General features: G+C 36.6%; 42 protein-coding genes. 2 read left to right on the plus strand and 40 right to left on the minus strand.

Annotated elements, in window-relative coordinates:
* Positions 1 to 472 precede the first annotated feature (472 nt).
* A complete protein-coding gene (locus RVS70_RS12315; RefSeq protein WP_321133497.1) occupies positions 473 to 1,924 on the minus strand; it encodes an IS1182 family transposase in 1,452 nt (483 codons plus the stop codon).
* 267 nt (positions 1,925 to 2,191) lie between these two features.
* Between RVS70_RS12315 and RVS70_RS12320 the strand changes: the two genes are divergently transcribed.
* Complete coding sequence (locus RVS70_RS12320) at positions 2,192 to 2,878, plus strand: DUF4386 domain-containing protein (protein ID WP_321133499.1); 687 nt, start codon at positions 2,192 to 2,194, stop codon at positions 2,876 to 2,878.
* Positions 2,879 to 3,171: 293 nt separating this feature from the next.
* Here RVS70_RS12320 and RVS70_RS12325 read toward each other — a convergent pair whose 3' ends face one another.
* Positions 3,172 to 3,624 (minus strand): hypothetical protein, encoded by a 453-nt coding sequence (locus RVS70_RS12325; protein ID WP_321133501.1) that lies wholly within the window; start codon positions 3,622 to 3,624, stop codon positions 3,172 to 3,174.
* Between the two features lie 597 nt (positions 3,625 to 4,221).
* Here RVS70_RS12325 and RVS70_RS12330 point away from each other — a divergent pair.
* Complete coding sequence (locus RVS70_RS12330; RefSeq protein WP_321133503.1) at positions 4,222 to 4,560, plus strand: hypothetical protein; 339 nt, start codon at positions 4,222 to 4,224, stop codon at positions 4,558 to 4,560.
* Between the two features lie 374 nt (positions 4,561 to 4,934).
* On the opposite strand, the gene glnA is transcribed toward RVS70_RS12330, so the two are convergent.
* The 38 genes from glnA to dpaA all read right to left on the minus strand — a co-directional run bounded on the left by glnA (position 4,935) and on the right by dpaA (position 47,129).
* Positions 4,935 to 6,272 (minus strand): type I glutamate--ammonia ligase, encoded by a 1,338-nt coding sequence (gene glnA / locus RVS70_RS12335; protein WP_026680978.1) that lies wholly within the window; start codon positions 6,270 to 6,272, stop codon positions 4,935 to 4,937.
* Between the two features lie 86 nt (positions 6,273 to 6,358).
* Positions 6,359 to 6,736 (minus strand): MerR family transcriptional regulator, encoded by a 378-nt coding sequence (locus RVS70_RS12340; RefSeq protein ID WP_121605904.1) that lies wholly within the window; start codon positions 6,734 to 6,736, stop codon positions 6,359 to 6,361.
* 166 nt (positions 6,737 to 6,902) lie between these two features.
* Positions 6,903 to 8,132 (minus strand): methionine gamma-lyase family protein, encoded by a 1,230-nt coding sequence (locus tag RVS70_RS12345; RefSeq protein WP_321133506.1) that lies wholly within the window; start codon positions 8,130 to 8,132, stop codon positions 6,903 to 6,905.
* A 9-nt stretch (positions 8,133 to 8,141) separates the two neighbouring features.
* Positions 8,142 to 9,377 carry a GTPase HflX gene (hflX, locus tag RVS70_RS12350; RefSeq protein WP_166530907.1) on the minus strand — a complete coding sequence of 412 codons (1,236 nt, stop codon included), beginning with the start codon at positions 9,375 to 9,377 and terminating at the stop codon, positions 8,142 to 8,144.
* 92 nt (positions 9,378 to 9,469) lie between these two features.
* Entirely contained in the window at positions 9,470 to 10,393 is a 924-nt protein-coding gene (locus RVS70_RS12355; protein ID WP_205388592.1) for an AAA family ATPase, read from the minus strand.
* Between the two features lie 536 nt (positions 10,394 to 10,929).
* On the minus strand, positions 10,930 to 11,154 hold the full coding sequence (gene hfq / locus RVS70_RS12360) for an RNA chaperone Hfq (RefSeq protein ID WP_026680973.1): 225 nt from the start codon (positions 11,152 to 11,154) through the stop codon (positions 10,930 to 10,932).
* Positions 11,155 to 11,192: 38 nt separating this feature from the next.
* Positions 11,193 to 12,128 (minus strand): tRNA (adenosine(37)-N6)-dimethylallyltransferase MiaA, encoded by a 936-nt coding sequence (gene miaA, locus RVS70_RS12365; RefSeq protein ID WP_026680972.1) that lies wholly within the window; start codon positions 12,126 to 12,128, stop codon positions 11,193 to 11,195.
* 24 nt (positions 12,129 to 12,152) lie between these two features.
* Positions 12,153 to 12,602 carry a Dps family protein gene (locus tag RVS70_RS12370; protein ID WP_026680971.1) on the minus strand — a complete coding sequence of 150 codons (450 nt, stop codon included), beginning with the start codon at positions 12,600 to 12,602 and terminating at the stop codon, positions 12,153 to 12,155.
* A 60-nt stretch (positions 12,603 to 12,662) separates the two neighbouring features.
* On the minus strand, positions 12,663 to 14,522 hold the full coding sequence (gene mutL, locus RVS70_RS12375) for a DNA mismatch repair endonuclease MutL (RefSeq protein ID WP_321133511.1): 1,860 nt from the start codon (positions 14,520 to 14,522) through the stop codon (positions 12,663 to 12,665).
* Between the two features lie 19 nt (positions 14,523 to 14,541).
* Positions 14,542 to 17,133 (minus strand): DNA mismatch repair protein MutS, encoded by a 2,592-nt coding sequence (mutS, locus tag RVS70_RS12380; RefSeq protein ID WP_321133513.1) that lies wholly within the window; start codon positions 17,131 to 17,133, stop codon positions 14,542 to 14,544.
* Positions 17,134 to 17,282: 149 nt separating this feature from the next.
* Positions 17,283 to 17,849 (minus strand): outer spore coat protein CotE, encoded by a 567-nt coding sequence (locus RVS70_RS12385; protein ID WP_026680968.1) that lies wholly within the window; start codon positions 17,847 to 17,849, stop codon positions 17,283 to 17,285.
* 145 nt (positions 17,850 to 17,994) lie between these two features.
* Complete coding sequence (locus tag RVS70_RS12390) at positions 17,995 to 18,423, minus strand: RicAFT regulatory complex protein RicA family protein (RefSeq protein WP_026680967.1); 429 nt, start codon at positions 18,421 to 18,423, stop codon at positions 17,995 to 17,997.
* 1 nt (position 18,424) lies between these two features.
* A complete protein-coding gene (gene miaB, locus RVS70_RS12395; protein ID WP_121605201.1) occupies positions 18,425 to 19,993 on the minus strand; it encodes a tRNA (N6-isopentenyl adenosine(37)-C2)-methylthiotransferase MiaB in 1,569 nt (522 codons plus the stop codon).
* Positions 19,994 to 20,720: 727 nt separating this feature from the next.
* Entirely contained in the window at positions 20,721 to 20,981 is a 261-nt protein-coding gene (locus RVS70_RS12400; RefSeq protein WP_021291504.1) for a stage V sporulation protein S, read from the minus strand.
* A 106-nt stretch (positions 20,982 to 21,087) separates the two neighbouring features.
* Positions 21,088 to 21,885, minus strand: a complete 798-nt coding sequence (locus RVS70_RS12405) for a TIGR00282 family metallophosphoesterase (protein WP_121605202.1) — start codon at positions 21,883 to 21,885, stop codon at positions 21,088 to 21,090.
* Positions 21,886 to 22,026: 141 nt separating this feature from the next.
* On the minus strand, positions 22,027 to 23,589 hold the full coding sequence (rny, locus tag RVS70_RS12410; RefSeq protein WP_026680965.1) for a ribonuclease Y: 1,563 nt from the start codon (positions 23,587 to 23,589) through the stop codon (positions 22,027 to 22,029).
* A 463-nt stretch (positions 23,590 to 24,052) separates the two neighbouring features.
* Positions 24,053 to 25,090, minus strand: coding sequence for a recombinase RecA (gene recA, locus RVS70_RS12415; protein ID WP_121605203.1), 1,038 nt, complete (start codon positions 25,088 to 25,090; stop codon positions 24,053 to 24,055).
* A gap of 175 nt (positions 25,091 to 25,265) precedes the next feature.
* A complete protein-coding gene (locus RVS70_RS12420) occupies positions 25,266 to 26,513 on the minus strand; it encodes a competence/damage-inducible protein A (RefSeq protein ID WP_121605204.1) in 1,248 nt (415 codons plus the stop codon).
* Positions 26,510 to 27,088 (minus strand): CDP-diacylglycerol--glycerol-3-phosphate 3-phosphatidyltransferase, encoded by a 579-nt coding sequence (gene pgsA / locus RVS70_RS12425; protein ID WP_026680962.1) that lies wholly within the window; start codon positions 27,086 to 27,088, stop codon positions 26,510 to 26,512. Before pgsA ends, RVS70_RS12420 begins: the two co-directional genes overlap by 4 nt.
* Positions 27,089 to 27,161: 73 nt before the next feature.
* On the minus strand, positions 27,162 to 28,061 hold the full coding sequence (locus tag RVS70_RS12430; RefSeq protein ID WP_321133516.1) for a helix-turn-helix domain-containing protein: 900 nt from the start codon (positions 28,059 to 28,061) through the stop codon (positions 27,162 to 27,164).
* 17 nt (positions 28,062 to 28,078) lie between these two features.
* Entirely contained in the window at positions 28,079 to 28,870 is a 792-nt protein-coding gene (locus RVS70_RS12435; RefSeq protein WP_321133517.1) for a YmfK family protein, read from the minus strand.
* A gap of 174 nt (positions 28,871 to 29,044) precedes the next feature.
* Positions 29,045 to 29,305 (minus strand): DUF3243 domain-containing protein, encoded by a 261-nt coding sequence (locus RVS70_RS12440; protein ID WP_321133519.1) that lies wholly within the window; start codon positions 29,303 to 29,305, stop codon positions 29,045 to 29,047.
* A gap of 105 nt (positions 29,306 to 29,410) precedes the next feature.
* Positions 29,411 to 30,124 carry an elongation factor P 5-aminopentanone reductase gene (ymfI, locus tag RVS70_RS12445; protein WP_121605207.1) on the minus strand — a complete coding sequence of 238 codons (714 nt, stop codon included), beginning with the start codon at positions 30,122 to 30,124 and terminating at the stop codon, positions 29,411 to 29,413.
* A gap of 5 nt (positions 30,125 to 30,129) precedes the next feature.
* Positions 30,130 to 31,413 (minus strand): EF-P 5-aminopentanol modification-associated protein YfmH, encoded by a 1,284-nt coding sequence (yfmH, locus tag RVS70_RS12450; protein ID WP_321133522.1) that lies wholly within the window; start codon positions 31,411 to 31,413, stop codon positions 30,130 to 30,132.
* Positions 31,406 to 32,707: an EF-P 5-aminopentanol modification-associated protein YfmF gene (gene yfmF / locus RVS70_RS12455; protein ID WP_321133524.1), complete on the minus strand. Its 1,302-nt coding sequence runs from the start codon at positions 32,705 to 32,707 to the stop codon at positions 31,406 to 31,408. Before yfmF ends, yfmH begins: the two co-directional genes overlap by 8 nt.
* Positions 32,708 to 32,834: 127 nt before the next feature.
* Complete coding sequence (locus tag RVS70_RS12460; protein ID WP_026680955.1) at positions 32,835 to 33,794, minus strand: ABC transporter permease; 960 nt, start codon at positions 33,792 to 33,794, stop codon at positions 32,835 to 32,837.
* Entirely contained in the window at positions 33,795 to 34,841 is a 1,047-nt protein-coding gene (locus tag RVS70_RS12465) for an ABC transporter permease (protein WP_121605210.1), read from the minus strand.
* The gene (locus RVS70_RS12470; RefSeq protein WP_026680953.1) at positions 34,838 to 36,367 is read right to left on the minus strand and encodes an ABC transporter ATP-binding protein; all 1,530 of its coding nucleotides are present in this window, start codon (positions 36,365 to 36,367) and stop codon (positions 34,838 to 34,840) included. Before RVS70_RS12470 ends, RVS70_RS12465 begins: the two co-directional genes overlap by 4 nt.
* 153 nt (positions 36,368 to 36,520) lie before the next feature.
* Entirely contained in the window at positions 36,521 to 37,612 is a 1,092-nt protein-coding gene (locus tag RVS70_RS12475; protein WP_026680952.1) for a BMP family lipoprotein, read from the minus strand.
* A gap of 189 nt (positions 37,613 to 37,801) precedes the next feature.
* Positions 37,802 to 38,527 carry a GntR family transcriptional regulator gene (locus RVS70_RS12480; RefSeq protein ID WP_121605211.1) on the minus strand — a complete coding sequence of 242 codons (726 nt, stop codon included), beginning with the start codon at positions 38,525 to 38,527 and terminating at the stop codon, positions 37,802 to 37,804.
* A gap of 238 nt (positions 38,528 to 38,765) precedes the next feature.
* On the minus strand, positions 38,766 to 41,045 hold the full coding sequence (locus RVS70_RS12485; RefSeq protein ID WP_121605212.1) for an FtsK/SpoIIIE family DNA translocase: 2,280 nt from the start codon (positions 41,043 to 41,045) through the stop codon (positions 38,766 to 38,768).
* Between the two features lie 168 nt (positions 41,046 to 41,213).
* Positions 41,214 to 41,441, minus strand: a complete 228-nt coding sequence (locus RVS70_RS12490) for a YlzJ-like family protein (protein WP_026680949.1) — start codon at positions 41,439 to 41,441, stop codon at positions 41,214 to 41,216.
* Complete coding sequence (locus RVS70_RS12495; RefSeq protein WP_026680948.1) at positions 41,438 to 42,166, minus strand: ClpP family protease; 729 nt, start codon at positions 42,164 to 42,166, stop codon at positions 41,438 to 41,440. Before RVS70_RS12495 ends, RVS70_RS12490 begins: the two co-directional genes overlap by 4 nt.
* A 222-nt stretch (positions 42,167 to 42,388) precedes the next feature.
* A complete protein-coding gene (gene dapA / locus RVS70_RS12500) occupies positions 42,389 to 43,261 on the minus strand; it encodes a 4-hydroxy-tetrahydrodipicolinate synthase (protein ID WP_026680947.1) in 873 nt (290 codons plus the stop codon).
* A 23-nt stretch (positions 43,262 to 43,284) separates the two neighbouring features.
* Positions 43,285 to 44,508 (minus strand): aspartate kinase, encoded by a 1,224-nt coding sequence (gene dapG, locus RVS70_RS12505; RefSeq protein WP_121605213.1) that lies wholly within the window; start codon positions 44,506 to 44,508, stop codon positions 43,285 to 43,287.
* Between the two features lie 10 nt (positions 44,509 to 44,518).
* Positions 44,519 to 45,571, minus strand: coding sequence for an aspartate-semialdehyde dehydrogenase (gene asd, locus RVS70_RS12510; protein WP_026680945.1), 1,053 nt, complete (start codon positions 45,569 to 45,571; stop codon positions 44,519 to 44,521).
* A gap of 64 nt (positions 45,572 to 45,635) precedes the next feature.
* Positions 45,636 to 46,226 carry a dipicolinate synthase subunit B gene (gene dpaB / locus RVS70_RS12515; RefSeq protein ID WP_205388596.1) on the minus strand — a complete coding sequence of 197 codons (591 nt, stop codon included), beginning with the start codon at positions 46,224 to 46,226 and terminating at the stop codon, positions 45,636 to 45,638.
* 27 nt (positions 46,227 to 46,253) lie between these two features.
* On the minus strand, positions 46,254 to 47,129 hold the full coding sequence (gene dpaA, locus RVS70_RS12520) for a dipicolinic acid synthetase subunit A (RefSeq protein WP_026680943.1): 876 nt from the start codon (positions 47,127 to 47,129) through the stop codon (positions 46,254 to 46,256).
* Positions 47,130 to 47,423: the final 294 nt, after the last annotated feature.

Here is a 47,423-nt window from a genome sequence, read left to right on the forward strand (position 1 = left end):
TTCATAGTGAGACCTCTCCTTGGTATTTATTAATTTCGGGGTCAATGCGCATTGACACCCTGTACTATACCAAGGGGGCTCTTTTTTGTTCAACCCTCAAATTTCTTCATTACAGGAATGCTCCTATCACGTAAAAATTTTTTATTATGCTTGCTTACTCAATCCACACATAACTTAATACTTTCTATAGATAAATAATGACAGCTACTTTTATGTACCTATTTTCTGCTTTCAAAGAATCTAGACCTGATATTTATTCAAGAGGGCAAGATTCTGGAATAAGCTCGAAACAAAATACATAAACATTCGTATATGAAACTATGAGAAAAAACGATTTATAAATATGAGGCCACTGAAAATGTTATGATTTTTCAGTGAAACTTGAAGTTTGTTATAAAAAAGACGACTCAAATTCTTTTTAAAAATTTAGAGTCGTCTTTTTACTAATTTATCTATTATATTTTGCTTATTTTTAACCCATTAGCTTCAATATCCGTTTTAGATTTACGGTAAATATAGCCATGGCTCCTTGCATTTCCATGCCAACTAGACCCGAGGATTTTGAAACATCATACTCGTGTCTATGTTTTAATTCACTATTTTTAGCTTCAATTTTATAGCGTTCTTTTGATTTTTCTTTAAAATAATCTGTTTCCTGGAACTTTGCCTGTTCGCTATGTTCATCTGATTTAATACTTACGGAATAGCTCTTACTTTTAGCTCCAGGTTTGGAACATCCTTCTTTACATGGACAAACTTTACATTTTTTAATGTCAAAATAGTATGTATCTACTTGGTTTTTAGCGACACCTTTTGTTCCTTGACGAGCTTTTCGTATTGCCATATGACCTGCCTTACAAACGTACATTCCCGCATCTTTGTTGAACTCAAATTCATCGTCTTTTTTTCGATTACCCTGTGAAACAGCAGGGTTTAATTTAGCTACTAACTTCATTTCATTTTCATTGGCATATTCAATATTTCCCTTTTCAGAATAAGCTGCATCTCCAATTACTGTTTTTACTTCCATGCCAGCTTCTTTACTTTTTTCAATAAGTATTTCTAATTGTTTTCCATCATTTTTTTCACCAGTTGTAATCGTAGCTGCCGTGATGATTCTTTCTTCACTCATCGCTATATGTGTTTTATAGCCAAAGAAAGATGTATCTTTCGTTTTGTGGCCAATTTTCGCATCTTCATCAGCAGAGATTCGTAAATGTTCGATGTCATCATTTACGTTTTCTTTTAATAGGTTTAATTTCTCTTTAACTTTCGGATATTCGGAAATCGTTTCCTCATTTTTAATCACATCCATTAGTTTTTGACAATATTCAATTTCATCTTCCAGCTTATTCGTTGTCGATTTAGATGGGAATTTTTTCTTCATGGATTCATCGATCTCATAAACACATTTTCGAAGTTTCTTGGAGCGATCCATCAGTATTTCCTTTGGTGATTTTTGATTATAACGGGCCTTTGAATGGGTGGCGTCAACAATAATAGAATTGCTTTTTATAATTTTCTTTTCGATGGCAATTTCCACGGATTTATTAATTAACATATTCAATAAATTTTTGTCTTTTAAACGTAATTTACGGAACTTGGTTAGAGAACTTGGCTCCATCACGGATTCTTCTGGAGCCATACCAAGAAAATATTTAAAGGACATGTCATATTTGGAACGCTCTACAATGTCCACATCAGATAAATCATAGATTGTTTTTAGAAGTAAATATTTAAACATACGGATTGGATCAATGGCATTCCTACCAGTTGTATGACAGTATTTATCGTTTAATTCATCATATATAAAAGAAAAATCTACTAACTCATTAAGCTTTCGTAAAACATTATCCTTAGGTACAACCAGATCATAAATTTCCGAATATGCACTTAATATTATTGATTGTTGTTTTTGTATCATTGTATCCACCCGCTCCATCTTAGTACTTTTATTGTAACTAAAAAAAGATATGAATCCCATAATAAAATGGAAATCATATCTTTTTTGGACTTTTTCAGTGGCCTCATAAATACATGGAGTTTTTTTACTATAGGGAACGAATTATTCTAAGGAGGGGCTTAATATTTTTGATTGTCCGCTTTCTTGACAGTGGCCTAATCAAATTATTTGCTTTATCTAACCCCTATTCTGTTAAATTTTTATAAAAAGTAGGTATTGGGAGGTTAAATGTTGAGTAAGAGTACAAGTTCTGCGCTAATTACTGGAGTGTTATTAATAGCCGGGATGGTTGTAGGTATATTTAGTGTTGTTCCTGTTATAGATGAAGCAAACTACATTGTCAATGCTTTTACATATAAAAACCAAGTACTAATAGGAGCGTTTTTCCAGTTGTTAATGATTGTTGCATACGTTGGTATTCCTATTTTAATGTATCCGATACTAAGTAAGCATAATAAAGGTTTGGCTCTTGGGTCTGTAGCCTTTGGCATTATTGCGGGTGTGTTCATTATAATTGGTGTATTCATTCTTCTGTTACTATTGACATTAAGCCATGAATTTACAAAAGTTGGAGCAATGGATATATCGTATTTTCAGTCCTTAGGTGAATTGTTACAGACAGGATGTGATTTGGTGAACCATGTGGCAACGACCCTGGCTTTTACTTTGGCTATGCTCTTATTTAACTGCATATTTTGCCAAACAAAACTTGTTCCACGTTGGTTGTCAGTTTGGGGTATTATTGGATCTACATTGTCCATATTGGCAAGCTTATTATTTATGATTTACTTCATCGGTTTGGATGCAACCTACATGATACTAAACATTCCAATAGCCTTTCATCAACTGGTTTTGGCTATATGGTTAATTGTTAAAGGATTCAACCCAACGGTACAGGATTCAGTATCAAATTAATATAAAGGCTCTAGACAAAGAAGTGTAACTAAAATGATTCAATCAGAAAATTTTTAAAAAAACAGCAAGTGCATATGATTAATTAGAAGGATGAACAGACTTACTCAAAATTTCCTAGAGAACTTAGTGTTGTTCCTTTTAATCTATCCGCACATCAATAATGCTTTTTATAAGTAAATATGGTCCGGCTACTTTAATGTGTTTTATTTCAATACAATGCCACCTTCTTTTAACTTCTCTCGACAGTAATTATAAGAAGATGTTTTTATGTATGTTTAAATTTTTCCAAACCATTAGTTTCCTTCCTGCTTTTCATACCACATTTGATAAACATAAATGACATTGGCAACTATTGTCATTATTAATAACATTAGGATTTCTGACAAGTTCCCTGTAACAATTTCAACTTCCCTCATCCATGGAACTAAAGCATATACAAACATCCCATCCAAAATTAAATTAGTTACAAAATATACCCAAAACTTCCGAAAAGTAAAATGAAAGATCCATATGGTTGCAACCCAATATGCGCTGAACACTAAAGGAGCAGGTGTTATTTTATCCCAAGAAAAAAGGGATTTATCGTATTTCCACCAGTTTTGTGTCCAGGCAATCTCATACAAAATAACATTTATGACTGTTACAAAAAGCGCGACTGATATATATCTTCGAATAACAGAACGATCTAAAAAAAATAAAGATATGAATGGCAAAATAAAAACAGCCCAAAAAGTGATTTGAATCATTAGTAAAACAACATCCTTTTCTAAATATTTGATATATAGAATGCATATACTTGCACCAATTTATGCATTGACTATAAAAAATAAAAGAGGAATTTTATGAATATGAAATAAACGATAAGAACGTTCTCGATAGGTGATTTTATGAAAGAGAAATGACTAAGATTGTTATGGAGAAGTAAATTATGAAACGAATTTTGAATTGAAGGATGGTTTCGTGGATCAGTTAAGAAGACTAGAAAATGAAAATCCTCGCTGATCCTTAGTTTTTGCACACTAATACCTTTATGTATATAATGTAAAAGCTCCTGCTGTGAGGGGTGTTTTAGTTTGTTTGATATGACGTTATATTCTTTAAAAATTTTATTCTTTAAATAGATTGGCAGGAATTTGAGAACTTTTATAGAAATATAATTTAATCATAAAAGGGCAGTAAGTTACTATAAAAGCCGTAGTGGTAAAGAACCGACAATAAATTTTTGTAAAAACAAATTCCGTTACCCATAGAGAGGTGATAACTAATTAATATTTCTGCATCCAAAGGAATATGAACATGGAGAATTCTTAGATAAAATTTCTTTATCTGAATCACCCAAAGGATTGGTTATAAAAGTTGAAAATGAAAATAGAATATTTAGCTTTATATATGATCAATCAGAATTCGGGAATTTTGTACTTGCAATTCGTCTTATAGATGAAATGAAAGCGAGCTATTTATTAGAAGCAGCCAGTATAGCTAGGGAAGACTATTTTGGAGATAACAAGCAAAATTGGTATCTATATAAAACAACAAAATCCGAATTTATAAAATGGTTTGATAATTTACACGGACCAGGAACTGACATTGACAATATCGAACATCAAATTATTTCTACATCAGAAACTACATTTGAGATATTAAGTAAATATGAACCTATCGTAAAAGTGGAATTGAAATAAAACGCCATTTCATTTGAATTTAGTGCTTTCCAGAAATAATGGTGATCATATGCCTGTGAATTCACTCTTTAAGAAAAATATTAAGCCAAGCTAGATCGCCTAATTTTCCTATTCATTCTCTCAGATACACGCACATTGTTTTACTTATGGAAGCTAGAAAGACTAGGCAATGGCAGCTATCAAATTACTGCAGATGTCTCTTCTCATATTTCCAAAAAGCTAGATGAACAATCAATATGAGTCTTATTTCAATGAAATCAATACATAATTTTCAAAATAAAAGTGGGGCGTTTGTGAGTAAGGTAAAATATGAACGATTAAAAACCGTTTTAAAAAACTCCTCAACACATTATGTGCTAAGGAGTTAATCAATCTTAATACGTGCTCAAGTATTGTTCACGTTCCCAAGGATGCACTTGTGTTTTGAACATATCCCATTCGATTTCTTTTGCTTCTACAAAATGTTCGAAAAGATGTTCACCTAGAGAGTTAACAATTACTTGGTTTTTCTTCAATTCTTCTAAAGCACCTGCAAGTGTGCTTGGTAAATCTTGAATTCCATTTTCTTCACGCTCTTCCTTCGTCATAACATAAATATTACGATCTACTGCTGCAGGTGGTGTCATTGATTTTTCAATACCATCTAATCCAGCTGCCAATAAAGAAGATAGAGCTAGATAAGGATTTGCAGATGGATCTACACTGCGAGCTTCAACACGTGTGCTAATTCCTCGAGAGTTTGGAATACGCATTAGACAGCTTCGATTAGAGCCAGACCAAGCAATATAGCTAGGGGCTTCATAGCCAGGAACTAATCGTTTATAAGAGTTTACTGTTGGATTGGTAACAGCCGTAAAGCTATTAGCATGCTTAATAACACCTGCAATAAATTGATATGCAGTCTCACTTAACTCCATATCGCCATTTTTGTCATAGAATGCATTTTCGCCATTTTTGAAAAGTGACATATTTACATGCATTCCGGATCCGTTTACACCGAATAACGGTTTAGGCATGAATGTCGCATGTAGATTATGCTTTCTAGCAATGGTTTTCACCACTAACTTAAATGTTTGAATATCATCTGCATGTTTTACAGCATCAGAATATTTGAAATCTATTTCGTGTTGGCCGGGGGCAACTTCATGGTGGGAAGCTTCAATTTCAAAGCCCATCTCTTCTAACTCAAGTACGATATCTCTTCGGCAATTTTCGCCTAAATCAGTAGGTGCCAAATCAAAATATCCACCATGGTCATTTAATTCTAGAGAAGGTTCGCCTTTTTCATCTAATTTGAATAAGAAGAATTCCGGTTCCGTACCGATATTAAATGCATCAAATCCAAGTTCTTCCATTTTCTTCAGGTTTCTCTTTAGATTATATCTTGGATCGCCTTCAAAAGGAGTACCATCTGTCTTATAAATATCACAAATAAAACGTGCTACTTTCCCTTTTTCAGAAGTCCACGGGAACACAACAAATGTATCTAAGTCCGGATATAAATACATATCTGACTCTTCAATTCGAACAAATCCCTCAATTGAAGACCCGTCAAACATCATTTTATTATCAAGTGCCTTGTCTAGCTGACTTAGTGGGATTTCCACATTTTTAATTGTTCCAAGCATATCCGTAAATTGTAAACGAATAAAACGAACGTTTTCCTCTTTAATTTGCTTTAGAATCTCTTCCCTAGTAAAGCTTTTTCCCATTCTTTCTCCTCCTATGAACTATATTTTTTATTTGAATAGAAAAACAGTTCTATAACATACTGTTAACACACTTGTTTTCCTAAACCTTATGGATGATTGGTAAAAAATCGTGACAGCTCTCCTTGCCGTAAATTTGCTTTTCCGTGTCTGCCAGGTTCCTTTAACTCGTTTCTTAAAATTCTGCGGAGATCTTTCTCGCTTAAATCTGATGATTCAGACGATTTTTTGCCTACTTCTTTCTTTTCTTGTCCTTCACTCAATAGCAGCTTGATACCAGCGATATTTAAGCCTTTATCCAATAAATCTTTTATTTCTAATAACCTATCTACATCATGAAAAGAAAATAATCGCTGATTACCACTTGTTCTTTCTGGGTGAATTAATTCATGTTCTTCATAATATCTTATTTGTCTTGCTGTTAATTCTGTCAATTTAATAACAATGCCAATTCCAAATAAGGGCATGGAACGACGATCCTGATCATTCAATTCATGACCCCCTCATCATTAATTCTATTTTATTATATGTTATGTAAAATAACATGTCAATAATATGTTAGGTTTTCTAACATAAAAAAGGCGTTTAAAACATAACGCCCTTTGCCATGGATATACCCTACTTTATAGGGTTTTAATCATCACTTTTTAATTTTTTTAACGATTCAACGAGTGCTATTTTAACGTGTGCATAGGTTAAACCACCCTGCACAAATGCAATATAAGGTGGGCGTAGTGGTCCATCCGCTGATAATTCAATACTGGCTCCCTGTATAAATGTTCCGGCTGCCATAATGACCTCATCTTCATAGCCTGGCATTTCACTTGGGTAAGGCTTTACATAGGAATTAACCGGCGAATTTTCTTGAATTGCCTGACAGAAGGTAATCATTTGCTCTCTATCCTGAAAGGTAACCGATTGAATTAAATCTGTTCGTTTCGCTTGGAAGCTTGGTGATGTATTATATCCAGCAAGCTCCATGATCCGTGAAGTAAAAATAGCCCCCTTTAATGCTTCACCAACAACATGTGGCGCAAGGAAAAAACCTTGATACATTTCATGTAATGTATCCAATGTAGCTCCTGTTTCTTTACCTAACCCTGGTGCGGTTAAACGATTAGCGCATTGCTGGATTAGATCACTTCTACCAGCAATATATCCCCCTGCTCTAGCTAAACCACCTCCAGGATTTTTAATAAGTGAGCCGGCAATAATATCTGCACCAACATGAAGTGGTTCTTTCTCTTCAACAAATTCCCCATAACAGTTGTCCACAAATACGATAGCATCCGAATCAATTTCTTTTATAAAATGAATCATCTCACTAATCTGAGTAAGGGTAAAGGACGGGCGATCATCATAGCCTTTTGACCGTTGAATGCCAATTACTTTTGGATTTGAAATCATAGCCTCCCTTACCCCAACAAAGTCAATACTACCGTTACTCATTAGATCCACTTTATTATAGGAAATATGAAAATCACGGAGAGAACCAGTATTTGTACCTCTTATACCAATTACTTCTTCTAACGTATCATATGGCTTCCCAGTTATGTATAATATTTCATCGCCTGGTCGCAGCATCCCAAATAGTGTAGTCGTAATGGCATGGGTCCCTGATACAATTTGTGGTCTGACGAGTGCATCTTCTCCACCAAAAACATCAGCATAGATCCGCTCTAAAACTTCCCTACCTAAATCATCATATCCATAACCGCTGGTTGAATTAAAATGTGAATCACTTACTCGATATTTTCTAAATGCATCTAAAACTCTTTTTTGATTCGTTTCTACGATATGACTAACATTTCTATGCTGCTCTGCACAGTCAAATTCTGCCTGTTTAATTAACTGTTCAATCATTTGCTGTCTTTACTCCTCTAATATACGATTTAATGGATGATCATGACGCATATATCCATAAACTTGAAATATATTTGTCATTTCATCGAATATTTTATGTTCTACAATGGTTTCTTTTTCTAATTGATGGATAAGCTTACCTTGATCAGGATCTAACTTTACGTTATACCGCTGCCACGCTTCCTTCAATAAACGTTCGATAGTTGATACTAATCGAACGACATCTGATGACTCATATGCACTTATAACAAGATGCGGCTGATTGATTGGAATAACATCCTGCTTAAGTAAATCCTTTTTATTATAAACCGTTAGCATTGGAATCGATTGTGCATTTAATTCTTTAAGTAATTGCATAACGGTATCCTGTTGTTGATCCTGATCCGGATGAGAGCCATCTACAACATGTAATAAGAAGTCCGCTTCAGTTACTTCCTCTAGCGTAGATTTGAATGCTGCAATTAAAGCTGTTGGCAAATCTTGTAGAAAGCCGACGGTATCCGTTATAAGCACTTGTAGCCCTGCAGGTAATTGGATTTTCCGCGTTAGCGGATCTAAAGTTGCAAACAATTGATCTTCTTCTAAAGAATTACTATGTGTTAATCGATTAAACAAAGTGGATTTTCCAGCGTTTGTATAACCAACAATGGCTATTTGAAAGACATCCTTAGTTTTCCTCCGCTTCCGATATTGTTCACGCTGCTTTACGACTGTTTCTAAACGCTTTTTAATATCATAAATCCGCCTGCGTATATGGCGCTGATCCGTCTCTAACTTTGTTTCACCAGGACCTCTAGTTCCAATACCTGCACCTAGTCTAGACATTTCAACTCCTTGACCTCGGAGTCTCGGTAGCGCATATTCTAGCTGTGCAAGCTCTACCTGCAGTTTTCCTTCTTTTGTTCTTGCTCGCATAGCAAAAATGTCCAAAATTAATTGGCTTCGATCGATAATTCGAACACCTAATAAGCTTGCCAAATTTCTTAATTGGCCAGCAGACAGCTCATCATTTGATATAACTAAATCAATATCTAGTTCATCAATTATCGAACGAATTTCCTTTATCTTTCCAGATCCAATATATGTAGCAGGGTGGATTCGATCCCGCTTTTGCGTCATAATTTGTTTTACATCTCCACCAGCAGTATGGCTTAAAGATGTGAGTTCTTGAAGCGAAGAGGCGAACCGCTCTTCATCTTGATTTGGCTTTTTTACAGCAATTACTACGATTTTTTCATCTGCCACAAACAGAACCTCTTTCCTTTCAGCTTCTTTGTTAGATATTTTAGTGGCTGTTCACCTTTTCTATCTTATCAAACAATTCTATAATAACAAAATTACATGGCGTTAATTTGTAAATCTTTAGCAGTTAAATGAATCAAATCATCAGGTGTAAAGTGCTCATTTGCCAATAACCGCATTGCATGCATCCGAATCGAATTTTCAATCACATTTCGAACATATCTAGCATTGGCAAAGTTTCTATTGTATTCTTTCGTTTTCATATATAAATGAGCCTTTAATTCTAATTCAGCTTCCCTTGTCAATTGGTAATCTCGTTCAACAGCCATACGCTTCGCAATAGACAGCAACTGACCTGCTTCATAATTCTTAAAATCTAAAATAAAGGGAAACCTTGATTGTAAGCCAGGATTTAGAGTTAGAAAACGCTCCATCTCATATGGATAACCTGCTAATATCAAGACAAAATCATGCTGATTATCCTCCATGTGTTTTACTAATGTATCAATTGCTTCCTTTCCGAAATCCTTCTCCCCACCTCTTGCCAGCGAATACGCCTCATCAATAAACAAAACTCCGCCTTGCGCTTTTTGGATAATGGATCGCGTTTTTTGTGCAGTTTGCCCAATATATTCCCCTACTAGATCCGCTCTTTCAGCCTCTATACAATGTCCTTTTGTTAATAAATTCATTTCAAAATACAACTTAGCTAGCTTTCTAGCTACGGTTGTTTTTCCTGTACCGGGGTTTCCTTTAAATAGCATATGCAGAACTTGCTTTGTATCTTGTAAGCCAAGCTCCCTTCTCTTTTCATTGATAACAACAGTGGCATAGATTTCTTTGATTCGTTCTTTTAATTCATTCATACCCACAAATGATGAAAATGCCTGATCAATATGTTTAAAAGGATTGTTTTTGAATCCTTTTTCTAAATTACGTTTCGTTGATACTGCAGACTTTCTTTCTTGTAAAATGATATTTACTTGCCCGTTTTTATTCCTAATCATTTGTGTTTCCATGTCATCACCCCTCAGTCATTTTAGTATACGCACATATGAAAAAGGTGTGACATTTGCCCATAAAAAGGACTGCTTTTAATCGAATAAAATATTCAACCAATAGAAAATGTTGGAAAATAGGATTGTTTTGATTATAGTAGCATTTATGAATATAAGAGTAAATTTAGTAAACTTTGAAACCAAATCCTTGAGTTGGAAAGTTTTAAGAAACGAAACTGATCTGTTTATATTTCTCATGTTAACGATTCGTATTTCAACTTTCTCAGATTGCCTTTAAAAATGTAGCAATTGCATCGATACCGATATTCTTTTCCCCAGCTCTTACCACTATGTCTCATCAATAAACGATAGGGAGCTATCCCAAGAGATAGCTCCCTATCTATACAACTAGAAAATACGCCATTCACGACTACCTACCACACACGAGCAAGCCTACTCCATGCAGGTTTCAAACGAACACTCTTCCTTCAGTAGCCCCTTATAAATTCCAGTCGTTGTATTTTAATGTACCTTATGTGACATCCCAGTTTTTATTGTTATTCCTTGTCCAATTCAACATTTTTAACTGGGGAAAAGGTAGAAATAGCGTGTTTGAAAATTAATTGCTGCTTACCGTCTGTTTCCATTAAAACTGTAAAATTATCAAACGCTTTTATGATTCCTCGCAATTGAAAACCATTTGTCAAAAATACAGTAACCGAAATATGATTTTTCCTCAGCTGATTTAAATATTGGTCTTGAATATTCACGGTTTGCGCCATAATACTTCCTCCTCATTTCTGTCTATATATAATATTTTCTACCTATCTTTTAAGAATCCTGCAAGATCATCTAAAATATTTCTAAATTTTTCATTAATTGTGTCAGAAGATAACGAATACCATGTAACATTCATTTTATTTCTAAACCATGTATATTGCCGTTTCGCATATCTTCGAGAATTTCGTTTCAATAAACAAATAGCATCTTCCAATGATTGTTCTCCACGGAGATAAGGAATAAATTCTTTATAACCGATCGCCCGCATGGCTTGTGTATCCCCATAGCCCTGTATATATAAGCGATTAACTTCTTCTAGTAACCCTTGTTCTATCATTGAATCAACACGTTGATTAATACGGGTATACAGCGTTTCTCTTTCCATTTCCAGTCCAATTAACTTTATATCATAAGGTGAGTCTAACTCCTGTAGTTCTTGATATTCAGACATTGTAGTTCCTGTTGTTTCATAGATTTCAAGTGCACGTATCACGCGTCGATGATTATTGGGATGAATTTTGGCTGCTTGTTTTGGATCGATTTTCTTTAAACGTGCATATAAAGGGTCAATTCCCTTCGTATGTAATTCGTTTTCCAGCCTTTTCGTAACTGTTTCATCTTTTTTATGTGATGGAAAGTTATAGTTATACAATGCTGCTTGAATATATAAGCCGCTCCCACCAACTATAATTGGCAGCATACCATCCGCTGTGATCGTTTCAATATACATGTTAACATGTTTCTTAAAGTCAGCGGCTGAAAATGCTTCATCTGGATTTTTTATATCAATCATATAATGCGGAATCCCTTGCATCTCTTCCGCCGTTATTTTTGCCGTCCCAATATCCATCCCTTGATAAACCTGCATGGAGTCACCGCTGATGATTGCCCCGTGATATTCTTTTGCAATTGAAATACTTAATTTTGTTTTACCTACTGCTGTAGGTCCAACAATTGCAATAACCTTTTTTTTCATTAGTATTCCCCTAATTGTATATCTTTATTCATAAGCTATGTAAGCTTTTGACATCCAAATGTATTTTTCTAATTTGGCTTGTATTGAAATCAACAGATCCTCAGTTGGTGCATCCTCGTGATCTCTAGCCTCTATTAACCCCTCTTTGCGAATTTCAGCTATCAGTTGCTGAAAATCATGAATCAACTGCTCCATCATTTCATTTTCTTTGTCGTCTGCATTCGCCTCTTCTAGCGTCGCTTCCTTCACATACTTCATCATTGTTGCTAAGGGCTTTCCTTCAATCATAAGAATTCGCTCTGCTATCTTATCTAAATCTTGCGCAACATCCTCATACATTTCTTCAAACTGTGCATGTAGTTGAAAGAAATGCCTTCCTTGAACAAACCAATGGTATCGATGTAATTTTACATATAAAACAAAATAATTAGAAAGCAATTGATTAAGAAACTGTATGAGCTTTTGATTTTCCATAATACACACACCTCTCTTATTTTTTTTAGTATGAGCGAGGTGTGGTTATCTTTATACATATTACATGACACGTTTGAACATTTTTTCTAATTCATAGGTGGAAAAATGTACGATAATAGGTCTTCCATGTGGACATGTAAACGGATCCTCCGTATTACGTAAATCCTCAAGCAAATGATACATCTCATCTTGATTTAGATAGTGATTAGCTTTTATGGAACGCTTGCACGACATTAAAATAGCAGCATCTTCCCGTATCTTTTCGACATTTACTTTTTCTTCATTCATTATTTGATCAACCATTTCACGAATAACTTCTTCTTCAAACCCATTCGGAAACCAAACTGGATGTGAACGAATAATATATGTTTGATGACCAAAAGACTCAAAAAACAGCCCTGCTTGTTTTAATTCTTCCTTATATTGTTCAATCCAAATCGACTCTTCCTTCGAAAAATCAAAGGTTAATGGTATCAGAAGCTCTTGAGATTCGTTTATCGGCTTTCCAAGCTTGCGTTTAAAAAACTCATACTTTACTCTCTCTTGCGCTGCATGCTGATCGACCATGTACAATCCATTTTCATTTTGGGCTAAGATATATGTGCCTTGTAGCTGGCCAATCGGATACATAACTGGTACACGTCGAATATGTTGAGTAGCTTCAAGCCTGTCTTCTACTTCTGGAACTGTTGGCGACTTCTCTGCACTATTCTCCGCTTTCGATGTAACCTGTTCTATTTGCAAATCAGGTTGCAAGTCTTCCGTTTCTTGTTCCGCTTCAGGAGTAGATACTTGATGAATAGGTTGCTGACCTTCGTAAATTTTTTCATTGCTCCAAGCTTGCTTACGCGGCTTTTCAATTTGGTCATTAAACGATAAAGAATCCTGTACTGTTTTTTCTCGTACGATCGGCTTTTGTTGGATTTCAGGAATTAAGGTAATATCTTTAAACTTACTTTTTATCGTGTTTTCAATGGCAGTAAATAATTCTTTGTCCTTACTAAAGCGAACCTCCAATTTTGTCGGGTGTACGTTTACATCGACTAATATAGGGTCCATTTGAATGGTTAGGACAACAATTGGTGATCTGCCAATCGGCAATAACGTATGATAAGCTCTAAGAATAGCCTGATTTAACGGAATGCTTTTGATATACCTACCATTAATGATGGTGGACATATAATTTCGAGATGCCCTTGTTACTTCAGGTTTAGCTATATATCCTTCAATAGAGAAATCTAATGTTTTATGATTTACATAGAGCATTTGCTTCGCTACATTCATACCATAAACTTGGGATATTACCTGTAACAAGTCTCCTGTACCTGCTGTCTTAAACAAACCCTTTCCATTATGTGTTACTTCAAAGCGAACCTCCGGGTGGGATAATGCCAAGCGGTTAAGCAAATCCGTTATATGCCCTAACTCTGTGTGAATCGTCTTCATATATTTTAATCTAGCTGGAGTATTAAAAAATAAATCACTTACTGTTATTTCTGAACCCTTTCTCGCCGCTGTTTTCTTTTTCTCCGCTACCTTCCCACCATCTAAAACTAACAAAGTACCCGCTTCATCTCCTGTGGAAGTTTGAACGGTTAGTTTACTAACAGAAGCAATACTAGCAAGAGCCTCCCCGCGGAACCCCAATGTTTTCACGTGGAATAGATCTGTTTCATTTTTTATTTTACTCGTTGCATGACGAAGAAATGCTCTTTCACAATCGGCTTCAGTCATCCCTTCACCATTATCCGTTACTTTTATTTCTTGAAGCCCTGCCTCCATAATCTCAATTTTAATCCATGTACTGTTTGCATCAATACTGTTCTCAACCAGTTCTTTCACTACAGAAGCAGGTCGTTCCACAACTTCGCCAGCAGCTATCTTATTTGCAAGTGCCTCTGGCATTTGTATGATCTTCATGCAAACAATCCTTTCTACATTATTTTTTAATCATTTTCTGTAAGCGATATAATTCATTCATTGCATCCATCGGTGTCATGTCAAACAAATCGATTGCTTTTAATTCCTCTATAACTGGACTTTCCACTTTTGCCTTCGAACTACTGGCTTTATTTGGTGCTTCCGCTTCAGTAAATAGTGATAGCTGTCCAGTAGAATTTGTTTCTTGTGCGGAGGGCAACGAAGTAGGCTTTGCCCCTTTACCTTCTAATTCGTTTAATATTTCACTTGCCCGTTCAATTAACGGGTTTGGTAAATCTGCTAATTTAGCAACATGAATACCATAGCTTTCATCTGCGGCACCTTGTTTAATCTGATGCAGAAAGACAACATTTCCTTCGTATTCCTCAGCACGTACGTGAATATTTTTCAAATTTGCTAACGTGTTCTCTAATGCAGTCAGTTCGTGATAGTGCGTAGAAAATAGGGTTTTTGCATGAATATGGTTATGAATGTATTCGATAATCGCTTGTGCAAGTGCCATACCATCATACGTGCTTGTCCCACGACCAATTTCATCAAGTAAAATTAAACTTTTATCCGTAGCATTTGCGATTGCATGATTTGCTTCAAGCATTTCTACCATAAATGTACTTTGCCCTGCTACGAGATCATCAGCAGCGCCAATTCTAGTAAATATTTGATCAAATAATGTCAATTCAGCAGATTCACACGGTACAAAACAACCGATCTGCCCCATAATTACGGTTAATGCCAGCTGCCGCATATACGTACTCTTCCCTGACATATTCGGTCCCGTTATTAATAAGATATTATTTTCCTCATCAAGATCAATATTATTCGGAACAAACGAGCCTTCCTTCATGACCTGCTCGATCACGGGATGTCTACTTTGTCTAATATGCAATTGGTGGTTCATTGCAAATGTAGGCCTCACATAGTTATTTGCTTCGCTTACCGTAGCAAATCCTTGAAGGACGTCAATATGACTGATGGCATCAGCCAAGCGCTGTAATTCCGGTATATATGCTTTCATCTGATCACGAATCTCTATAAATAGCTGATATTCCAGTTCTACACTTTTTTCTTCTGCTTCCAGGATTAGCTGCTCTTTTTCCTTTAATTCAGGGGTTATAAATCGTTCTGCATTTGTTAATGTTTGTTTTCTATGATATCTACCTTCAGGCAGTAAATGTAAATTTGCTTTTGTAACTTCAATATAATATCCAAATACACGATTATAACCAATTTTCAATGACTTAATATTTGTTTCCTGTTTCTCCTTTTGCTCTAATGCCGCAATCCATTGCTTGCCATTTCTAGAAGCATCCTTATACGTATCTAATTGTTGGTGATAACCATCCTTAATGATCCCTCCTTCTTTTACAGAAATCGGTGGATCATCTACTAAACTTTTATCTAATAAATCAACAATATGTGTAGGATAATAAAAGTTTTGTGCAAGCCTTTGAATCTCAGGCTGTGAAAATTGCTCTAAAAGAGCTTTAAGATGTGGTATTTTTTTCAATGATTCTCGTAATTGAATAAGATCTCTTGCGTTCACATTCCCGAATGCTATTCTTCCAGCGAGTCGTTCTAAATCGTATACGGATTTCAGTATTTCTCGCAAATCATCTCTTTCCATAAATTGCTGATACAAACCATCTACGATCTCTAAACGTTCTTCAATAAGCGTTCGATTCAATAACGGCCTTTCCAGCCATTTTTTTACCATCCGAGAGCCCATTGCTGTTACTGTCTTATCCAATACCCAGAGTAAGCTACCACGCTTTTCTTTTTTCATCATTGTTTCCGTAAGCTCTAGGTTGCGCTTTGAGTACATATCCAATGAGAGATAGTTATCTAATTCAATAAGTTCTGCTTGCTGCATGTGATCAAGCGAACGCTTTTGCGTGTGTTGAATATAATTTAACAATCTGCTAAAAGCATTTAAAAGCCGTTCATCATGAAGGTTATTACATAAATCACGATATTCCGCATTAAAGGTTACTTCATCTTGATAGGATAGCGTCACCTTTAACCTTTCACGCAATTGAGTTTGTAAATCCTCATCTAATTTAGAGGAAACTACAATTTCTCGAATTGGCTGGTTATACAATTCATGTATGACTCCACTCCAATCCGTTTCGAATAGTGCAATCCGATTCTCTCCAGTTGATAGATCACTATAAACAACAACATAGCTATTTTCAAAATGAGAAAGACTAGCAATGAAATTATTTTCCTTTTCATTTAGCATGTTTTTCTCCATGACTGTTCCGGGAGTTATTAATTGAATTACTTCTCGCTTTACAACTCCTTTAGCAACTTTCGGATCTTCTACTTGTTCACATATTGCAACCTTATATCCCTTTTCTACTAGAATTTTTATGTAATTTTCTGCTGAGTGGTATGGCACGCCGCACATCGGAATTGGATCATCACTATTCGAATCTCTTTTGGTTAGTGTAATCTCTAGCTCTCTTGCCGCTAATACAGCATCGTCAAAAAACATCTCATAAAAATCACCGAGTCGAAAGAAGAGAAATGCATCTTTATGTTCTGCTTTAATTCTTAAATATTGTTCCATCATTGGTGTTTGCTTTGCCATGTTTTATCCCCCAAAAAGCACAATTATTCTTTTGTCATTATAGCATACAATAGGTTTGCGATACGATAAATCTATTTGTATTTACATTCATGCCTAATTTAGCTATTTTACAAAAAAAATTACGAGGAATATAATCCCCCGTAATTTTTTTAATCCTTCTTATCAAGAAAATCTGGCTCTACACTATCTAATTCATCATCTGTTAATTCAAAATCCCAACTATCACTGTCATCATCATCAAATTTTTCACGCTTTGGATCAACTCTTACAGCAATTTTGGTATCACCAATTACCTGCACAATAAATTCCCTTTCAATTTCCACCACAATTTTATGCCCTTTATTCGCAATATTACACTCTAAACAATTTGGTTGCTGTACGACCTTAGCAATAACATCAAAGTCATCGTTTAGGCAATGATCATCCTTTACGGAAAGAGGAATAATATCGCAATACGTTACTCTTTCTGTTATTGCTTCTGTTTTCGTATTATCATTATACGAATACCAAATATTAATGTCATAGCTACCATTAACTTCAACAGTGTCTTCTGACTTTTTCTTAGCATTGTACAGGTGGTTAATTACCCAGCACCCCAAAATACTAGAAGGTCTATGTGATGGCGAAATGGAATGTGATGCTTGCGTGAATTTGCGACCTTTTCCACATACCGCTTTCGTAATGATCTCTCTATATTCTTTATCTAGAAAAGTCATAATTACCTTTACCTCCTCTTTTTTCATAGTCATTTTATGCAAGACAAATACCTAAAGTGCATAGCTATTTATGAAAAGGAGGAAAGTTATGTAGGAATTTTACATACGAAATCAGACAGGAAATCATTTCCCTGTCTGATTGTCATTAATGACTACAGCCAGATTTGTTTTTCAATTTCGACCCTGTTTCTCCTGCCAAAATATCGCCACCAGTTGACTGAATAACATTATTCGTAACTTCTCTGGCGATGGTTCCAGTTACGAGTTGTAATACATCGTTCACGACAACTTGTGTTTCTTTGAATTCTTGAACAACTGGTATCGCATCGATTTCAGCTTGAAAGATATCGATTTGCTCTTCAACTTTCTTTAATGCTTCCTTTTTATCATAAGCCTGTAAGTTGACAGCTTGCTTCTGTAGTGCCTTTATTTTTGTAATAAGCTGCTGCACTTTCTTATTCTCATTTATTTTAGCTTCTACTTGTTTAAAGCGATCTATTTCTGCTGTATTTGCAAGCATACTTGCTAATTTTTTTGCTTCCTCAAGTACTTGTTTACGAGTATATTCTGCCATGCTATTCCACCTCAACCATTTTTTCTACCATTATACCATTTAATGACCACGTTTTCGCTTCTGTTACTTTTACTTCAACTATCTTACCAATTGCAGATTTCGGTCCTTTAAAGTTCACTAGCTTGTTTTTCTCTGTATAGCCAGCGAGAACATTTGGATCTTTCTTACTCTCACCTTCAACAAGAACCTTAACAACCCTATCTTGGTATGTTTTCATTGAAGCAGCAGATTGTTTGTTAACAAGCTCATTTAAGCGATATAAACGTTGTTTTTTCACTTCCTCAGGTACATCATCTTTTTTACGTGCTGCAGGTGTGCCCTCTCTTGGTGAATAAATAAATGTGTAGGCAGCTTCAAAGCCAACCTCTTCCACTAAACTCATCGTTTCTTCAAATTGTTCCTCTGTCTCATTTGGGAAGCCAACTATGATATCAGTTGTTAATGTAGCATTTGGCATTGCTTCTCGAATCTTACGAACAAGCTCCAAGTAAGATTCTCTTGTGTATTTTCGATTCATTTTTTTCAATATTTCACTGCTTCCTGATTGAACAGGCAGATGAATATGATCAAGCAGATTTCCACCTTGAGCAAGTACTTCGATTAATCGATCATCAAAATCTCTAGGGTGTGATGTCGTAAATCGAACTCTCGGTATGTCAATACGATGAAGATCATCCATTAAGTCTCCAAGCCCATAAGTAATATCATCAAAATCCTTTCCATAGGCATTTACATTTTGACCTAATAACGTAACTTCTTGATATCCTTGAGCAGCCAAATGACGAACCTCTTGAATAATATCCTCAGGCCTTCGACTTCGCTCCTTTCCGCGTGTCATTGGAACAATACAATACGTACAAAACTTGTCACAGCCATACATAATGTTAACCCACGCTTTAATTTTACCTTTTCTGGCCTTCGGAAGATTTTCAATAACATCTCCTTCTTTAGACCATACTTCTACAATCTTTTCTTTGCCAAACATGGCTTCTTTCACAAGGTGTGGTAGGCGATGAATATTATGCGTACCAAATATTAAGTCTACGTGCTGGTGTTTCTTTAAAATTCGGTTTACCACTGACTCCTCTTGAGACATACAACCACATACTCCAAGTATGAGATCTGGCTTTTCTAATTTTAATGGCTTCAAATGACCGATTTCACCGAACACTTTGTTTTCTGCATTTTCTCTTATTGCGCAAGTGTTAAGAAGTATAATATCCGCTTCATTTGTATCCGAAGTGGATTCATACCCCATTTCCGTTAAAATTCCAGCCATCACTTCTGTATCATGTTCATTCATTTGACAACCGTATGTACGTATTAAAAACTTCTTTCCTTCACCAATTTTCTCCATGTCTTCTGGGATAGCAAAATCATAATGAACATTAATCTTGTCCCGGCCACGTTTTCGTGCCTTATTTAGGTTAGGTGGTTCATAGGTAGTTTCAAAGTATTTTGCAAAATCAGCACTTGTTTTTTCACTTAACGGTTTATCCTGTCCGGATTTTCTGTCCGCGGCATCCAGCTGTTTAATTTGCGCTTGTTGTTTACGCTGTTCTTCGTTCATCTTTATGCTCCTCTCTATCATTCAATCATCGCAAATAAGTCCAATTATTATAGTATAATGCTTCGCACTTATTTTAACAATATCTATCCGTTTCCCGCCACTAAAAACTTCTTTCTGACAGTGAAAGATTACGAAATATGTCACTCTTTTATAGCATAGTCAAAACAAATAAAATGAAACTTCAATCAGTGGAGGTGATTTGTTCATCACTTAGTACCACAAGGGTATGACCTTAAGGACTTTGAACCAATCGGACATTTACTGGCAAACGGTCCCCCACTTACATAATGGTTTCACTTTATTCTTTGAAGTAGGATATTACTGCCAGTTATATATGAGCTAAATATGAAATCACATGAATCAAATTTCATCATGCCAAGCAGAAATGATCTGCTTGCTATTAATGGGACACAGTTGGTACCCTTCTCTCGTTCTATCTAATCTTCTTGAAAGAAAAAGTAAAACAGAACAAAAGTGAAAGCACCCGATTAGAAGCGTAGCGGCTGGAGCGAGCCGACGGAGATAAAAGAATCACGATTGAATTTGCAAGTCGATGATGACTTAGATTAGGACGATTCGTGAAGTAGCCTCGTTTCTGGGCGCTGGAGCTCAACATTCTCATAGTTATCCACATGGGCAAACTTTATAATTTCCTATAATTTTCTAGACAATAAAAAAGTGCTACGCTTTACGTAACACTCTAATCTTCGTAATTCAGCTTATCATGCTAACGAGGTTCTACGATTAATTTAATTGCTGTACGTTCTTCATCATCAATTAAAATATCAGTAAATGCCGGAATACAGATGAGGTCAACTCCACTTGGTGCAACAAATCCTCTAGCAATTGCTACTGCCTTTACAGCTTGATTTAATGCACCAGCGCCTATCGCTTGAATTTCTGCTGAGCCGCGTTCTCTTAAAACATTCGCAAGTGCACCTGCTACTGAATTGGGATTTGATTTTGCTGACACCTTTAATACTTCCATTACTAGTACCTCCTTCATTAACTATTATAGTTCTATTGCTACTATATTCCTGGAGATGTTAGCTTATTACCCTATTATGCATTAATAATTCGAAACATTCAAATAATCAATAAATAAACGGATGATCATCATTTATTAGAATGCGCTCCACCTTTGTTGCTTTCCCACTTTTATCATCAATCGTAACGAAAAAACCATTTAACTGACTTCTTCCCTTTTTTGTAATTTCAAAACGTACAGGCATGGAAGTTAAAAACCGTTGGATCACCGCTTCTTTCTCTACGCCTAATATTCCATCATACGGGCCCGTCATCCCTACATCGGATATATATGCAGTACCACCAGGCAATATGCGTTCATCAGCGGTTTGTGTATGCGTATGAGTACCAACGACTGCACTAGCACGACCATCTACATACCATCCTAATGCCTGTTTTTCACTAGTTGCTTCGCCATGAAAATCTATAAAAATTATATTTGTTCGTTTTTTAGCTTCCTCTATTAATTGATCTGCTTTAGTAAACGGATCATCACTAGGTGGAAGGAATGTCCTTCCTTGTAAATTCATAACAGCGACTTCAATTCCATTAATATTTACATAAATAATTCCTTTTCCAGGATTATTTTCCGGAAAGTTCGCTGGACGGATCATATTCTTAGCATCGTCTATAAAATCATATATTTCCCGCTTATCCCATGTATGGTTTCCCATTGTAACAACTTGGGCTCCCCACTCCAGAAATTGTTTATAAATTTTTTCAGTTATTCCTTTACCTGATGCTGCATTTTCCCCATTAACAATAGTAAGATTTGGTCGATATTTCTCTTTTAACTTAGGCAAATATTCCTGTACCATATTTCTACCTGGAGAGCCAACGATATCTCCAATAAATAAAATTTTCATTAATCTTATCATCCTATCCTTTTGATTACTTTAAGTCTTTCATACCGTGTTTATCTTGTCAAAATTTCTAGTCATTATGTAAGGAAAAATATGCAGTCATCCTTAAAATACGCAAAATAAAAAGCGGTCTATGACCACTTTTTATTTTGCATATTCAACAGCTCTCGTTTCCCTGATTACCGTTACTTTAATATGACCTGGGTAATCAAGTTCTCCTTCAATTCGCTTGCGGATGTCCCGTGCGATTCGAACGGATTCTACATCATCGATTTCATCAGGCTTTACCATAATGCGAATTTCTCTTCCCGCCTGAATAGCAAATGATTTTTCCACTCCAGTGAACGATTCAGAAATCTCTTCTAATTTCTCTAATCGCTTAATATAATTTTCCAACGTTTCACTTCTAGCACCAGGTCTTGCTGCAGATAGCGCGTCCGCTGCAGCAACCAATACTGAGATAATGGAAGTAGGCTCTTCATCGCCATGGTGAGAAGCTATCGAATTAATGACAACCTCATGTTCCTTATATTTCATTGCAAGTTCTTTACCAATTTCGACGTGACTTCCTTCCACTTCATGATCTATTGCTTTACCAATATCATGGAGTAGTCCCGCTCTTCTTGCCAATGTTTCATCTTCACCTAGTTCAGCAGCAAGCAATCCAGAAAGGTATGCAACCTCAGTTGAATGCTTCAATACATTTTGTCCATAGCTTGTACGATATTTTAATCTACCAAGAATCTTTATTAAGTCTGGATGTAAGCCATGCACACCTACTTCAAACGTTGTTTCTTCACCAATCTCACGTATATATTCATCTACGTCGCGTCTCGCCTTATCTACCATTTCCTCTATTCGTGCTGGATGAATTCTTCCATCTTGTACGAGTTTTTCTAAAGCGAGGCGAGCTGTTTCTCTTCTAATCGGATCAAATCCAGATAAAATTACTGCTTCTGGAGTATCATCAATAATTAAATCAATACCTGTCAGCGTTTCTAGCGTACGAATATTCCGCCCTTCACGACCAATAATTCGTCCTTTCATTTCATCATTAGGAAGGTTAACAACTGAGACGGTTGTTTCAGCAACGTGGTCAGCAGCACAGCGTTGTAAAGCTAACGATAGGATGCTTTTGGCTTTTTTATCTGCTTCTTCTTTTGCGCGATTCTCAGCCTCTTTTATTAATAATGCTGATTCATGCGCAACTTCTTGTTCGATTCTTTCAAGAATAATTTGTCTAGCCTGGTCTGTTGTATATCCTGAAATGCGTTCAAGCTCGGTTTGCTGCTCTTGTAATGTAGCTTCCACTTTGCTTTCCATTTCTTCAATTTGTTGTTGTTTTTCTGTTAACGACTGTTCTTTCCTCTCTAACATAAGCTCACGCTTGTCTAGTGTTTCACTTTTTCTGTCCAGATTTTCTTCTTTTTGCATCAGACGATTTTCTTGCTTTTGTACTTCGTTACGTCGTTCACGAAGTTCATCTTCGGTCTGTTGGCGAAGTTTATGATTTTCATCCTTCGCTTCAAGAAGCGCCTCTTTTTTGGAGGCATCTGCATTCCGATGTGCCTCATCAACGATTTGTTTAGCTAATGTTTCAGCACTAGAAATTTTAGCTTCAGCAATAGATTTACGAATCAGATAACCAACAACAATACCGACGATTAGGATTCCAAGCAAAATGGAGATGAGTAAAAGACTGTCCATGATTTCACCTCCTATTGCTATAAAGTTGTACAATTAAATTATTGTCGGCATGTAGCATTTTCAATGCGTGAAAACAATAAAATATATCATTGAAATGATAAATCTATACAGTATTAATTTTAATTGTGTAGAATGCGAATGTCAAGGAAACGTCACAAGTTGTCGCGATTACTTGTGTAAATAATGGAAATATACTTACTTTAGTTAAGAGATAGTAATATTTTTGTTAATAAGTGCTTTAGACAAACATAACTTCTCACTCAAAATACAAACAATTATTTTATCACTATGGGAATATAATCATCGCAACCTGAAATATATCCGTTTCCGCGGGAGTCTCGCTTATTTTAGGTGCTAAATTATTAATTCTAATCAAAAAAACGAACTATAATCAACTTTAACTAATTATAGCTCGTTTTGATTGTTTCTTATTTACTTTTATCCCAGACTTTTTAATTATTGACTAGACATCTAAACTTTCCTGACCGGCTTCTTCTACTTCTTCCTTTGGCTGATCATCAAGATTATAATGACTGCGAATAGCCTCATGAATTTCCGTCATCACATTCGTATTTTCTTTTAGGAACTGCTTCGCATTCTCTCGACCTTGACCAAGTCTTTCTTCATTATAAGAATACCAAGCACCGCTCTTAAGGACAATATCCAAATCTGATCCAATATCCAATATTTCTCCTTCTTTGGATATACCTTCTCCATACATAATATCTACTTCGGCTTGTTTAAATGGCGGTGCTACTTTATTTTTCACTACCTTAATTCTTGCCTTATTTCCTACCATATCATTGCCTTGTTTTAATGACTCTGCACGACGTACTTCTAATCTAACAGAGGAGTAGAATTTAAGTGCTCTTCCACCAGGTGTTGTTTCAGGATTACCAAACATGACGCCGACCTTTTCACGGATTTGGTTAATAAAAATGGCTGTTGTTTTTGATTTATTAATTGCACCAGAAAGCTTCCTTAAAGCCTGTGACATTAAACGAGCCTGAAGACCAACATGAGAGTCTCCCATTTCACCTTCTATTTCGGCTTTAGGAACTAACGCTGCAACAGAATCGACTACAATAATATCAACGGCACCACTACGAACTAACGCTTCGGCGATTTCTAATGCTTGCTCTCCTGTATCAGGCTGTGAAAGGAGTAATTCTTCAATATTCACTCCTAAAGCACGGGCATAAGTAGGGTCTAATGCGTGTTCTGCATCGATAAACGCAGCTTGTCCACCTTGACGCTGTGCTTCGGCAATAGCATGCAAAGCTACAGTTGTTTTACCAGAGGATTCTGGACCATAAATTTCAACTACTCTCCCTCTCGGATAACCTCCAATACCTAAGGCAACATCTAATGCTAGTGAACCACTCGGTATGGTAGCAATTTTTTGTTCAGCTTGTTCTCCAAGTTTCATAATGGAACCTTTACCGAATTGTTTCTCTATTTGTCTTAACGCCATATCTAAAGCTTGTTTTCTATCACTCAAAGCGTCGTCCTCCTTTAATAATCTACTTACATCATACATGGTTTTCGACCTTTTGCCAAGCAAAAAACGAATAAATGTTCCCTTTTTTAGAGGGGAATAACAAAAGGAAAAAGAATTATAGAATAGATTTCCGCGTAACTATGTAATTATCCATTCAATTATTCTGCTAACTTTATCATTTTAAATGATTGTACAAAAGCTCTAAACCTTTCTGAACAGTTCTTCTTCTTATCGTATCTCGATCTCCTTGAAATTGACATTTCTCTCTTATCGTATGTCCAGCTTGATCATATATAGCAATATATACTGTACCAACAGACTTTCCTTCTGTTTCTGAAGGTCCAGCAACTCCAGTAAACCCAATACCGATGGATGCATTGAGTTTCGTTGCTGCGTTTTTTGCCATTGCTAAAGCACATTCCTTACTAATAGCACCATATTCCTCAATCACCTGAGGTGGTACGCCTAAAACATTTTGTTTTACCTCGTTATTATATGAAACAATGCCTCCACGAAACACGTCAGAAACACCAGGAACAGATGAAAGCTTTCCGGAGAATAGTCCTCCTGTTAGACTTTCAGCAGTTGCTAGTTGTTTGCTATCTTTCCTTAGCAGTTCTACAATTTCCCCTTCTAGCGTGGCTTGATTGACTCCATAAAAATAGTGACCTACTAAATTTAAAATTTTTGATTTGGTTTTATCTAGTAATTCATCTACTTGTTGCTCTGATTCTCCATTAGCTGTTAACCGAATCACGATCCCATCATCCTGGGCTAACGGTGCAATAGTCGGATTTGTCTGGGCTTGAATCATGTCCCGCAGTTCATGTTCTAGCTTGGACTCACCTATTCCTATAAATTTTAATACGACAGATTTTATGATTTCATGCTGACTAACCATTTGCTGAATCGTTGGGAATACATGCTCGATAGCAAGTGATTTCATTTCCCTGGGAACACCAGGTAAAAATATCCATTTCCGACCTTCAAATGTTACCATCATCCCTGGAGCCATCCCTACACTGTTTTTCCAAACATCTGCTGTTTCAAAAACACGAGCCTGCTTTCGATTATTCGGGGTCATCTCAACGTCTTGCTTATGAAAATATGCTTGTATTTTATCCATGGAAGGCTTGTGTTCCACCATCGATAAATTCGATAATGCTTGAAAAGCCTCTCTTGTTAAGTCATCTTCTGTTGGCCCTAACCCACCAGTTACTAAAATAATATCGGATCGCAGATGTGCTTGTCTAAATGCCTCTTCGACGCGGCGTAGGTTATCACCGACGACAACATGGTTATATATGTTAACTCCATACTGAGCAAGTTGCTGCGATAGCCATTGCGCATTCGTATTTGCAATCTGACCGAGCAGTAATTCTGTTCCTACAGCAATAATCTCAGCTTTCACTTTTTTGGTCATTTTGAATCCCTCATTACATGCCAGTTTTTCATGAAATAATCAACCCCAGATAAAATAGTAAAGAACAGGCTAATATACAGCATCCATTGTCCAAATGGAAATCCTATATAGGCAAACGGAAAATTATGCAGTAGTAATACTGCTATAGCAATCATCTGCGTTGCCGTTTTCAATTTACCCATACTCCCAGCTGCTAAAACAATTCCTTCACCAGCAGCAACAAGTCTAAGACCTGTGACTGCAAATTCTCTACTGATAATAATGATAACTACCCATGCTGGAGCTACCCCCATTTCTACCAGTATGATTAATGCTGCTGAAACAAGTAACTTATCTGCAAGCGGATCTAAAAATTTACCTAAATTTGTTACCAAATTGTATTTTCTTGCATAGTGGCCGTCAATCCAATCAGTAGCGGCGGCGACAATAAATAATAATCCAGCAACAAAATGAGTCAGAGGTAATTGAGCTTCACCAATGTCCCACGATCCCCAATCAAATGGCACACTCATTAAAATAATAAAAACTGGTATTAAAAGTATTCGAGATAACGTTATTTTATTTGGTACATTCATTTATACATCCTCCTCGTGTAAGCATCTATAAATTAAAACCCTTCCCAACAAGTTGAAAGGAAGGGCTTATCAGTTATTCAGCTTCTTGATTTAATTCTATCCATATATTTTGTCTTACGGTTTGTGGGTCAACTGGATATTCCATTTCCACTCCATTAATCGTAATCGTAAGTACAGATGCATTACCGATTTTGAAGAACACACGATCTTTCCCTGTAAGCTTCAGTTCTAAAGGTGATTTTTCCTCATTAAACATATCCTCTTCAAAGAACGTCTCCCCATCTTCCGATTTAACACCAAGCCATGTATCCCCTTCAGCTTCAAGAGTTGCCTCCACTTCCTCACCAGAATAATTGAAGGCAACAATCGATTCCGGAGTACTTCCTTCACCTTTCTCTATGACAGAGAAAGCTGCTTCTGGTTCATCATTTTTATCGTTCTGAGCTTCATCACTTTCATCAGTTTTATTTTCTTCATCACTCTTTGTATCTTCTTCTGCTGGTTGTTTTGAACGTTTATCATCATTAATCACAACACTATCGTCTTCTTTCACTTCTTCATTATTAGCATTTCCCGACATATTTTGATTAATAAAGATCAAGGCAACTACGATAATACCAATAATTAGTAACACGACGATGATCGTAGGGAAGATCGAAAAGCTTGAAGGAGTCTTTTCGGCATTCGTCTCCTTACGAGTCCGTTGAATCCTACTTAGCTGCTCTCCATCAGGTTCTTCCGTTTTCGGTACTTCTTCTTTAAATTCTTCCATCAATTCATCCGGATCAAGTCCTACTGCATTTGCATATTCCTTAATAAATGCTCTTGCATAGAATTTTCCTGGTAGAATATGTAAATTACCTTCTTCTATGGCAAGTAAATACCTTTTTTGAATCTTTGTTGTTTCCTGCAAACTTTCTAATGAGAGGTTCTTTGCCTCCCTTGCTTCCTTTAGCCTTGCTCCAATTTCCATTTCAAACACCATCCATTTTAAAAATCGAACGTAGAGAATCCATCTTCTTGACTAAATTGTTGTCTTTCAATAGGTTCATACGTAATTTCTTCATTCTGATAACTTCTTAGTTCAATAATGTAATCAAAGTCATCCATTTTATACTCTGTTGATTGTACAAATATATCCGGATGTTCAACTACCTTTATAGCAGGTAGCTGCATAACCTCTCGAATTAGCTGCCAGTGCTTTTCATTAGCACGTCTTGTCGAAACCATTCCATCAATGATATAAATGTTATCTGAGTTGTATTCTCCCTCGATTAATTGACTACGAACTGTCTGCTTCAATAACGTACTGGATACAAACAGCCATCGCTTATTTGCACAAACACTAGCTGCTACAACTGACTCCGTCTTGCCAACTCTTGGCATTCCGCGAATCCCAATTAATTTATGACCTTCTTTTTTATATAACTCCGCCATAAAATCAACCAATAGCCCTAGGTCATCACGGACAAATCGAATGGTCTTACGATCGTCAACATCTCTATGTATATATCTTCCATGTCGCACTGCCATTTTATCTCTGAGTTTAGGCTTTCGAAGTTTAGTAACGTTGATCATGTCCATTGTTTCTAAAATTGATTTTAGGCGTGTTATATTTTCATCAAATTGCGACAATAATAGCATACCTCTACGTGCATTTTCCACACCATTAATTGTAATAATATTTATGGATAACATACCTAATAACGACGAAATATCACCAAGTAAACCAGGTCGGTTAATTTGAATTTCATATTCAAGATACCATTCTGTCTTCTCCATAAAAAGCTCCTTTAAGTGACAACTTTTTTACAGACCTTCTTCAATTTAATTTTAACGATATAACTATATAATAAAGGATTTTACTCCAAGTGAAAAGAGATTATCATAAGAAATAAAAAAAAGAAGCTGTTTATTTAATAATAAACAACTTCGTAAATGAATACAAAATAGTCCCTATTTTGTATTGCCTTGATTTTGCACAAATTTCACCATTGTATTTGCAATAGCTTGTTGCTCATCCTGTGAAGCGGCATTCCATAAATCACGTAAAATTGCCTCTTCATTATTCTTTGCGTCGACATTTTGTGCAAGATAGTCGCCGACCTCTTGTGCCATATTTTGTATCGTTTGTTCACTCATCCCTTGCTCTTGTGCTTGATTAAGCTTATTTGCAAGGAAACTTTTCCACGAATCAAAGTTATCAAGAACTGACATACTTTCTCCTCCTTCAATATTTTTACATGCATAGTATTTGAATTATTTCCTTGTTTATACATGCATGAAGGAACAAAAGTGAACATATCAAAACTGTTGGCTAGATTACCAGCCACCGGTAACATTGATTATTTCTCCTTGAATATAGCTACTATTCCCGGAAAGTAAAAAACTAGTCATATGTGCAATTTCTTCTGGCTTCCCAGCTCGATTTAGCGGAATATCAGCTATAATTTCTGCTTTCTCTTCATCTAAAAGATGTTGGTTCATTTTGGTTTCGATATAGCCCGGACTAATTGCATTTACCGAAACGCCCGACGGTCCCACTTCTTTAGCTAAGGCCTTTACAAAGCTATTTTGTGCACCTTTTACAGATGAATAAATGACTTCATTACTGGCACCTTGTTCACCCCAAATAGATGTAATAAAAATAACTTGCCCGCCTGTATGAATCATGGACGGTAATAATTCTTTTACGATCATCCAAGGCGATTTTATGTGAAGCTGGAGCATCTCATCCATTACATCTTCGGGTGTATCTTGAAACAAACCAAAGTGTGCTTTGCCACTTGCAAAAACAACTGCATCAATAGGGAAAACGAGCTGCTTAACAAAGGCCTTGCAAGCAGTTGCATTACTTAAATCTGCTTGTAGCATAGAAAGAATTTTTTCCGGTTCGATACTTTTACGGAAAGCTTCAAGTGCCTGTTTGTTATGATTGTAATGAAGAATAAGCTGATAATTTTGCTCTGCCAATTGTTTAGCAATTGCCACACCAATATCGCCACTCGCACCAACGATTAAAACATTCTTCCCCATTGTATTTACTCCGCAGCGATTGTACAAACAGATAAACGCTCTTCACTAATCCAGTTCTGCATAAATTGCTGAGCATCTTCGAATGTTAAAGCTCTCACTGTTGATAATATGGAGAAAAAGTCCAAATCCAAAATATGGTAATGTGTATATAAATTAGCCATTGTCTCTAAGTTATTCATACTCCGGAGCAACTTTCCAATTTTTTTTCTTTTTATCCGTTCGAATGTTTCGCTAGTAAGCTTTGCGTTCGTTATCCGAAGTAACATTTCTTTTAATGTATCAGCAAATTCAGTAGGCCGCTCACTATTACTACCTATTAAAGTATAACCAAAGTTGCGATCTAAATTCGTCTCAAAAAAGAAGCTATCATCAATTAACTGCTCTTCATATAATAGCTGATAAAATTCGCCACCCTTAGAAAAATAATGGTCCAATATCATGCCTTGTAGCAGATCCTTTTTCAGAAATGCTTCATTTGAAATGTCTAGGTTTGCTTCTTTGATACCAACTGTACATTTAGTAATGGAAACAGGCATTGTTATTTTTTTCTCTTTTGTCGCAACTTCTTGAGGTTCTACTGGGAAATTCCTACGTAACTCTTTCACTTCCTTAAAATCTTTGCGGTTTTGATTTCGTTCAACTAGCTGCATCATTTGATTGGGATCAAAATTTCCAGTAATAAACAACGTCATATTCTCCGGATGATAAAACGTGTTATAGCATGTATATAGATCATCTTTTGTAATCTTATTAATCGATTCCACCGTACCTGCAATATCCACGTTAACTGGATGGTGCTTAAACATTGCTTTTATTGTACCCATAAAAGATTGCCAATCGGGCTGGTCATCATACATGTTTATTTCTTGTGCAATAATTCCCTTTTCCTTTTCCACTGATTGTTCTGTAAAATATGGATCTTGAACAAAGTCGATCAATGTTTCTACATTCTTCTCAATTTGATCGGTGGCTGTAAATAAATAGGCAGTTTTCGTAAACGATGTATAAGCATTGGCGGATGCACCTTGTTTGGAGAAGTCAGCAAATACATCACCCTTCTCACTTTCGAATAGTTTATGTTCTAAAAAGTGGGCAACTCCTTCTGGAACAGTTACGAGTTCGTCCTTACCGATAGGAACAAATTCTAAATCAATCGAACCATAATTTGTCGTAAATAATCCATGAGTCTTTGCCATTTCTGTTTTCGGCAACAAGATAACATCCAAGCCATTTTCCAATTTTTTTGTGTAAATCGTTTCACCGATCTCTTCATACGTATGCTTATTCATTAGAATCTCCTTTCTCTGCTGTTAATAAATAGAGAGTATCTTCTTCAAGCTTGTTCGCAACAGCAACGACTTCCTCTTTCGTTACGCGCTTAATCTGTTCAATAAACGCTAGAGGTTCAACTTTTTTATTAGATAAAACTTGCTGATACAAAAATTCTATGGTTCCTTGAGGGTGATCTAATGTTTCTAGTAACTGATTGGATATTAACGCTTTTGTTTCATCTAATTCATTTTCTGTAAAGTCACCCTGCTTCATTGCAGTCATCTGCTCTCTTATGATATCTCTTGCTTTTTCAAAATCATCTGGTGCAATACCACTAAATACGAGTAATAGACCTTTATGACTTTCCATTCTAGATGCAGCATAGTAAGCTAAACTATTTTTTTCTCTGACATTTATAAATAATTTAGAGCTAGGAAAACCTCCGAATAAGCCATTAAATACATGTAATGCATAATAGGCATCATCTTGAAATGTAATATTTGTTCGATAACCGATATGCAGTTTAGCCTGTTGAATTTTATCTGTTTCAATAACTTCTCTAGGCTTGGTTTTCTCAACAGAAGCCGGCTTCGGGTTTTTGGTAATTTGCATTCTTTCTGCTTCAAGATCGTCTCGATGAAATACAGCGGATAATTTTCTCTCCATAACCGCTTCGTCCAAATCACCTTGTATATAGAGATCAATACTATCTTCCTTAAGCATCTGTTGATAGTAAGTAAATAAATTCTGTTCATTAAGTTTATTAAGATCTTCCTCGTAACCTTGTACATGTAATTGATATGGTTCGCCATTACACATTTCATCAATTAACCGCATATTAGCATAACTCATTTTGTCATCTTTTAATGCATTGATTTTTTGTCTTAATGTTTCTTTTTCTCTGTTAAAAATGGCTTGTTCAAATTGTTGATTTGTTACATTCGGATCAAATAATATTTCGTGCAATAAATTAATTCCTTCATCAAGAATCGTCGTTGTATCCTCGAGAAATTTCTGATTCGCTATTTCAAGACGTAGACTAATAATATGATTTTCTCCTTTTTTAGCACCATCGATGGAAATAGAAGCACCATAGAGATCATCTAATTTCATTTGTAGCTTTTGCTTAGAAGGGTACTTTTTGGTTCCTTGCTTTAAAATGTAAGGAATTAAAGCTCTTTTTGTTATCGTGTCCCTGCTTAAAGGAGCTTTTAATTTCAATACCAATGTAATTGTCTTATATTTTTTATTTGGAATAAAATGAAGATGTAGTCCGTTTACATCTTTCGTTGTTTCTAAAATTTCGCGCATAAACATCCTCCTGAATTTCTCTAAGATTTATCAACTTTATTCTTCACATATTTTCCATTTGTCATCCATTATAAAACAAAAAAAACCGGGTTGCGACTATAAGACGCAATCCGATTGAAATAGTTATCTATCTGCTACCTTTTATATATGGATCTCCGTTTGCTCTTGGAGCTTCAGCTCTACCAATAAACCCTGCTAAAGCGAGAATCGTTAATACATATGGTGCAATTAACAGGAATACCTGTGGTACATCAGCCAAGAAAGGAATACCTGCACCAATTACACTGAGACTCTGGGCAAAACCGAAGAATAATGCCGCACCCATCGCACCAAGTGGATGCCATTTCCCAAAAATAACTGCTGCCAAAGCCATAAACCCTTGCCCAACAATTGTAGCATGCGAGAAATTAAGCGCGATAGTTAATGCAAAAACAGCTCCACCTAATCCACCCATGGCCCCAGATATAATTACTGCTACATAACGTAATTTATATACATTAATCCCATTTGTATCTGCAGCCATCGGATGTTCTCCGACTGCGCGAAGTCGTAAACCAAATGGTGTTTTATATAGAATGTACCATGCAATAAGCGCTAATACGATAGCTACATATGAAGTAATATAAATCCCTTGAAAGAAAATTGGACCGATGATAGGTATATCCGCTAATAATGGAACATCTGTCGTATAGAATGGCTGACTAACCATATCTGTTTGCCCTTTATCATACCACTGCTTCGTTAAGAAAACACCTAACCCTAACGCTAAAAAATTAATTGCAACCCCACTAACAACTTGGTCAGCGCGAAATGATACGGAAGCAACTGCATGAATAACCGAAAATAATGCAGAAATCACCATTGCGACGACGATAGATAACCATGGTGTCCATGCACCGAAGACATCAGCGAAGGTTAAGTTGAAGACAATTCCAACAAAAGCTCCCATTACCATAAGCCCTTCCAAACCAATATTAACAACGCCGGATCGCTCACTAAACACTCCGCCCAATGCCGTAAATATTAAAGGCGCTGAATAAAATAATGCAGTTGGGATGATCGATTGTAATAATTCAATAAACCCCATTTATTTGCCCTCCTTTTTGAAGCGAAGTATAATCCAACGAATAATATAGCTAGATGCAACAAAGAAAATGATTAATGCAATAATAATATCAACAAGTTCATTTGGAACGCCCGCCTGTGTCGGCATATTTAGCGCCCCTACCTTTAATGCACCAAATAAAAATGCTGCAAGAACTACTCCAATTGCACTATTAGCTCCCAACAACGCAACTGCTATGCCATCAAAACCAATATTCGAAAATCCAGAGCTAACGGTCATATTCCCATAGGTTCCTAGTCCTTCCATAGAACCAGCTAGTCCTGCAAAGGCTCCAGAAATAACCATTGCCAAAACGATGTTGCGTTTAACGCTCATTCCGGCATATTTCGATGCATGTTGATTATAACCTACCGATTTAAGCTCATAACCAATATTCGTTCGCTCAATGATAAACCACATGATCATTGCAGCAAATAGAGCAATTAAAATCCCATAATGCATCCTTGAAAAATACGTTAATCCTTCTAACCATTCAGAAGCTAAAGATGCACTTGGTGCGATCATCTCTGTTTTATCAGCATTATTAGTTAGTACGTTACGGATAATTGCATTTGCACTATAAAGGGCAATATAATTCATCATGATGGTAACAATTACTTCATGAACACCAAGCCTCGCCTTTAATACCCCAGGAATAAACCCCCAAATAGCTCCAGCTAATGCAGCGACGATAAGCGCTAATGGTATATGAATGATCATAGGTGCCTCTACCGTTGTACCTATCCACACAGCAGCTAGCCATCCAACAATAACCTGGCCCTCTGCTCCTATATTGAATAACCCCGTCCTAAAAGCAAATGCGATAGCGAGTCCAGTTAATATATAAGGAGTTGTCTGTCGAATTGTTTCACCAAAGAAATAAGGGTCTCCAAATGCTCCATTAAACAGGGCGACATAACCTTGAATCGGATTATACCCGAATCCAAGCATAATGATTGCTCCTGCAAGTATACCAATAAAAACAGAAATAATAGGAACTAGAATATTGAACCACTTGTTCGAATTCATTGATTATCACCTGCCTTTTCTTGGTTACTGCCAGCCATTAATAACCCTAATTCCTGTTCATTCGTATTTTCTGGTGACACATTTGCTACAATTTTCCCATCAAAAATGACGGCGATTCGATCACTGACATCTAATATCTCATCTAATTCGAAAGATACGAGTAAGATTGCCTTTCCTTTATCACGTTCTTCAATCAGTTTGCGATGAATAAACTCTATCGCTCCTACATCAAGTCCTCTAGTTGGCTGTGCAGCAATTAACAAAGCTGGAGAACGGTCAACTTCCCTTGCAATAATCGCCTTTTGCTGATTTCCACCAGACAGCGCCCTTGCTTTTGTATAAGCACTAGGAGTTCGAACATCATATTCGGAAATTAGACTTTCTGCCTTTTGATAGATTTCTTTATAATTAAGAATCTTATATTTAGAATAGGGGTTTTTGTAATAAGTCTGTAACACAATATTTTCGCCAATAGGAAAATCCAATACTAGCCCAAACTTGTGTCGGTCCTGAGGTATATGACCAACTCCACTTTCTGTTACTTTACGTGGGGATAAATTAGAAATTTCCTTTTCATTTAACCGAATACTTCCAGCGTTTGTTTTTTTTAATCCAGTGATTGCTTCAATCAATTCTGACTGTCCATTGCCATCTACCCCTGCTATCCCTACAATTTCTCCGGCACGTACGTCTAGATTCAAGCCCTTAACCATGTTTACCTTTCTTGAATCTTTTACGAATAAATCTTTAATTTCTAAGACTGTATTAGTAGGTTCAGCGGTTTTCTTTTCCGTTTTAAAAGAGACATCTCTTCCAACCATAAGCGCGGCCAATTCGGTTACATTTGTTTCCGCTACATTTACAGTACCAATTCCTTTTCCTTTACGAATAACTGTACAACGGTCACAAATTTGCATAATCTCTTTTAGTTTATGTGTTATTAGAATGATAGATTTGCCTTCTGCTATTAATGCTTTCATTATCTCCATCAACTCTTTAATTTCTTGAGGAGTAAGTACAGCAGTTGGTTCATCAAAGATTAAAACATCAGCACCACGATATAGTGTCTTTAAGATTTCTACCCGTTGCTGCATACCTACCGAAATATCGCTTATCTTTGCTGTAGCATCAACCTGTAAGCCATAACGATCAGATAACTCCTGAACTTCTCGTTCTGCTTTTTTTATATTAATCTTACCGTGCTTCGTAGGCTCACTACCGAGAATAATATTTTGCGTTACCGTAAACGGTTCTACTAGCATAAAATGTTGATGAACCATACCGATACCTAATTGATTGGCAACATTTGGATCTGCAATATTTACCTTTTTTCCTTTGACACGTATTTCACCTAGCTCAGGCTGATACAATCCGAACAGTACATTCATTAACGTTGACTTTCCAGCACCATTTTCTCCTAGCAGAGCATGTATTTCTCCCTTTTTAAGTTGAACAGTAATGTCATCATTAGCCACTATCCCCGGGAATTCTTTCCGAATATTCAGCATTTCTATTACATAATCCATGGGACTTCACTCCTTTAATATTCAAGTAATCATTACATGCTATCAGAAAAACTAGCAACGGAAGAGGGCTGGAATTTCGCTTCCGTTGCTAACCTTTCTTCCAGCTTACATTACATGCAAAGAGGCTGTTCAACCAGCCTCTTCATTATTGTTCTATAAAGATTCCTCGAATGTCTTCAGTTCATCTCTTGTTTGTGGAACATCTACATCGCCCTTAATAATTTTTTCTTTCCAGTCGTCCACAGCTGAAACGATTTCGTCTGTTATTGCATCTTCATTTGTTTTAGCTAAGAATACGCCATCATCAGATAACCCAAATTCAAGAATTTTTCCACCTGGGAAATCTCCTTCTAGTCCCATGTTACTTACTTTTTGTACGGATAAATCTACACGCTTGACCATTGATGTAAATGTTACATTATGATCGCCAATTTTCCCCTCTTCGTGTTGATCGCGATCCACACCAATAACCCAAATATCACGTTCTGGATCATTTTGTTTAATATCTTTAGCTTGAGCAAATACACCATTTCCTGCAGCACCAGCAGCATGATAAATAATGTCGGCATCATCATTATACATACGCGTAGCAATCAGCTTTCCGTCTGCAGCAGAACTGAAATTCCCTACGTATTGAATGTCAATTTCGATTGCTGGATTTACTGATTTAGCACCAGCTACAAATCCAGCTTCAAATTTATTAATTAAATCAGAATCAACGCCACCAATAAATCCTAATTTATTTGTTTTTGTTTTCATAGCTGCTGCAACGCCAGCCAAGAATGATCCCTCGTGTTCGGCAAAGGTTAAACTAGCAACATTGGGTGCTTCAACAACTGTGTCAACGATCGCATAATTCGTTTCAGGATTTTGTTTTGCCACTTTAGTTATCGAATCTTGAAGCAAAAAGCCAACTCCAAAGATTAAATCATAGCCTTCTTTTGTCATTCTTGTTAAGTTTGGAAGATAATCAGATTCATCTGAGGATTGCGCATAGTCGAACCCATTTCCTTTTGAAAGTCCATGCTCCTCTCCCCAAGCCTTTAACCCTTCCCATGAAGATTGGTTAAAGGATTTATCATCTACTCCACCCTCATCGGTAACAATAGCTGCTGAATAATCCGTTGACTCGCCTTTTTCACTTCCCTTGTCTGCTTCCTTATCATTTGAAGTTCCACAAGCTGCTAACACCATACTAAAACTAGCAATAACAGCAAAGAATAATAAAAACTTACGCTTCTTCATTGATTAAACCCCCTATTATTTTTATAAACATCATAAGTACTTCCTACTTCAATAACTACGCTATAACCACCCCCTCGATATAATTCACAAAAGCGGGAAAATTCAGCATAAAAAATGAAAGCCGTTTCACAAATGGATACGCTTCATTTTTTATCATGTACTACTTTCATACATTCATTCAACTACATTTTACAAACGCTTTCTTAACACGTGAAAGCTGAACATATCAGATCGAAAATAGTTTGCTGAATATAATACTGCCTCATCCTCTTCTGTATAGTGCATTTGTTTTAGGAGTAATAAGGTTTGTTCTGGATGACAGTCTAAAATGTTATAAATTCGATCATGATATCCAATCGGTTCAATATAAGTCACTGCATAAGCTACTCGTTTATTCGCGTATTCCTCCATAAGTTTAAAGATGGAATCTTCTTTATGTACACGATTAAGTGGTATTAAATCTTCTGGAATCTTATCGATACAGAAAACGACAGGTTTACAATCCGCTGTTCGAACCCGTTCAATCTTCGCTAAACGCTTTACTGATTTCGGAGCAAATCTACTCTTTTCATCGTCTGTAGCATCTTGCACATCTGTAGATAAGTATTGCGAACCCGCAATCTTTCCAGATTTCTCGATCATTGATGTCACACTTGTTAATTGTTCGATACCTGATGAAAAAATAGGTTTAGGGTTAACAAATGTACCTACACCATGTCTTCGCGTTACGATATTATCTTCTTCAAGGATGCGCAATGCTTCTCTAAGTGTCGCACGAGAAACACCAAGAAGCTTAGATAATTGAAATTCCGAAGGTAGCTTCTCCTTTTCCTTATATTTCCCCTTTTCAATATCTCGTTTAATTTCATCAATTACTTGTAAATACAAATGTCTTGCATCGGTTTTAATCGACAAGCTATATCCCCCCATCCAATATTTACAAACATCAAGAAATCCGACATCTGACGTATGACTCGTTTGTTCGTCATAAATCATACCATTAATCTTAAGATAAATAAATAGCTATAGGACATATTTCTTAAAAATAATCTTCCTATTTCGACATTAATAGACATTTTTCCACTGATTGTTTTGCTCATTACAAAAAACCGTATAAAGCTGTTTGCACAGACTTTATACGGTTCAATAAAACCTATGAAGATTGCTCCTCTGCTGATTGACTGATTAATACAGTTCGCGGTTTACTCCCTTCATAAGGCCCAACAATTCCACGTTGCTCCATAGCATCAATCAATCTTGCCGCTCTTGTATAGCCAATTCTAAATCTTCGCTGTAGCATCGAAACACTTGCGCTTTGCATTTCCGTTATGAGTTGAACGGCATCATCATATAGTTCATCGTCCACTTCATCTACAACTTCATTCGTTTCTTCTGGAATCATTTCCTCTTGGTATGAAGCCTTTTGCTGATCAATACAATGATCAACAATTCGTTCTACTTCTTCATCAGATAAAAATGCACCTTGTACACGTGTCGGCTTTGATGCTCCTACTGGTAAGAACAACATATCCCCTCTGCCAAGTAGCTTTTCTGCTCCCCCTGAATCCAGAATTGTTCTTGAATCAGTTGTAGAAGAAACACTAAAGGCAATACGAGAAGGGATATTCGCTTTGATAACACCTGTTATAACATCAACAGAAGGTCTTTGTGTGGCAATAATTAAATGAATACCTGCTGCTCTAGCCATTTGCGCTAAGCGCGTAATGGAATCTTCCACATCATTTGAAGCAACCATCATTAAATCGGCTAATTCATCTACTAAAACTACTATATAAGGAAGGTTCGGCTGTGTTTCATCAGCATGTAGATTATGCTTCCTTATGTATTCATTATATCCTTCAATATTTCTAGTTCCTGTATCAGAGAATAGTTCATAGCGTCGTTCCATTTCGGATACAACCTTTTTCAATGCTCTAGAAGCCTTTTTCGGATCAGTCACAACTGGAGCTAGCAAATGTGGGATGCCATTATACACATTTAATTCCACTTTCTTCGGGTCAATCATCATCATTTTCACTTCATGTGGTTTGGTTCGCATCAAGATCGTAGTAATGATTCCGTTCACGCAGACACTTTTACCACTTCCTGTTGCACCTGCTATTAGTAAATGTGGCATCTTATTTAACTCTGAAACTACGGCGTCTCCAGATATATCTCTACCTAAAGCAAAAAGCAGTTTAGAAGCTTGTTTATTAACCATACTATCTAGTACCTCTCGTAAAGATACCATGGCTACTTCCTGATTGGGTACTTCAATACCTACGGCGGATTTACCTGGAATTGGTGCTTCGATTCGAATATCCTTTGCAGCCAATGCCAGGGCCAGATCATCATGCAAACTAACAATCTTACTTACTTTCACGCCTGCTTCTGGATATACTTCATATTTCGTTACTGCTGGTCCAACATGAACCTTTGTTACCCTAGCCTTCACCCCAAAACTATTAAACGTACGCTCTAATTTTCGAACAGTAGCTTGAATCTGTGACTTTTCCTGTTGTTGGGAATTATGTGCTGGCTCTGCTAATAGTTGCATGGAAGGTAATACATATTCATAGTTTTCCGTTTCAGTCATTGGCATATTTTCAAGTGTATCCTCTTCCCCGTTGTCTGCTTCTGGCTGTACAGTTTTTTTGCCTTGATCAGCTTGCGGAGTATGAGGGGTATATGCAACATCTGTAAAGTCTTGAATGACTGGCTCTTCCTCCGTATGATATACCACCTCATCAACTTCAGGTTCATCAGCATCTGTATCAACTGGATGGTTCACTTCTGGAAGTTGCTTATTTGCACGCTTTTCCTTCCAAGCGGCTTTATATCTAGCAAAAGAACCGCCAACTTTCTTCCAAAGCTTTGAAAAGATATCACCTATTGACAATTCCGTCATAAATATGATCCCAATAACAATGGAAAAAACAGCAACGATTTTAGCACCTGCTAAGGAGAATAAATAGTACGTGAAGGTGAGTAATAGAGCACCTGCCATTCCACCACCCAAATAGCCAGATGACAATTGATTTTCAAGATATGCAGCGTAATTTTCCCATGTTGTACCAATAATAGAAAGCTGACTATCTGAAGCTATTACCTGATCGAACATCTGAATGTGTGTGAGTAACAATATGCCGCAAAAAACAATATAAAACCCTACAAGTTTTTTGTTTGCAAAATCCGGAAATCTTCGCTTTGCTACTAAAATCATTCCTGTAATTAACAACAATACAGACGCAGCAAAGTACCATATACCTAAAAAGAAGCGAAATAAGTGCTCTAATCCTCCCGGAATAGCTCCGTCACTAATAGCACTTGCACCACTACCAAATATCCCTAAAAATATAAACAAGAGACCGAGTAACTCAAATTTGAGTTGTTTTTTAAACTTACTCTTTCGTTTTTTTCGTTTCTTTGCCATTATTTCACCCCAATCGATCTTGGCAAGTATACATGAAGAATAAACCCCTGTCGAAAAAATGACAAGGGTTTTTTCACGATGCATTTATTTCAATTATACCATAAAACACCAATTTAATAATAACAGTAACGAATCGATGCAAATTTAATGAAAAAAAGCAACGAGGAATTAATTGTCTTTGATGTTTGTATTAGGCAAGATGGTTCCAGGTGCATAGTTTTCATTTAAAAAATCTTGCGGATCTGAGGAAAGTAACTGTAAGACTTCCAAAGAACCATCTGTTTTTTGTTGACAATACATGTATCTACCTTCGAACGAGATCATATGTCTATTCGTATGCTCAGATGGGGATGGAGGAAAGATATCTTCTTTTGAAAGCGGCGTATATAAAATCATTGTATCACCTGATTTTCCGCATTCTGTCTATTCTTAATCAGCTCAGTGACTTTCTCCATCGCCTCTTTCACACCACCAACATCATCAATTAGTCCATAGTCTACTGCATCTTTCCCTACAACATTCGTACCAATATCCCTTGTTAGGTTTCCTTTAGCGAACATAAGATCTTTAAACTTCTCCTCTTTTATATTTGAGTGATGAACAACGAAATTAACAACGCGATTCTGCATTTCATCAAGGTATTCAAATGTTTGTGGTACACCAATGACAAGTCCGGTTAAGCGAACTGGATGAATCGTCATTGTTGCAGTGGGAGCAATAAATGAGTAATTAGTTGCTACAGCAATCGGTACACCAATTGAATGTCCACCCCCAAGTACAATCGAAACAGTCGGCTTCGACAAGGATGCAATCATTTCAGAGAGGGCAAGCCCTGCCTCTACATCGCCACCAACTGTATTAAGTAAAAGAATTACACCTTCTATTTTAGGATTTTGTTCTATAGCTATTAATTGCGGAAGCAAATGTTCATACTTTGTCGTCTTATTCTGCGGCGGTAATTGCACATGACCTTCTACTTGTCCAATGATTGATAGTACATGAATATTAGAATCTGGAGCTTGTGGTACATTTGATTGACCTAACTGCTGAATTTTTTGAACCAATGCAGATGGATTAGCCTCTTGATTCTGATCATCTTTCTTTTCCGGTTCTTTATTCATTTACGTACACTCCTTATTGTTATAACTTCTCTTAGTATGAACGTAAATGATTTCCTCATGCATAAGAATAAAGTGAAACTTCAATCCAAACCAACTATATCCTACTATGAAATGAGTTTTTTTTATTTACCATGCTATAAACTCTCTAGCCCCCAGCATAGCCAGGGGTTTTCTAAGCCATTAATAAAGGCTGTCGAGACTTTTCTCGACAGCCTACAGGCTTTAATTAATACGCTCTATAATATTTTTAAGGTTTCGTTCTTCTGTTTCTGAAATACTGACAAGTGGTAATCGTAATGCTCCAGAATCTATTCCTTTCATACGTAATGCTGCTTTTACAGGGGATGGCGATGGAGCTGTAAATAGTCCCTTCATAACAGGTAAAAGTTTACGATGTAGCTTTGCAGCTCCTTTCGTATCACCTTGATTGTATAAATTAACCATTTGCTGCATTTCTTGACCAATTATATGAGAAGCAACAGAAATAACCCCCGCCCCTCCGATAGAAAGTAACGGTAATGTCATACTATCATCTCCACTGTAAACACTAAACGTATCGTTAGTAGCTTCAATTATTTCTGATACTTGATCTAAATCTCCACTAGCTTCTTTTATTGAAACAATGTTGTCTATTTTACTTAACGCAATTGTTGTTTCTGCAGTTATATTTACAATAGACCGACCTGGAATATTGTAAAGCATTACAGGTAAGGATGTTTCCATAGCAATTGTTTTAAAATGTTCATATAAACCTTGTTGATTCGGTTTATTATAGTACGGTGCTACAAGCATTATAGCATCTACACCACAACGTTCAGCCTCTTTTGTTAACGCAATAGAAGCCTGCGTATTATTACTTCCAGTCCCGGCAATAACAGGTACACGATTATTAACTGTTTTTACGACATGGTTAAACAGGCTAATTTTTTCTTCGGTTGTTAAAGTTGGGGATTCTCCTGTTGTACCTGCAACTACTAAACCATCCGTGCCATTATCAAGTAAATACTCAATGAGTATTTCTGTCTGATTAAAATCAATATTCCCTTTGGCATCGAATGGCGTAACCATTGCTGTTAATACCTGACCAAAATTCATTCTTATCACCTTTTTTCTGTTGATTAAGCAGGACTGCCTGCATCGCTTAATTCAAACACATCGTGCAGCGCATTGACTGCAGTTTTTAAATCTCTGTCATGCACAAGCACCCATATGGTTGTATGACTATCAGCAGACTGTAGAATTTGCACATCTGCATCAGTTAATGCCTGCACTATTTTTGCTGCTACTCCTGGCACACCAGTCATACCTGCACCTACTGCTGATACCTTTGCACAGTTCCCCGTAATTTCCGGATGAAAACCTAATGTTTCTAATATATGAACTGCTTTGTCTGCAAAAGCATTTGGTACAGTGTAAATAACTCCAGTTGGTGATATTGTAATAAAATCTACAGAAATTCCTGCCTCAGCCATAGCCTTAAATACATCAGACTGCATTCGATAAGCTTCTTCTTTTGTTTGAACACGTATTTGTGTAATGTTGGCAATATGAGCAATACCAGTAATCAATCTATCAGCTACATCCATTCCTTCCACTCTTGAAGAAGTAACAAGTGTTCCTCCTTCTTGTGAATATGTCGACCTTACTCTCATAGGAATTTTAGCCTGCATTGCTATTTCTACAGCTCTAGGATGAATCACCTTTGCACCTTGATATGCTAAATTACAGATCTCTGAATACGTAACAACGTCTAGTGGCCTGGCTTTTTCAACTACACGTGGATCAGCAGTCATGATTCCATTTACATCAGTAAATATCTCTATTCGCTCAGCATTTAATGCAACTCCTAAAGCAGCAGCAGTCGTATCGCTTCCACCTCTTCCAATTGTAGTTATATCTCCACTAGGAGTTATTCCTTGAAAGCCTGCTACTACTACAACATCATAGGTTTTTAATTCCTGTAAAATTCGCTCAGGTTGTACTTCCTTGATTTTTGCTTGAGTAAAATCATCAGATGTTACAAAGCCCGCATGTGCACCTGTTAACGCTGTAGCAGTAATATGATGCTTCTGTAGTTCATTTGATAATACAACGGAGGAGATAATTTCCCCACATGACATAAGCATATCTAATTCGCGAGAAGAATTCTTGTTCGCTGGAAAATCAACTAAACCTAGTAGCGTATCCGTTGCATATGGATCTGGTTTTCTTCCCAATGCCGAAACAACAACGACCAGTTTATAGTCTTGCACTAATGCATCTTTTATATGTTTAATTACATGTTCCCTGTTTTCTTCAGACTGTACAGAAGTACCGCCAAATTTTTGAACGAGTATATTCATGGTAACACCTCTATCGCTGCAGCCAGTTATTTTCTATTAATGATTGTGCTATTTGTACTGTATTCCATGCAGCACCCTTCATTAGGTTGTCGGATACAACCCAAAGATGAAAACCATTCTCTTTATCCGGATCTTTTCTTACTCGACCAACAAACACCGCTTCTTTATTGGACGCACTCAATGGAGTTGGATATAGCTGTGCAGATGGATCATCTTCTAAGATAACACCTTCTGCATGCTTTAATTCATTCCATAAATCCGCTACCGTTACCCCTTCTTTATTAACCTCGATATATACACTTTCTGCATGTGATGTAAAGAAAGGCAAACGGACACAAGTAGCCGCTACTGACAATTCCGGTGCATGCATAATTTTTTTCGTTTCATTGATCATTTTCATTTCCTCAAACGTATACCCATTATCCTGAAATACATCTATTTGAGGCAGTGCATTAAAAGCAATTGGGAAGTGCTTCTTATCTCCTTTTACCGGAAGAAGACTTGCTTCCATTTCTTTATTATCCAAATAATCCTTCGATTGCTGTTCCAATTCCATATTAGCTTGATTACCTGCGCCTGAAACTGCTTGATATGTTGAAACAATAACTCTCTCTAAGCCAAAAGCATCTTTAAGTGGTTTTAGAGCTGCTACCATCTGAATAGTTGAACAGTTCGGATTAGCGATAATACCTTCATGATTCTGTAGATCAGCTTTATTTACTTCTGGTACTACCAGCGGTACATTTTCATCCATACGAAAAGCACTCGTATTATCAACAACAACAGCTCCTCGTTTTACTGCTTCTGGAGCCAATGCTTTAGAAACGGAACCTCCAGCGGAAAACAAAGCAATATCGACCCCAGAAAAACTTTCGGGAGTTGCTTCTTCTACTGTTAATTCTTTTTCTTTAAATCGTTGTTTCGATCCCGCTGATCTTTTGGAAGACAACAGCTTTAACTCATTTATTGGAAAATCCTTTTCTTCTAGTAATTGGATTATTTTTTGCCCAACTGCACCTGTTGCTCCTACGACAGCTACATCATATGCTGTTTTTTGTGGCATTTTTCCTATTGCTCCCTTCATAAAACAAGTTTAATAGACTTCTAGCTTATCATTTTATCATAGTTCAGCTGTTATGAGGAACAATAACCGGCTGAAGTTGCTTAAATTCTAATGCAGATTCTATCGTTTCGGGCAATAGGTCCATCTTAGCCACAAGCGAATTTGGTTTTTTATATGGATCATCCTGTCCATAAGGAATGAAATAGATAAATTTACTCGCCATCAAGCGCATCAAATTTACGCCATTTAAACCTAGCGCATCATTTGTTGAAACACCTAATACAACTGGTTGCTGGTTTCGCATGGTTGCTTTTGCTGCCATTAAAACTGGAGAATCCGTTAATGCGTTTGCCAGCTTACTTAAGGAATTACCAGTTAACGGTGCAATGACCATACAATCCAGAGGCATTTTCGGTCCTAATGGTTCTGCCTCTGGCATCGTAGAAATAACTTGCTTTCCTGTTATGGATTCTATTTTTCCAATATGGTCCTCCGCTTTCCCAAACTTTGTATCAGTTGTCCTTACTGTATAAGTTACGATCGGTATTACATCAGCATTTAATTCAATTAATCGTTCTATTTGAGGGAATACTTGATCATATGTGCAATGCGAACCCGTCAAGCCAAACCCTATTCTTTTACCCGATAAATCCATTTGTATAACCTCCCAGTAAATTAATACTTATTTCGTTTTTTGAACGAATTGCTTCACCACATCTGCCAAAATTTTCCCAGCAGTTTTAGGCGCTACAATTCCTGGCAAACTCCGAGCAAGTATTGCCTTGATTCCACGCTGTTCTGCATATTTAAAATCAGTACCTCCTGGCTTGGAGGCTAAGTCAATAATCACTGCATGTGAAGGTAAATGTTTAATTGCCTCTTTTTCGATTACGGGAGCAGGTATTGTGTTTATTAGTAAGTCACAGTTATGCATTTTCGTAGACAATTCTTCAAGAGGAACAGCAGATAACCCCATTTCTGTTATTCGTGCTAAGTCTTTAATTCTTGTTGCGCTTACAGAGACCTTTGCACCAAGTGATGAGAACTTATTAGCTACTGTATTGCCAACCCTTCCAAAACCTACTACCATGACTCGAGAGGAATGAATGGTAAAGTCCGTATGTTCAATTGCCATCATAATGGTGCCTTCTGCAGTAGGAATGGAATTATAAATTGCTACATCATCTCTATCTAATAATGGTACAAGTTTTATATTTGCTTGCTTTATAACATCTCTTAAATAATCGTTTGTAATTCCAGTAAATACGATTGAGGAGCTGGGAAGCTCTTTAAACCATTCTGCTGTTAGATAAATCGGTTTTTCCGAAAATACCGCTTCGACACGGCCTTCGTTATCTATGCCCGTTATAGGTAATATAACAGCATCTAATTGACCTGGGATTAATTCATGTACATCTAATTGTTTTAAACCCGTAAATCCTTGCTCTAATTTGTCAAATCCAACAAGGACAATGGTAGTATCAGTCAAGGATTGAAGCTGCCGAATTAATTCCAGATAACGGGCATCTCCACCGATAACTGCAATTGTTTGACTCATTCTTGTTGACTCCCTCCAAACGTACAATTTGTTTAGTATTCCTTTATAGCTTATGTGCCTCGAGCGTGTTAGTGATTGGGAGTTAGCAAAAAGGACAGGAAAAAAGGCTGATATCTCACCCGAGACACCAGCCTATAAAAAAGTTATTTGATTTTGTATCGTGAGTAAGAAAAACTGAGCAAAATTCGCTCAGTCCGTATCACTAAATGCTCAGATTTACGCTTCCTCTAGTAGCTATTATGGAATAATAGCTACTGCTTGACCACCACTCCGGCTGCCCACTTCCCTTTCCGT

Source organism: Virgibacillus sp. M23 (assembly GCF_034190895.1).
GTDB lineage: Bacteria > Bacillota > Bacilli > Bacillales > Amphibacillaceae > Virgibacillus > Virgibacillus salarius.

Coding starts and splice junctions, on each gene's coding strand:
- RVS70_RS12315 (WP_321133497.1), bottom strand. CDS start 1,924: ATGATACAAAAACAACAATCAATAATATTAAGTGCATATTCGGAAATT.
- RVS70_RS12320 (WP_321133499.1), top strand. CDS start 2,192: ATGTTGAGTAAGAGTACAAGTTCTGCGCTAATTACTGGAGTGTTATTA.
- RVS70_RS12325 (WP_321133501.1), bottom strand. CDS start 3,624: ATGATTCAAATCACTTTTTGGGCTGTTTTTATTTTGCCATTCATATCT.
- glnA (WP_026680978.1), bottom strand. CDS start 6,272: ATGGGAAAAAGCTTTACTAGGGAAGAGATTCTAAAGCAAATTAAAGAG.
- RVS70_RS12340 (WP_121605904.1), bottom strand. CDS start 6,736: ATGCCCTTATTTGGAATTGGCATTGTTATTAAATTGACAGAATTAACA.
- RVS70_RS12345 (WP_321133506.1), bottom strand. CDS start 8,132: ATGATTGAACAGTTAATTAAACAGGCAGAATTTGACTGTGCAGAGCAG.
- RVS70_RS12355 (WP_205388592.1), bottom strand. CDS start 10,393: ATGGAAACACAAATGATTAGGAATAAAAACGGGCAAGTAAATATCATT.
- hfq (WP_026680973.1), bottom strand. CDS start 11,154: ATGGCGCAAACCGTGAATATTCAAGACCAATATTTAAATCAGCTGAGG.
- miaA (WP_026680972.1), bottom strand. CDS start 12,128: ATGAAAAAAAAGGTTATTGCAATTGTTGGACCTACAGCAGTAGGTAAA.
- RVS70_RS12370 (WP_026680971.1), bottom strand. CDS start 12,602: ATGGAAAATCAAAAGCTCATACAGTTTCTTAATCAATTGCTTTCTAAT.
- mutL (WP_321133511.1), bottom strand. CDS start 14,522: ATGAAGATCATACAAATGCCAGAGGCACTTGCAAATAAGATAGCTGCT.
- mutS (WP_321133513.1), bottom strand. CDS start 17,133: ATGGCAAAGCAAACACCAATGATGGAACAATATTTAAGAATTAAAGCA.
- RVS70_RS12385 (WP_026680968.1), bottom strand. CDS start 17,849: ATGACTTTTCTAGATAAAGAATATAGAGAGATCATTACGAAAGCGGTA.
- RVS70_RS12390 (WP_026680967.1), bottom strand. CDS start 18,423: ATGGCAGAATATACTCGTAAACAAGTACTTGAGGAAGCAAAAAAATTA.
- miaB (WP_121605201.1), bottom strand. CDS start 19,993: ATGAACGAAGAACAGCGTAAACAACAAGCGCAAATTAAACAGCTGGAT.
- RVS70_RS12400 (WP_021291504.1), bottom strand. CDS start 20,981: ATGGAAGTATTAAAGGTGTCAGCAAAATCAAATCCCAATTCAGTAGCA.
- RVS70_RS12405 (WP_121605202.1), bottom strand. CDS start 21,885: ATGAAAATTTTATTTATTGGAGATATCGTTGGCTCTCCAGGTAGAAAT.
- rny (WP_026680965.1), bottom strand. CDS start 23,589: ATGGACAGTCTTTTACTCATCTCCATTTTGCTTGGAATCCTAATCGTC.
- RVS70_RS12420 (WP_121605204.1), bottom strand. CDS start 26,513: ATGACCAAAAAAGTGAAAGCTGAGATTATTGCTGTAGGAACAGAATTA.
- pgsA (WP_026680962.1), bottom strand. CDS start 27,088: ATGAATGTACCAAATAAAATAACGTTATCTCGAATACTTTTAATACCA.
- RVS70_RS12430 (WP_321133516.1), bottom strand. CDS start 28,061: ATGGAAATTGGAGCAAGGCTAAAGGAAGCAAGGGAGGCAAAGAACCTC.
- RVS70_RS12435 (WP_321133517.1), bottom strand. CDS start 28,870: ATGGAGAAGACAGAATGGTATCTTGAATATGAAATTCAAATTAACCGA.
- RVS70_RS12440 (WP_321133519.1), bottom strand. CDS start 29,305: ATGTCAGTTCTTGATAACTTTGATTCGTGGAAAAGTTTCCTTGCAAAT.
- ymfI (WP_121605207.1), bottom strand. CDS start 30,124: ATGGGGAAGAATGTTTTAATCGTTGGTGCGAGTGGCGATATTGGTGTG.
- yfmH (WP_321133522.1), bottom strand. CDS start 31,413: ATGAATAAGCATACGTATGAAGAGATCGGTGAAACGATTTACACAAAA.
- yfmF (WP_321133524.1), bottom strand. CDS start 32,707: ATGCGCGAAATTTTAGAAACAACGAAAGATGTAAACGGACTACATCTT.
- RVS70_RS12460 (WP_026680955.1), bottom strand. CDS start 33,794: ATGGGGTTTATTGAATTATTACAATCGATCATCCCAACTGCATTATTT.
- RVS70_RS12465 (WP_121605210.1), bottom strand. CDS start 34,841: ATGAATTCGAACAAGTGGTTCAATATTCTAGTTCCTATTATTTCTGTT.
- RVS70_RS12470 (WP_026680953.1), bottom strand. CDS start 36,367: ATGGATTATGTAATAGAAATGCTGAATATTCGGAAAGAATTCCCGGGG.
- RVS70_RS12475 (WP_026680952.1), bottom strand. CDS start 37,612: ATGAAGAAGCGTAAGTTTTTATTATTCTTTGCTGTTATTGCTAGTTTT.
- RVS70_RS12485 (WP_121605212.1), bottom strand. CDS start 41,045: ATGGCAAAGAAACGAAAAAAACGAAAGAGTAAGTTTAAAAAACAACTC.
- RVS70_RS12490 (WP_026680949.1), bottom strand. CDS start 41,441: ATGATTTTATATACGCCGCTTTCAAAAGAAGATATCTTTCCTCCATCC.
- RVS70_RS12495 (WP_026680948.1), bottom strand. CDS start 42,166: ATGAATAAAGAACCGGAAAAGAAAGATGATCAGAATCAAGAGGCTAAT.
- dapA (WP_026680947.1), bottom strand. CDS start 43,261: ATGAATTTTGGTCAGGTATTAACAGCAATGGTTACGCCATTCGATGCC.
- dapG (WP_121605213.1), bottom strand. CDS start 44,508: ATGAATATACTCGTTCAAAAATTTGGCGGTACTTCTGTACAGTCTGAA.
- asd (WP_026680945.1), bottom strand. CDS start 45,571: ATGCCACAAAAAACAGCATATGATGTAGCTGTCGTAGGAGCAACAGGT.
- dpaB (WP_205388596.1), bottom strand. CDS start 46,226: ATGGATTTATCGGGTAAAAGAATAGGGTTTGGCTTGACGGGTTCGCAT.
- dpaA (WP_026680943.1), bottom strand. CDS start 47,129: ATGAGTCAAACAATTGCAGTTATCGGTGGAGATGCCCGTTATCTGGAA.